The 55,660-nt window shown below is 70.5% G+C and carries 55 protein-coding genes, 2 tRNA genes and 1 pseudogene (2 of these 58 cut by a window edge); 21 read left to right on the top strand and 37 right to left on the bottom strand.

Annotation, left to right across the window (positions count from 1 at the left end; translation table 11 throughout):
* Both BJ991_RS08150 and BJ991_RS08145 read right to left on the bottom strand, forming a co-directional pair.
* Positions 1–835: the start of a DUF2075 domain-containing protein gene (locus tag BJ991_RS08150; RefSeq protein WP_179489060.1), read on the bottom strand. It extends 917 nt beyond the left edge of the window; the window shows 835 of its 1,752 coding nt (coding positions 1–835); the start codon lies at positions 833–835; the stop codon falls past the left edge of the window.
* Positions 822–1,142, bottom strand: a complete 321-nt coding sequence (locus tag BJ991_RS08145) for a MazG-like family protein (protein WP_179489059.1) — start codon at positions 1,140–1,142, stop codon at positions 822–824. Before BJ991_RS08145 ends, BJ991_RS08150 begins: the two co-directional genes overlap by 14 nt.
* Before the next feature lie 133 nt (positions 1,143–1,275).
* Between BJ991_RS08145 and BJ991_RS08140 the strand changes: the two genes are divergently transcribed.
* The 3 genes from BJ991_RS08140 (at position 1,276) to BJ991_RS08130 (ending at position 4,073) form a co-directional block, all read left to right on the top strand.
* Positions 1,276–2,244: an SRA domain-containing endonuclease gene (locus tag BJ991_RS08140; protein WP_179489058.1), complete on the top strand. Its 969-nt coding sequence runs from the start codon at positions 1,276–1,278 to the stop codon at positions 2,242–2,244.
* Positions 2,241–2,663, top strand: coding sequence for a (deoxy)nucleoside triphosphate pyrophosphohydrolase (locus BJ991_RS08135; RefSeq protein WP_179489057.1), 423 nt, complete (start codon positions 2,241–2,243; stop codon positions 2,661–2,663). Before BJ991_RS08140 ends, BJ991_RS08135 begins: the two co-directional genes overlap by 4 nt.
* Before the next feature lie 279 nt (positions 2,664–2,942).
* On the top strand, positions 2,943–4,073 hold the full coding sequence (locus BJ991_RS08130; RefSeq protein ID WP_179489055.1) for a tyrosine-type recombinase/integrase: 1,131 nt from the start codon (positions 2,943–2,945) through the stop codon (positions 4,071–4,073).
* A gap of 209 nt (positions 4,074–4,282) precedes the next feature.
* Here the strand turns inward: BJ991_RS08130 and BJ991_RS08125 are convergent.
* From BJ991_RS08125 to BJ991_RS08085, 9 genes are all read right to left on the bottom strand, one after another.
* A tRNA-Arg gene (locus tag BJ991_RS08125) sits at positions 4,283–4,354 on the bottom strand.
* Positions 4,355–4,460: 106 nt separating this feature from the next.
* A complete protein-coding gene (locus tag BJ991_RS08120; protein WP_179489053.1) occupies positions 4,461–5,006 on the bottom strand; it encodes a GNAT family N-acetyltransferase in 546 nt (181 codons plus the stop codon).
* A 73-nt stretch (positions 5,007–5,079) separates the two neighbouring features.
* Positions 5,080–8,649 (bottom strand): error-prone DNA polymerase, encoded by a 3,570-nt coding sequence (locus tag BJ991_RS08115; RefSeq protein ID WP_179489051.1) that lies wholly within the window; start codon positions 8,647–8,649, stop codon positions 5,080–5,082.
* 36 nt (positions 8,650–8,685) lie between these two features.
* Positions 8,686–10,290 carry a DNA polymerase Y family protein gene (locus BJ991_RS08110; RefSeq protein ID WP_179492614.1) on the bottom strand — a complete coding sequence of 535 codons (1,605 nt, stop codon included), beginning with the start codon at positions 10,288–10,290 and terminating at the stop codon, positions 8,686–8,688.
* A gap of 67 nt (positions 10,291–10,357) precedes the next feature.
* Entirely contained in the window at positions 10,358–11,092 is a 735-nt protein-coding gene (locus BJ991_RS08105) for a hypothetical protein (protein WP_246301054.1), read from the bottom strand.
* Positions 11,093–11,192: 100 nt separating this feature from the next.
* Positions 11,193–11,756, bottom strand: coding sequence for an isochorismatase family protein (locus BJ991_RS08100; protein ID WP_179489049.1), 564 nt, complete (start codon positions 11,754–11,756; stop codon positions 11,193–11,195).
* A 75-nt stretch (positions 11,757–11,831) separates the two neighbouring features.
* Entirely contained in the window at positions 11,832–12,329 is a 498-nt protein-coding gene (locus BJ991_RS08095) for an HNH endonuclease (RefSeq protein WP_179489047.1), read from the bottom strand.
* A 304-nt stretch (positions 12,330–12,633) separates the two neighbouring features.
* Positions 12,634–13,554: a M23 family metallopeptidase gene (locus BJ991_RS08090; RefSeq protein WP_343048686.1), complete on the bottom strand. Its 921-nt coding sequence runs from the start codon at positions 13,552–13,554 to the stop codon at positions 12,634–12,636.
* A 157-nt stretch (positions 13,555–13,711) separates the two neighbouring features.
* On the bottom strand, positions 13,712–14,413 hold the full coding sequence (locus tag BJ991_RS08085) for an iron-dependent transcriptional repressor DtxR (protein WP_179489045.1): 702 nt from the start codon (positions 14,411–14,413) through the stop codon (positions 13,712–13,714).
* 101 nt (positions 14,414–14,514) lie between these two features.
* Here BJ991_RS08085 and serC point away from each other — a divergent pair, with 101 nt between their 5' ends.
* The gene (serC, locus tag BJ991_RS08080) at positions 14,515–15,627 is read left to right on the top strand and encodes a phosphoserine transaminase (RefSeq protein WP_179489043.1); all 1,113 of its coding nucleotides are present in this window, start codon (positions 14,515–14,517) and stop codon (positions 15,625–15,627) included.
* On the opposite strand, the gene BJ991_RS08075 is transcribed toward serC, so the two are convergent.
* Both BJ991_RS08075 and BJ991_RS08070 read right to left on the bottom strand, forming a co-directional pair.
* Positions 15,624–16,175: a DUF3027 domain-containing protein gene (locus BJ991_RS08075; RefSeq protein ID WP_246301053.1), complete on the bottom strand. Its 552-nt coding sequence runs from the start codon at positions 16,173–16,175 to the stop codon at positions 15,624–15,626. The two genes, serC and BJ991_RS08075, sit on opposite strands and share 4 nt — an antisense overlap.
* A 4-nt stretch (positions 16,176–16,179) precedes the next feature.
* Entirely contained in the window at positions 16,180–16,560 is a 381-nt protein-coding gene (locus BJ991_RS08070; RefSeq protein ID WP_179489039.1) for a cold-shock protein, read from the bottom strand.
* A gap of 138 nt (positions 16,561–16,698) precedes the next feature.
* Here BJ991_RS08070 and BJ991_RS08065 point away from each other — a divergent pair, with 138 nt between their 5' ends.
* The 4 genes from BJ991_RS08065 to BJ991_RS18800 all read left to right on the top strand — a co-directional run bounded on the left by BJ991_RS08065 (position 16,699) and on the right by BJ991_RS18800 (position 20,854).
* On the top strand, positions 16,699–16,965 hold the full coding sequence (locus tag BJ991_RS08065) for a multidrug ABC transporter ATPase (protein WP_179489037.1): 267 nt from the start codon (positions 16,699–16,701) through the stop codon (positions 16,963–16,965).
* Positions 16,966–18,672, top strand: a complete 1,707-nt coding sequence (locus BJ991_RS08060; protein WP_179489035.1) for a helicase-associated domain-containing protein — start codon at positions 16,966–16,968, stop codon at positions 18,670–18,672.
* Between the two features lie 57 nt (positions 18,673–18,729).
* The gene (locus BJ991_RS08055; RefSeq protein WP_179489033.1) at positions 18,730–20,388 is read left to right on the top strand and encodes a DNA repair helicase XPB; all 1,659 of its coding nucleotides are present in this window, start codon (positions 18,730–18,732) and stop codon (positions 20,386–20,388) included.
* A gap of 73 nt (positions 20,389–20,461) precedes the next feature.
* Positions 20,462–20,854, top strand: a complete 393-nt coding sequence (locus BJ991_RS18800; RefSeq protein ID WP_343048685.1) for a hypothetical protein — start codon at positions 20,462–20,464, stop codon at positions 20,852–20,854.
* A 37-nt stretch (positions 20,855–20,891) separates the two neighbouring features.
* Here the strand turns inward: BJ991_RS18800 and BJ991_RS08050 are convergent, their stop codons facing one another.
* The 5 genes and pseudogenes from BJ991_RS08050 to folE all read right to left on the bottom strand — a co-directional run bounded on the left by BJ991_RS08050 (position 20,892) and on the right by folE (position 24,334).
* Positions 20,892–21,599: a pyrimidine reductase family protein gene (locus BJ991_RS08050; RefSeq protein ID WP_179489031.1), complete on the bottom strand. Its 708-nt coding sequence runs from the start codon at positions 21,597–21,599 to the stop codon at positions 20,892–20,894.
* Positions 21,596–22,411 (bottom strand): dihydropteroate synthase, encoded by an 816-nt coding sequence (gene folP / locus BJ991_RS08045; protein WP_179492609.1) that lies wholly within the window; start codon positions 22,409–22,411, stop codon positions 21,596–21,598. Before folP ends, BJ991_RS08050 begins: the two co-directional genes overlap by 4 nt.
* Positions 22,412–22,497: 86 nt before the next feature.
* Entirely contained in the window at positions 22,498–22,707 is a 210-nt protein-coding gene (locus BJ991_RS18795; protein ID WP_425487545.1) for an oxidoreductase C-terminal domain-containing protein, read from the bottom strand.
* Between the two features lie 123 nt (positions 22,708–22,830).
* Positions 22,831–23,718 (bottom strand): annotated as a pseudogene (locus BJ991_RS08040) (NAD(P)/FAD-dependent oxidoreductase); the annotation flags it as partial.
* A gap of 22 nt (positions 23,719–23,740) precedes the next feature.
* The gene (folE, locus tag BJ991_RS08035; RefSeq protein WP_179489029.1) at positions 23,741–24,334 is read right to left on the bottom strand and encodes a GTP cyclohydrolase I; all 594 of its coding nucleotides are present in this window, start codon (positions 24,332–24,334) and stop codon (positions 23,741–23,743) included.
* An 85-nt stretch (positions 24,335–24,419) separates the two neighbouring features.
* On the opposite strand from folE, the gene BJ991_RS08030 reads away from it, so the two are divergent.
* The 4 genes from BJ991_RS08030 to BJ991_RS08015 all read left to right on the top strand — a co-directional run bounded on the left by BJ991_RS08030 (position 24,420) and on the right by BJ991_RS08015 (position 27,998).
* The gene (locus BJ991_RS08030) at positions 24,420–25,070 is read left to right on the top strand and encodes a helix-turn-helix transcriptional regulator (RefSeq protein WP_179489027.1); all 651 of its coding nucleotides are present in this window, start codon (positions 24,420–24,422) and stop codon (positions 25,068–25,070) included.
* 54 nt (positions 25,071–25,124) lie between these two features.
* Positions 25,125–25,817 (top strand): response regulator transcription factor, encoded by a 693-nt coding sequence (locus BJ991_RS08025; protein ID WP_179489025.1) that lies wholly within the window; start codon positions 25,125–25,127, stop codon positions 25,815–25,817.
* Positions 25,818–25,883: 66 nt separating this feature from the next.
* A complete protein-coding gene (locus tag BJ991_RS08020; protein ID WP_246301052.1) occupies positions 25,884–27,587 on the top strand; it encodes a sensor histidine kinase in 1,704 nt (567 codons plus the stop codon).
* A gap of 123 nt (positions 27,588–27,710) precedes the next feature.
* Positions 27,711–27,998, top strand: a complete 288-nt coding sequence (locus BJ991_RS08015; protein ID WP_179489023.1) for a WXG100 family type VII secretion target — start codon at positions 27,711–27,713, stop codon at positions 27,996–27,998.
* Between the two features lie 109 nt (positions 27,999–28,107).
* Here the strand turns inward: BJ991_RS08015 and groL are convergent, their stop codons facing one another.
* From groL to BJ991_RS07990, 5 genes are all read right to left on the bottom strand, one after another.
* Positions 28,108–29,727: a chaperonin GroEL gene (groL, locus tag BJ991_RS08010; protein WP_179489021.1), complete on the bottom strand. Its 1,620-nt coding sequence runs from the start codon at positions 29,725–29,727 to the stop codon at positions 28,108–28,110.
* 154 nt (positions 29,728–29,881) lie between these two features.
* Complete coding sequence (locus tag BJ991_RS08005) at positions 29,882–30,088, bottom strand: cold-shock protein (protein ID WP_179489019.1); 207 nt, start codon at positions 30,086–30,088, stop codon at positions 29,882–29,884.
* A gap of 145 nt (positions 30,089–30,233) precedes the next feature.
* The gene (locus tag BJ991_RS08000; protein WP_179489016.1) at positions 30,234–30,827 is read right to left on the bottom strand and encodes a LytR C-terminal domain-containing protein; all 594 of its coding nucleotides are present in this window, start codon (positions 30,825–30,827) and stop codon (positions 30,234–30,236) included.
* 78 nt (positions 30,828–30,905) lie between these two features.
* Positions 30,906–31,178, bottom strand: coding sequence for a DUF3263 domain-containing protein (locus tag BJ991_RS07995; RefSeq protein WP_179489014.1), 273 nt, complete (start codon positions 31,176–31,178; stop codon positions 30,906–30,908).
* Positions 31,179–31,187: 9 nt separating this feature from the next.
* Positions 31,188–32,219 carry a DUF2332 family protein gene (locus BJ991_RS07990; RefSeq protein WP_179489012.1) on the bottom strand — a complete coding sequence of 344 codons (1,032 nt, stop codon included), beginning with the start codon at positions 32,217–32,219 and terminating at the stop codon, positions 31,188–31,190.
* A gap of 84 nt (positions 32,220–32,303) precedes the next feature.
* Here BJ991_RS07990 and msrB point away from each other — a divergent pair, with 84 nt between their 5' ends.
* Positions 32,304–32,705 carry a peptide-methionine (R)-S-oxide reductase MsrB gene (msrB, locus tag BJ991_RS07985; protein WP_179489010.1) on the top strand — a complete coding sequence of 134 codons (402 nt, stop codon included), beginning with the start codon at positions 32,304–32,306 and terminating at the stop codon, positions 32,703–32,705.
* Complete coding sequence (locus tag BJ991_RS07980) at positions 32,702–33,334, top strand: nitroreductase family protein (protein WP_179489008.1); 633 nt, start codon at positions 32,702–32,704, stop codon at positions 33,332–33,334. The genes msrB and BJ991_RS07980 overlap by 4 nt, the downstream gene beginning before the upstream one ends.
* Before the next feature lies 1 nt (position 33,335).
* On the opposite strand, the gene BJ991_RS07975 is transcribed toward BJ991_RS07980, so the two are convergent.
* Positions 33,336–34,283 (bottom strand): DMT family transporter, encoded by a 948-nt coding sequence (locus tag BJ991_RS07975; RefSeq protein WP_179489006.1) that lies wholly within the window; start codon positions 34,281–34,283, stop codon positions 33,336–33,338.
* A 75-nt stretch (positions 34,284–34,358) separates the two neighbouring features.
* Between BJ991_RS07975 and BJ991_RS07970 the strand changes: the two genes are divergently transcribed.
* Together BJ991_RS07970 and BJ991_RS07965 are read left to right on the top strand one after the other, a co-directional pair.
* Positions 34,359–35,018, top strand: a complete 660-nt coding sequence (locus BJ991_RS07970; protein WP_179489004.1) for a hypothetical protein — start codon at positions 34,359–34,361, stop codon at positions 35,016–35,018.
* Between the two features lie 76 nt (positions 35,019–35,094).
* Positions 35,095–35,523 (top strand): hypothetical protein, encoded by a 429-nt coding sequence (locus tag BJ991_RS07965; protein WP_179489002.1) that lies wholly within the window; start codon positions 35,095–35,097, stop codon positions 35,521–35,523.
* On the opposite strand, the gene BJ991_RS07960 is transcribed toward BJ991_RS07965, so the two are convergent.
* Together BJ991_RS07960 and BJ991_RS07955 are read right to left on the bottom strand one after the other, a co-directional pair.
* A tRNA-Thr gene (locus BJ991_RS07960) sits at positions 35,523–35,595 on the bottom strand. The two genes, BJ991_RS07965 and BJ991_RS07960, sit on opposite strands and share 1 nt — an antisense overlap.
* A gap of 56 nt (positions 35,596–35,651) precedes the next feature.
* Positions 35,652–36,605 (bottom strand): DsbA family protein, encoded by a 954-nt coding sequence (locus BJ991_RS07955; RefSeq protein WP_179489000.1) that lies wholly within the window; start codon positions 36,603–36,605, stop codon positions 35,652–35,654.
* A gap of 220 nt (positions 36,606–36,825) precedes the next feature.
* On the opposite strand from BJ991_RS07955, the gene BJ991_RS07950 reads away from it, so the two are divergent.
* A complete protein-coding gene (locus tag BJ991_RS07950; RefSeq protein ID WP_179488998.1) occupies positions 36,826–37,929 on the top strand; it encodes an ABC transporter ATP-binding protein in 1,104 nt (367 codons plus the stop codon).
* 69 nt (positions 37,930–37,998) lie between these two features.
* Positions 37,999–39,339, top strand: a complete 1,341-nt coding sequence (locus BJ991_RS07945) for a DUF4032 domain-containing protein (protein ID WP_179488996.1) — start codon at positions 37,999–38,001, stop codon at positions 39,337–39,339.
* A 2-nt stretch (positions 39,340–39,341) separates the two neighbouring features.
* Here the strand turns inward: BJ991_RS07945 and BJ991_RS07940 are convergent, their stop codons facing one another.
* Positions 39,342–41,099: an amidohydrolase gene (locus tag BJ991_RS07940; protein ID WP_179488994.1), complete on the bottom strand. Its 1,758-nt coding sequence runs from the start codon at positions 41,097–41,099 to the stop codon at positions 39,342–39,344.
* Between the two features lie 293 nt (positions 41,100–41,392).
* On the opposite strand from BJ991_RS07940, the gene BJ991_RS07935 reads away from it, so the two are divergent.
* Entirely contained in the window at positions 41,393–43,279 is a 1,887-nt protein-coding gene (locus BJ991_RS07935; protein ID WP_179488992.1) for an amidohydrolase, read from the top strand.
* A gap of 86 nt (positions 43,280–43,365) precedes the next feature.
* Here the strand turns inward: BJ991_RS07935 and BJ991_RS07930 are convergent, their stop codons facing one another.
* Positions 43,366–44,664, bottom strand: coding sequence for a dihydrolipoamide acetyltransferase family protein (locus BJ991_RS07930; RefSeq protein ID WP_179488990.1), 1,299 nt, complete (start codon positions 44,662–44,664; stop codon positions 43,366–43,368).
* On the bottom strand, positions 44,664–46,853 hold the full coding sequence (locus BJ991_RS07925) for an alpha-ketoacid dehydrogenase subunit alpha/beta (RefSeq protein ID WP_179488988.1): 2,190 nt from the start codon (positions 46,851–46,853) through the stop codon (positions 44,664–44,666). The genes BJ991_RS07930 and BJ991_RS07925 overlap by 1 nt, the downstream gene beginning before the upstream one ends.
* A gap of 154 nt (positions 46,854–47,007) precedes the next feature.
* Between BJ991_RS07925 and BJ991_RS07920 the strand changes: the two genes are divergently transcribed.
* Complete coding sequence (locus tag BJ991_RS07920) at positions 47,008–47,538, top strand: VOC family protein (protein ID WP_179488986.1); 531 nt, start codon at positions 47,008–47,010, stop codon at positions 47,536–47,538.
* Between the two features lie 5 nt (positions 47,539–47,543).
* Positions 47,544–48,212, top strand: coding sequence for a GntR family transcriptional regulator (locus BJ991_RS07915; RefSeq protein WP_179488984.1), 669 nt, complete (start codon positions 47,544–47,546; stop codon positions 48,210–48,212).
* An 11-nt stretch (positions 48,213–48,223) separates the two neighbouring features.
* Here BJ991_RS07915 and BJ991_RS07910 read toward each other — a convergent pair whose 3' ends face one another.
* The 8 genes from BJ991_RS07910 to BJ991_RS07875 form a co-directional block, all read right to left on the bottom strand.
* Positions 48,224–49,555, bottom strand: coding sequence for a M24 family metallopeptidase (locus BJ991_RS07910; protein WP_179488983.1), 1,332 nt, complete (start codon positions 49,553–49,555; stop codon positions 48,224–48,226).
* The gene (locus BJ991_RS07905) at positions 49,552–50,490 is read right to left on the bottom strand and encodes an NAD(P)-dependent oxidoreductase (RefSeq protein WP_179488982.1); all 939 of its coding nucleotides are present in this window, start codon (positions 50,488–50,490) and stop codon (positions 49,552–49,554) included. Before BJ991_RS07905 ends, BJ991_RS07910 begins: the two co-directional genes overlap by 4 nt.
* Before the next feature lie 31 nt (positions 50,491–50,521).
* Positions 50,522–50,986, bottom strand: a complete 465-nt coding sequence (locus tag BJ991_RS07900) for a RidA family protein (protein ID WP_179488981.1) — start codon at positions 50,984–50,986, stop codon at positions 50,522–50,524.
* 117 nt (positions 50,987–51,103) lie between these two features.
* On the bottom strand, positions 51,104–52,135 hold the full coding sequence (locus BJ991_RS07895; protein ID WP_179488980.1) for a LacI family DNA-binding transcriptional regulator: 1,032 nt from the start codon (positions 52,133–52,135) through the stop codon (positions 51,104–51,106).
* 35 nt (positions 52,136–52,170) lie between these two features.
* Positions 52,171–52,803: a helix-turn-helix domain-containing protein gene (locus tag BJ991_RS07890; RefSeq protein WP_179488979.1), complete on the bottom strand. Its 633-nt coding sequence runs from the start codon at positions 52,801–52,803 to the stop codon at positions 52,171–52,173.
* A 20-nt stretch (positions 52,804–52,823) separates the two neighbouring features.
* Positions 52,824–53,486, bottom strand: a complete 663-nt coding sequence (locus BJ991_RS07885) for a cupin domain-containing protein (RefSeq protein WP_179488978.1) — start codon at positions 53,484–53,486, stop codon at positions 52,824–52,826.
* The gene (locus BJ991_RS07880; protein ID WP_179488977.1) at positions 53,483–55,147 is read right to left on the bottom strand and encodes an amidohydrolase; all 1,665 of its coding nucleotides are present in this window, start codon (positions 55,145–55,147) and stop codon (positions 53,483–53,485) included. Before BJ991_RS07880 ends, BJ991_RS07885 begins: the two co-directional genes overlap by 4 nt.
* A 14-nt stretch (positions 55,148–55,161) precedes the next feature.
* Positions 55,162–55,660: the 3' portion of an ATP-binding cassette domain-containing protein gene (locus tag BJ991_RS07875; RefSeq protein WP_179488976.1), read on the bottom strand. Its footprint extends 215 nt past the window's final position; the window shows 499 of its 714 coding nt (coding positions 216–714); the start codon falls outside the window, past its right edge; its stop codon occupies positions 55,162–55,164.

The following is a 55,660-nucleotide window of genomic DNA, read 5'->3' as shown; positions in this document are numbered from 1 at the left end:
CCACGTCGAAGGGCGTCAGGATTTGTGCCTCCGTGAGCTTTGGTGTCTTCTTAAAGACACGCTTGATGGATTCGCGCAAGGACTGCTGAGGTACGACGAAACCGATCCGAAGGCCCGCGAGTAGTTCGCGATTGCCGGGCACGAAGAAGTCGGCGAACATCGAGTCTGGTTCGACTTCGTCTGCATCATCGTGGTCGCGGATGTCTGCGAGGAGCTTCATCAGGAAGATCGCGATGATGGTCTTGCCCGTCCCAGGCTGTCCTTCGATCACACTCGTAGACGACGCTCCGTTGCCGAGGTCGGCAAGGAGTCCCTCCACAATGTCCTCGACCGCGATCGCCTGTTCCGGCGTGAGCACTTTGAACGGCGACAGTTTGAAGAGGTCGCTGTTCTCGATCTCAGGGATGCTGCGCTGGAAGATTCCCTCTGATCGCAACTTGTCGAAGATGTCACGGAAGCTCTCCCGGTAAAGGTCGCGCTCGTAGTACCGGGCGTCGATGATGCCCTCGTTGCCATTCATCACCGTGAACTGTCCGTCGCCGGCGAGCCAGCGGATCAGGTGAGACTCCAGATCGAGGCACGCCGACTTGTTGAAGGTGTCGTCGATGACAACGCGCACGCGCCGGAATGCGTTCTTGGCGGGGTTCGCGAGATGCTGGCGCATGCGCGCAGCGGCGTTGACCGTCTCACCGACGTACACGGCCCCGGCACCAGCCGAGTCGGCACCATCAAGCACGTAGACGACAGGCCAGTTCCTTCGGCGCTCGTCGCCAGCCACCCAGTCCGAAATCGCGCCTGACGTGAAGCTCAGGCGCTCGATCTCAAAGGGCGTCATACTTTGTGCTCCGTCCCCTGGCCCGATCGGCCGGGTACTTCTCTCCAGTCGTGACGAGTTTCTCGAGCACGATCTCATCGAGGTCGACCCCGAGCCGTGCGGCGAGCAGTGTGCAATAGGTCACAACGTCAGCAAGCTCGGCTCGCACCTGCGCCTCGTCTGCATCGTCGCTCCACTGGAAGCACTCCAGTAGCTCGCCCGCCTCAATCGCAATGCTCTTGGCCAGGTTCGCCGGAGTGTGAAACTGGGCCCAGTCACGCTCTCGAACAAAGTCCTCTAGGGCCTTCTGAACACGCTCACTCGTCACGATTGCGACCGTATCAGGACGCGGGCGCGGGCTCCGCAAGGGGAGCAGGCGGGTGGCGTTCGGACTCGTCGTAGTGGCCCCAGCTCGCGGAAGATCCTCGCCGCCAACTCGATCTGATCGATAGGTTGATCACGTGCCATCGCCCGCCTTCCGCCTCCGCGCAGGTGACATCGTCACACGTGCAGACCTCGTGGTGGAGTATGGCGGAAGCGTTCAGTCTGGCGGCATCGTTCCGAGCAACACGTCCAACTCCGTCTTTGTGTTCACGGACCCCGCCGAGGGCAGACAATTTGGCTACGTCTATGACGGTTTCTCCTCGGACGGCACGGTGTTCCACTACACCGGCGCGGGCCGCGTTGGGGACCAGAAGCTCAGTGGCAGCAACTCACCGATCCTGACCCACGCCGCGAAAGGGCGCTCCCTCCACGCGTTCAGCGCAGCGGGCGTCGTGGCGGGGTCGAGTACGAAGCTCCAGCGATACATCGGCGAGTTCATCCTTGACCCCGACGTGCCATTTGAGCGCATGCCAGCGCTCGATCGGAGCGGAGCGCTGCGCACAGTCCTCGTCTTCCGGCTGCTCCCGGTGAGCGTGATCCCGGATGACGTCGTTGAGCTGGTCGGATACTCGGGAGTGACGCGCGAACCGAACGCCATCTCTGTTCCCGTCGAGATCAACTCAACCGAGTTCTTCGAGACGGCGGATCGCGCGGGTGGCCTGGCGGTACGGCGCGAGTCGCAGCTTGTCGACGAGTTCATCGCACATCAAGTCGGGCACACCTTCACTCGGTGGGCGATTAACCTCCCCGCCGAGCGCACCCGGCTCCTCACCGACATCTACGACGAAGTCGATCACACCCTCTATGAAGCGAAGGCGATTGCCGGCCGCTCAGATCTCCGTATGGCGGTCGGTCAGCTCTACGACTACCGCCGACACGTGCGCGTCGACGACTTACGCTGTTCGGTACTTCTTCCCGAACGCCCCACCGCTGACCTCCGGGATCTTCTCCGCGATGCCGGACTTGGGCTGGCCTTCCGCGAGCAGACAACCTTCGTGCTTGTGCCGCCCGACACCTCACATCGGGAAGAACGGCTGCACCAATGACACGGCGATTCAACGTGGTGGGCGCGGTCATCGTGAGCGACGAACGTGTGCTCGCCGCGATGCGAGGGCCGAGCGGAAGTCTGCCCAACATGTGGGAATTCCCCGGTGGAAAGATCGAGGAAGGCGAGTCCCCGCAAGAGGCGCTCGCTCGCGAAATCGGCGAGGAGTTGCTCGTCGACATCAGAGTCGGCGACGAGATCCTCACGACAACTCACAATTACGAGTTCGGGGTCGTGACGCTGACCACCTACTACTGCGAACTCCGTTGCGGAACACCGCAGCCCACAGAGCACGCGGCGCTTCGCTGGCTCACGCCGGACGAGCTCGCTTCCGTGGAGTGGGCGCCGGCCGACGTCCCCGCGGTCGAACGTGTCCGCTCGGATCTTCGAACGAATAGGTCGGGTTTCCTCCGACAGTAAGCCCCTCTAGCGATCGGGCGCGGCGCAGTCCTCGTCGTCGAACGGCTGCTAAGCGACGCGCGCCAGCGCGGAGTCTGCAAGGAGTGAGCGGCGAGAACGGAGCCGCGACCGATCGCTACACTCTCGGCGTCGGAGGGAGGCGCCCCTCCAACCCATCGCCAGTTGAGGACATCCTCCGTCATCTATCCACATCTCTCATCGGCCGCGTTGACGGGGTCCGACCAGTGTCCGACACTGGCCCAATACTGACCGTCGAGCCGGGCACGATCGGAGGTCGAGATGGGCAGCATCACCCCGTACGAATCCGCGAAAGGCCGCCGCTACCGCGTGCGCTATCGCAAGCCGGATCGCACCGAGGCGGAGAAGCGTGGCTTCACGACGATGCGTGAGGCGAAGCTGTACCTCTCGATGGTCACTGTGTCGAAGTCGAAGGGCGAGTACATCGACCCGTCGTCGTCGCGAGTACCGGTCCGGATGTTCGCCGACAGCTGGCTGCGATCGAAGCAGCCACCGATGTCGAAGCCGTCGTACTACATGACGCTCGAGCGGGCGTGGAAGAACCACGTCGCGCCGGTCTGGGCCGACAGAGAGATCTCGTCGATCCGTCGCTCGGAAGTCCAGGATTGGGTGTCCGACCTCGCGACGCAGAAATCGCGCACGGTCGTTCTTCGCGCACTGGGCGTCCTCGCCGGCATCCTGGACGTCGCGATCGACGATCGCCGCCTGGCGAGCAACCCAGCCCGCAACGTACGCAACCTGCCTCGGCACGGACCGGGCAAGCGCCGCGTCTACCTCTCGCACGACCAGGTCGCGACGCTGGCGGCGTGCTCGGCCCACCCGACGCTTGTCCTGACCTTGGCGTACACAGGTCTGCGGTGGGGCGAGGCCACAGGGCTGCGGGTGCGCAGCGTGAACCGGCTGCGCCGGCGCTTCGTCATCGAAGAGAACGCGGTAATGATCGCGTACGAGATCCACGTCGGCACGCCGAAGACGCATGAGAAGCGCTCGGTGCCGTACCCCGAGCGGCTCGCGCCGATGATCGAGCAGGCGTGCACCGGCAAGGGGCCGGAGGGACTTCTGTTCGGCGACGGCGTCAATCACATGCGCAACTCTGGCAATAAGGGATGGTTCGCGAATGCGGTCCGGCGTGCGCAGGCGTTCGATCCGTCGATTCCTCGGCTCACTCCTCACGACCTTCGTCACACCGCCGCATCCCTGGCGATCAGCTCGGGCGCGAACGTCAAGGCGGTCCAGCGCATGCTCGGGCACGCGTCCGCGGCGATGACGCTGGACACGTACGCCGATCTCTTCGACGACGATCTGGATGCCGTCGCGACGCGATTGAACGACCAGATGCCGCTCGTCGCGCTGCCCTCGGGTCCGCAGACCCGCTACGCCCGACCGCAGTGACCCCAGAGAGCAGACTGCTCAGTATTTCGACGACGCAGATTTCGTTCGAAACGCTCGATTTTGGCGCTCTCAGACGTCGCGCGCACGCCGTTGCAGACGGCAATTTTCGGCTCCCCGAATTTTCGGAATGCGGGCAAAATGCGGGCAAAAACGCATTCTGTGTGGTCTGACCTCAGAAGAAACTCCTGGTCAGAGGTAAAAAGACACTGTGCCCCTGGAGGGACTCGAACCCCCAACCGTTTGCTTAGGACGCAACTGCTCTTCCATTGAGCTACAGAGGCTGGCCGATCCAGTCTAGGTGACGGCCGTCACCCCTCTCGCGTGCCGCGAGCGGTCACCGCAAGGCGGTCCTGCCCGGGGATGACCTCCAGCCGAAAGCCCACGGGGTCACGCGGCCGATTCTCCCCCGCGACCGTCGTCGAGCTCGATCCAGTACCTCTCGAGCGTGCCGTGGACGTTCTCCAGCACGCCATCGGCGGCCAGGATGGTTCGCCCCGACGCCGAGTTGCCCGTCTCGCACACGACGAGAACCTTGACGATCCCCCGCCGGCGGGCTTCTTCCAGACACAGCTTCAGCGCCGCGGTCGCGACGCCTCGACCGCGCGCCGACGGCCGCACCGCATATCCGATGTGACCGCCCTCGGCGAGCAGGACCTCGTTGAGTTCATGGCGCAGATGAATCGAACCGAGGACTTCCGTGGGGTTGGAGTCGTCGATGATCCACCACACCGTCGCCGGAACGAACCCGTCTTGGCCTTCCGTCCGCTGCCGGATCTCGCGCTGCAGCCACAGATCGAAGACGTCCGGGTCGCCCAGTTCGTGAACGTCGAATCCGAAAGTGGAGAAGCCGTGCAGGTCCGCAGCGTCGATCTCATCGATCGCAGCGAGCCACGAGTCCCGGCGGGCGTGATCGGGAAGCACGAGCGAGATCATGGAGCGAGCGTAGCGGCGATGCCGTGACGTCGATCGGCTCACGGGCCGAGCCCGCCCCGCGCGCCGCCGCCGGTCACCGGAAGTCGCGCGACTGATGCTGCACGCCCACCCGCAGGTCTTCCACGGCATCCGCGAGCACGTTCGTGACGCCCTCGGGCGAACGCTCGAGGATCCCCCGCACGATGAGCGCGGGCGCATCGCGCACGATGCGGCGATACCTGTTCCACAGGCCGACCGAGCAGATCACGTTGACGACGCCGTGCTCGTCCTCGAGGTTCAAGAACGTGACACCGGATGCCGTCGCCGGCCGCTGCCGGTGCGTGACGAGCCCCGCGACCTCGATGCGCCGACCGGTCTCGTGCGTGCGCAGCTCGGTCGATGTGAGCACCCCGCGGGCGTCGAGTCCCGACCGGTAGTGGGTCATGGGGTGGTCGTCGGTCGAGATGCCCGTCGCCCACAGGTCGGCAGCGAGCCGCTCGTAGCTGGTCTGGTCGGGGAAGAGCGGCGGCTGCACCGCGATGAGCGAGTCGGGCAGGTACTCCGCGCGATCCTGCGCGGCCGACCCCGCGAGCCAGATCGCTTCGCGGCGATTGAACCCCAGTCGCTCGAACGCACCCGCCGTGGCGAGCGACTCGAGCTGCGCCTCGGTGACACCCGTGCGCCGCACGAGATCGCGCAGATCGCGGAATGGCCCCGCCGTCTCGCGCTCCGCGACGATGCGCTCCGCGACCGCCTTGCCGATCCCCCGTATGCCTGCAAGCCCGAGCCGCACCGCGAAGGCGCCGTCGCGACGGTGGGCGGCGGACTCGTCGGGTGCGTCGGGGTCGAAGGGCGTCACCGGCGGCTGGACGCGCTGGGTGCAGGCATCCGTTCCCGTCGGCAGACGCTTCATCTCGGCGATGCCGTCCGGCGCTGCATCCGTGAACTCCACCGACGGCGCGCCCGCACCCGCACCCGCTCCCACACCGACATCAGGAGATCCGGCGAATGCAGGACGTTTCCGCGCGAAATGGTCCTGAACTCGCCAGATGTCCTGATCTGGGAACACCTCACCCGAGCCGGTGCCCTCCACCGGCTCGAGCACCGCCTCGACGCCCGACAGATGCAGATCGGGGCGCCGCACCTCGACGCCGTGCCGACGCGCGTCGGCGACGAGCGTCGCGGGCGAGTAGAACCCCATCGGCTGAGCGCGCAGCAGACCTGCGAGGAACGCCCCCGGGTAATGGAGCTTGAGCCACGACGAGGCGTACACGAGCAGCGCGAACGACAGCGAGTGCGACTCGGCGAACCCGAAGTTCGCGAACGCCTGGATCTTCGTGTAGATCGCGTCCGCGTCCTCCCCCACGAGCCCGTTCTCGGCCATGCCGGCGTACAGCTTCTCGCGCAGCGACTCGATACGCTCGACGCCGCGCTTCGACCCCATCGCGCGCCGCAGCAGATCGGCGTCCTCACCGGTGAGCCCGCCGACCGCCATGCCCATCTGCATGAGCTGCTCCTGGAACACGGGAATGCCGAGTGTGCGCTCGAGCACCGGCATGAGCTTCGGATGCGGGTACGTCACCTCTTCGTAGCCCAGCTTCCGGCGGACGAACGGATGCACCGCCCCACCCTGAATCGGACCCGGACGGATCAGCGCGATCTCGATCACGAGGTCGTAGTACGCGCGGGGCTGCAGTCGCGGGAGCAGCCCCATCTGGGCGCGCGACTCCACCTGGAACACCCCGATCGAGTCGGCGCGGCACAGCATGTCGTACACCGCCGCCTCTTCTTTCGGGATGGTCGCGAGCTCCCACTCCTCACCCGTCGTCGCGCGGATGAGGTCGAACGTGTACTGCAGGGCGGCGAGCATGCCGAGGCCGAGCAGGTCGAACTTGACCAGGCCCATCCAGGCCGCGTCGTCTTTGTCCCACTGGATGACGGTGCGGTTCTCCATGCGCGCGTGCTCGATCGGCACGACCTCGCCGACGGGCCGCTCGGTGAGCACCATGCCGCCGGAGTGGATGCCCAGGTGCCGCGGCGCCTTCAGCAGCTCGGTCGCGTACTCGATCACCCGGTCGGGGATGTCGTGGTCGACGCCGGTCTCGAGCATCGCGCCCCAGCGCTCGACCTGCTTCGACCACGCGTCCTGCTGGCCGGGCGAGTGCCCGAGCGCCTTCGCCATGTCGCGCACCGCGTTCTTCGGCCGATACTGGATGACGTTCGCCACCTGAGCGGCGCGCTCACGCCCGTACCGCTCGTACACCCACTGGATGATCTCTTCACGCCGGTCGGAGTCGAAGTCCACGTCGATGTCGGGCTCCTCGTCGCGCAGGCTCGACAAGAAGCGCTCGAACGGCAGGTTGAACGCGATCGCGTCGACCGCCGTGATCCCGAGCAGGTAGCACACCGCGCTGTTCGCGGCGGAGCCGCGGCCCTGACAGAGGATGCCGCGCCGCCTGGCCTCGGCCACGATGTCGTGCACGATGAGGAAGTACCCCGGGAAGTCCTTCGACTCGATGACCGCGAGCTCGTTCTCGATGCGCACGCGCTGCTCAGGCGTCAGGTCGGGGTACTTGCCGGGGACCGCGTTCCACACGAGCTCGCGCAGGTACGACATCGGCGTATGCCCCGCGGGCACCTCCTGCTTCGGCAGCGCCGGCCGTGCACGGCGCAACGGGAAGGCGAGCTCGTCGGCGAGCTCGACCGTGCGCTCGACAGCACCCGGATAGCGGGCGAAGCGCGCGGCCATCTCGGCTCCGGACCGCAGGTGCGCACCCGCGTGCGCTGGCAGCCACCCGTCGAGCTCGTCGAGCCCCCGGTTCGCGCGCACCGCCGCGATCGCCGCCGCGAGGTTCACCCTTTGCGGCGAGGCGTAGTGCACGTTGTTGCTCGCGACCACGGGAAGACCCCGCTCGGCTGCAAGCGCCGCCAGCACGTCGTTCGTGCGCGAGTCGAGGGGCTCGCCGTGGTCGATGAGCTCGACGTTGACGGCATCCGGCCCGAACAGCTCCACGAGCCGATCGAGCTCGCGCGCCGCACTCTCCGGACCCTCGTCGGCGAGCGCGCTGCGCACGGCGCCCTTGCGGCACCCGGTGAGGATCGCCCAATGCCCGTCGGCCTGCGCCGCGAGCTCGTCGAGGTCGTACGTGGGACGGCCCTTCTCGGCGCCGCGCAGCTGGGCGTGCGTGATGGCCGACGCGAGCCGGTGGTAGCCCTCTTCGCCGCGCGCGAGCACGAGCAGATGCCCGCCGACCGGGTCGGGTTCGCCGTTCTGCGGTTCGGGCAGCCCGAGCGACAGCTCGGCGCCGAACACGGTCTTCAGCTCGAGGTTCTCGGCGGCTTCGGCGAACCGCACGATTCCGTAGAACCCGTCGTGGTCGGTGACCGCGAGCGCGGAAAGGCCGAGTCGCTCCGCCTCTTCGGCGAGCTCTTCGGGTGAGGACGCCCCGTCGAGGAACGAGAACGACGTGTGCGCGTGCAGCTCGGTGTACGGCACCGCGTCGGGCGGGCGCTGGATCGGCGGCGCCACGTAGGGCGCGCGCTTGTGCGACCAGGCGGGGCTGTCTCCGCCGTCGGCCCCGGACGGCACCTGCCGCGGCCGACGCCGATCGCTGAGCAGCCGCTCCATCTCGGACCACGGGATGGGCGGGTTGTCGAAGCCCATCAGCCACCCCTCCCCCGTGGTGCGCTCCCCCGCTGCCTAGTCATACTTCGCCTCGACCGCCCACTCGTCGTGCTCGTTCACGACCAGCCACGCGTCACCGTCGGCGTCGACGAGCTGGAACCGATGCGCGCGCCGCGCGCGAGAGGTGTCCCACCCCCGCTCCACGACCGGCCACGGACCCGCCCACGCCACGACCTCGCGTCGCTGCCCGCTCTCGACAAGCACCGTCGGCGGGGTGGTGAGCGCACCGCGGTCGTCGACGGCCACCGTCGCGCCGCCCTCGCCGGTCACGCGCGCCGGGCGCGGTTCGGGGAACACCGTGGCCGGCAGCGGCGCGGGAAGGCTCCCCGGCCACGGGCGCGACCGCTCCTTGTCGAGCACGACCCGGTCGCCCCACGGCACGAGCACCTGGCGTTCGGCGAGCCATCTGCCGCCGCCGACCGCCGGTGTGAGCACACCACGATGCCCGAGCATCGCCTGCACACGGGACAGGGCGTGGTGCACGCGCTCGTCGGGACCGGACCCGAAGAGCGCGACCCGGTGGTGCGACGCCGCGTCGACGGCCTCGGGAGAGATCCGCACGAGGCCGACCCCGCTGCGCAGCGCTCCGTCGGCGGGCGCGACCTCGTCGTCGCCGGGCGGGGGCAGCGCATCCTCGGCGAGCTGCCAGCGCACGCGGTCGACGACGGCCGACGCGTCGAACGAGCCCGGATGCAGCCACACCCGCTCACTGCGCTCACCCCGGTCGCCGATGAGCTCGACTCGGAGTTCGGTGCACACGAGGTCGACCGCCCCGAGGCCAGCGATGAACTCCTCGGCGGGCATACGCATCGCGAACGCGACCTGCTCGGCGATCTCGAGCGGCGGCTCGAAGACGACCTCGCGCTCGAGCTCGGGCGGCGGGATGCGCGGCTCGACGGGACTCGAGTCGACGCCCCCCGCGAGGGCGTGCAGCCGCACACCGCGCTCGCCGAACCGTTCGCGCACGCGGTCGACCTCGAGCGCGGCGAAGTCGCCGAGCGTGTGGACTCCCAGTCGTGCCAGCAGGCTCGCGAGCTCGCCGCCGGTGGCCCCTACCGCGAGTCCGCCCGACGCGTCGTCGAGCGTCGCGACCGAGAGCGGCGCGAGGAAGGCCGCCGCCTCTCCGGAAGGCACCACCCGCACACCCTCGTTCCGCGCCGTGCGCGCCGCCTGCTGCGCGGTGAACGGACCGTCGGCGACACCCGCCGTCACCTCGTGGATCCCCATCTCGGCGAGGGCGCCGAGCAGCACGCGGGCGGCCGCCTCTTCTCCGCCGTAGTATCGCGCCGGCCCTCGCGCGCGCAACGCGCACAGCCCCGGCCGGACGAGCTGGACCCCGGGCGCATGCTCTTCGACGCGCGACACGATCGGGGCGAACACCCGGTGGTCGCGAACCGGGTCGGCGGCGATCACCGCGAGGGACGGGCAGCGCGCCTGCGCGTCGCGGCGGCGCTGCCCCCGGCGCACGCCGGCGTCGCGCGCGGCTCGCGAGCACGCGACGACTTCGTTGCCCTGCAGCACGGCGATGGGGGCGGATGCCGCGAACGGCACGCCCGCGTCATCGCGAACCCCTTCGCGCAGGAGCGCGGTCACCGGCCAGTCCGGGAACCACAGCACCATGCTGCGCACGGGTGACCTCGACGCACCGCTTTCCGCGACGCCCGACCCGGCGAACCGCGCCGCCACGTCAGCTCACCGCCCTCGCCGGAATGTCGGCGAAATCGGGGGCGAGCTCGACGGGAACCGGCGCACGCTCGACCCGCTCGTGCTCGACGGGCGTGAGCCGCCCGCCGACATCGGGCAGCTGCAGGCGCGCACGGCGAGGCACGGGCGAGCGCCTGCTGTGCACGGTGACGGTGAGCGTGCGACCGGCGAGGTAGCCATGGCCGTCGCCCACGCCCGTCCACTCCGCGTCGCTCACGCTCAGCGCCGCTTCGGCCTGCGGCCAGACGCCCTGAACGAGCAGCACCGATCCGCGATCGCGCAGCCTGGCGGCCAGTCGCGAGAGCTCGCCGTCGGCGATGCGGCCGGCGGGACGCACCGCGACCACGGGCAGCACCTCGGCGATCGTGGCGGTGACCGCGACCCATCGCGGCCCTGGATCGGGCACGAGCACGATCCGCGAGAGATCGACCCCCAGCCGCTCGGCGGCCTCGGCGCCGAGCTCGGGCATGCCCACGACCCCGCACCACGAGCCCTCTTGCGTGGGGCGTGCGAGCAGCGCGAGCAGCAGCGACGTCGACGGGGCGAGCGAGTACATCGACCCCGCCCGCAATCCCCCGCCCGGAAGCAGCTCGGCGAGAGCCGGATGCGTCGGCAGCACCGGCGCTTCCATGCGCCGCCCCTGCACCCGCTCGAGCCGCGCGCGCAGCTCGTGCACGTCTGCCGACGGCATCGCCTGGTGTCGCACGATCGCCCTCATCCCCCGATGATAGAACAGATGTTCTATATTCTCTATCGTGGGATCGAATATAACTCCTACCTACGACATCGGCAGACCCGACCCGAGACAGCGAGAAGTCTCACACCTCCGTGAGTTCCGCCGTCGTGGCGATCCGCGCGAACCCGCCTGCCTGCAGATCGAGCGCCGTCGTGGCCATGAGCTCGTCCGCGGTCCGGGTCACGGTTCCGAGGCCCGAAACCTCGGTCGACAGGTCGAACGTGCGCGTCGCGTCGAGCACGACCGTCACGTCGTAGCCGAGGTTCCCTCCCATGCGCGCCGTCGTCTCGACGCACATGTTCGTCTGGATCCCGCACACCACGAGCTCCTCGATCCCCCGCTCCCGCAGCCACGCGTGCAGATCGGGATCCCCGTAGAACGCCGAGTTGACGTGCTTGGTCACGAGCACCGCGGCCGGCGCATCCGCGACAGCCTCGACCAGGGCATTGCCGGGATTCGACGGATGCAGCGGCGACCCCTCCGACCGCGAATCGTGACGCACCACGACGATCGGCTCGTCCGCCGCCTGCCACGCGGCAATGAGCGAGGCGACATTCGCCTCGCAGTCGGGGTTGGTCGTCGGCCCCCAGAAGTCCAGGTCGTCGAAGCCGCGTTGCATGTCGATCACGATGAGAGCTCGGGTCACGTCTCCATCCCATCACGCGCCGACGACCCTCGGCGCTTCGGGCCGCCCGCCCGGAAGCGCCTCAGTGAGCGCGGCTCACGCCGCGAGCGCGAGATAGGGCTCCCACCGCGGATCGGTGCGATCCGTACCGCGCACGGTCCACTGCGTGCCGCGCGGGGGGCGCGGTGTCATCCGCAGCTCCCACCCGATCTCGCCGGGCGTGCGATCGCCCTTGAGGTTGTTGCACCGCAGGCAGCACGCGACGAGGTTCTCCCACGAGTCCTCGCCCCCGCGCGAGCGCGGCACGATGTGGTCGATCGTCGACGCCGCCTTCTCGCAGTACCCGCAGCGGTGCGCGTCGCGCCGCAGCACCCCCCGGCGCGTCACCGGGACGCGCCGGGCGCTGGGAACGCGCACGTATCGGGTCAGGAGGATGACGGCGGGACGTTCATACATTCCGCTCGCACTCCAGACGGGTTCGTCATCGATGTGTTCGACGACGATCGCCTTCTCGTTCATGACGAGCACGAGGGCTCGCTTGAACGACACGACGGCCAGGGGCTCGTAGCCCGCGTTCAGCACCAGAGTGCGCATCATCATCCTCTCGAATGGCCGGGACGGCTTCTCGGTATTCGAACTGCGACGATTCGAGGTGCGCAGGGGCACGAAAAAAGCGCTGTCGGGCAGACAGCGCTATGGCGCCACGGTGCGGCCGTGGCATCCGCTCGTGCAATGCCGGAGGACGAGGCGTCCGAGCGCATCCGTGGTTCGGATGCGTGGTGTGCTGCCCATCGGCTCCCTCCGCTTCTCTCAGCGTCGGGTTTCAGGGTAATGCACGTCGACCCACCCGAGGGCGAGTCGACGCGAACGCGTTATGGCGTGTCGGTGAACCGAGACCTCAGCCGGCGTTCGCCTGCAGCCACGCCCACGGGTCCACGAGCGCGTCGTTGATGCGCACCTCGAAGTGCAGGTGACACGCGGTCGAGCTGCCGGTGCTTCCGACGAGTCCGATCAGCTGCCCCGCCTCGACCGCCTGCCCGGCGGCGACCTGACGGCTGCCGTACGTCATGTGGCCGTAGAGCGTCGAGGCCTTCTGCCCGTTGATGACGTGGTCGATCGTGATCGCGACGCCGTAGCCGCCGAAGCTCTCCTGCGACACACGCACCACGCCGGCCGCGGCCGCGTAGATCGGCGTGCCGCACGAGGTCAGCAGATCGACGCCCTGGTGGTAGCCGGAGTCGCCGAGCCCGCGGCCCTTGGTGAAGTTGAGCAGCGGCCACCGCACGGCACCGCTGCCGGGCGAGACCATGCTGATGTTGATGGGAACAGATGCCACACTGCTCTGGATCGCGCGCGCGCGGGCGGCAGCGGCCTCCTGCGCCTTCTTCTTGGCGATCTCGTCCTCGGTCGTCGCGGCGTAGCCGCCGCGGGCGAGCTCGACGCCGGTCGCGTTCGACGCGACGACGAGGGACTGCGCGTCATCGGCGGCGACCTGCTGGATGGTGACGGCGTCCTCGGCGGGACGCCACGCGCCGTACGCGGGGAGCGCGACGGTCGCGATGAGGCCGCCGACGACGGCAAGGGTCGCGAGGCTGCGGAGAGGCTTGACGGCGCTGCGCGACGCCTTCGCGGCCGAGGGACGGGCCGTGGCGCGCGTGGGCGTGCGGGGGGCGACGGGTCGTCTGTTGCGGTTGCGACGGCTCAAGTCCGTCGACTGGGTCAAGGTCTCGTCGGGTGGCGAGATGGTCTCTTCAGCCAAACTGTCCTCCGGCGCCTCCGCGCCGGAGCGCTGGCTCGTCGGCACTGTGTGTCGGGGCACGAGGTGCAGGCTTCACCACGTGGACGACGAGCCGATGAGGCAATCCACGTGGGGTCCGAGGCGGGCTTCTCGCCGATTGGACTGTTCGAGGCTACCTGAAGGTAACGAATCTGTCACGCCGACGCGCTGGCAGATTGCTGAGCGTGTCGAAGGCCCGTCAATTGCGGTCATCGACGAGGAAGATGTGCGAAGCGACCTCGACCGGAAGCTCGAGGCCCTCGTCGGACCCGTCCATCTCGACGAGGACGTACCCCTCGCTGAACCGGTACGCGCCCGTCGCACCCGGTACGACGCCGGCCGCCTTCAGCTGCTGCAGCAGTTCGGGATCGACCTGGGCGGGCTCGGCGAGCCGTCGCACCGTGCCCCGCACGGGACCGCCGACCTCGTTCAGCAGCCGGACGAGCCCGACGACCCCCTGCTCGAACTGCTTCGCCGGGATGTCGCCCAGCTGGTCGAGGCCCGGGATCGGGTTGCCGTACGGCGACTCGGTCGGGTGACCGAGGAGCTCGACGAGACGACGCTCGACCTGCTCGCTCATGACGTGCTCCCAGCGGCACGCCTCTTCGTGGACGAACGCCCAGTCGAGGCCGATGACGTCGGAGAGCAGCCGCTCGGCGAGCCGGTGCTTGCGCATGACGTCGACCGCCTTCTGGCGGCCCTCGTCGGTGAGCTCGAGGGTGCGGTCGCCCGACACGACGACGAGGCCGTCGCGCTCCATGCGGCCGACGGTCTGCGACACGGTCGGCCCCGAGTGACCGAGGCGCTCCGAGATGCGCGCGCGCAGCGGCACGATGTTCTCCTCCTCGAGCTCGAGGATCGTGCGCAGGTACATCTCGGTGGTGTCGATCAGGTCGGTCATCGCGGTGTCCTCACCGTGTGGAAGGGGCGATCCCAGCCTATCCAACCGCCACGACACCCGGCCGTGCGGGGCGCATCCGGCGGCGCTCCTAGAATCGACCCATGCCCCACATCGAGCTCCCTCGCGAACTGCTGCCCGCCGACGGCCGATTCGGCTGCGGACCCTCCAAGGTCCGCGGCGCACAGCTCGAGGCGTTCGTGACGCTCGGAGCGACCCTCATGGGCACGTCGCACCGCCAGTCCGGCGTGAAGGATCTCGTGGGGCGCGTGCGCGCCGGGCTGAGCGACCTGCTCCGGGCTCCGGCGGGCTACGAGGTCATCCTCGGCAACGGCGGCTCGACCGCGTTCTGGGACGCGGCGGCCTTCGGCCTCATCGAGCGCCGCAGCCAGAATCTCGTGTTCGGCGAGTTCGGCGGTAAGTTCGCGGCGGCCGCGAAGGCGCCGTGGCTCGAGGAGCCCGACGTGCGCAAGGCGGAGCCGGGCACGCGCGCGGTTCCCGAGCCGGTCGAGGGCGTGGACGTGTACGCGTGGCCGCACAACGAGACGTCGACCGGCGTCTCGGCTCCCGTCGAGCGCGTGAGCGGCGACGACGGCGCGCTCACGGTCATCGACGCGACGAGCGCGGCCGGCGGCATCGACTTCCTCGCCTCGGACGCGGACGTCTACTACTTCGCCCCGCAGAAGAACCTCGGCTCGGACGGCGGCCTGTGGCTCGCCCTGGTATCGCCGGCGGCAATCGAGCGGATCGAGCGCATCGCGGCATCCGGCCGGTACATCCCCGATTTCCTGAGCCTGAAGAACTCGCTCGACAACTCGCGCCTCAACCAGACGCTCAACACGCCCGCTGTGGCGACGCTGTTCCTCCTCGAGCAGCAGGTGACCTGGATCAACGAGCACGGCGGGCTGCAATGGGCGGATGCCCGCACCCGCGAGTCCTCGAACGCGCTGTACGAGTGGGCCGAGGCATCCGCCGTCGCCACCCCGTTCGTGGCCGACCCCGCCGACCGGTCCCCGGTCGTCGTGACGATCGACTTCGACGAGTCGGTCGACGCCGCGGCGGTCGCCAAGAGCCTGCGCGCGAACGGCATCGTCGACACGGAGCCGTACCGAAAGCTCGGACGCAACCAGCTGCGCGTCGCGACGTTCGTGTCGATCGAGCCCGACGACGTGCGTCAGCTCATCCGCTGCATCGACTACACGCTCGAGCGGCTCTAGACGTCGGCGTCGGCGTCCTCTTCGGAGTCGTCGGCATCGTCCGCGTCATCGACATCGTCCGCGTCATCGACGTCGTCCTCGTCGTCCGGCCCCTCGACGAGCTCGTCGATGTCGACGCCGTCGACGTCGCCCGCGTGCAGGATGGGCGATCCGTCAGTGTCGAAGTCCTCGGCGTCGAGGTCCTCGACGTCGACGAGGACCTCCTCGAGCTCGGCATCCGCTTCATCGTCGCCGGATGCCTCGGCCTGCGCCGCCTGCGCCGCCTGGTACTCGGCGAGGCGCACGGCCCACGGCACCCACTCGGGTGCCAGCAGAGCGTCGCCGCCGGGGAGCAGCTCGACCTCGAGCACGGTCGGCGGGGCGTCGTCGACCTGGGCGAGGCTCACCGTCCAGTACCAGCCCGGGTAGCCCGCGAGGCGATTCTCGAAGCGCAGCGACACCACGCCGTCCTCCGACACGTCGGATCCGGCGGGCTCGCCGATCGTCGAGTCGGGCGTGACCTCGCGCAGCGCGGCGAGCGCGAGCTCGCGGGCGATGGATTCGTCCATGGGCTCAGGCGTCGAGCTCATCCGCGACCTTGCGCAGGACGGCCGCGACCTTGCGCGAGTGCGAGCCGCTCGGGTAGCGGCCGCGCCGCAGGTCGGCGCCGATGCCGTCGAGCAGCTTCACGAGGTCCTCGACGATGATCGCCATGTCGTCGGCGGGCTTGCGCGAGCGCTTCGTGAGGCTCACGGGCGCCTCGAGGAGCCGCACGGAGAGGGCCTGCGGGCCGCGCTTGCCCTCGGCGACGCCGAACTCGACGCGCTGGCCGGCCTTGGGCGAGGCGCCGGCGGGAAGGGCAGTCGCGTGCAGGAAGACGTCCTGGCCATCGTCGCTCGCGATGAAGCCGAACCCCTTCTCGTCGTCGTAGAACCTGACCTTGCCGGTGGGCATGGGAAACCTCGCTTGGGGGGACCGCGCACTGCGCGGGCATGACGGAGTCGGGACCTTCCGATCCCGCCCTCCAGCCTAGATCCTTTCGGCGTCGCCCGCGCGCGTGAGATGATCCGGCACCGCGATAGTCTTATTCGGATGAGCACACCCTCCCCCCGCGAGGACGTTCCGATCCGTCGCATCGACCGCATCCTCTCCTTCATCTCGCTCGGCCTGCTGGTGCTGTCGATCGTGTGCTTCTTCGCGATCATGCTCGGGTCGGCGGCACGCGTCGACTTCTCCACCGGCGTCTGGCCCATGATCGGCATCATCGTCTACATCGCCCCGATCCTCGCGTTCCTCCTTCTTCTGACCGTGCTCATCATGAGCTTCGTGCGGAGGGCGCGCGCCAACAGAGGAGGCTGAGTGCTCTCCGACGAGCGCGCGCTCGCGACCCGGCTGGCGTCCCTCGACGACGCCGGGCTCGCCGCCACGCTCGCGGCCCGCGGCGTCTCGCCGTCGGCACCTTGGCAGGGGTTCTTCGACGCGGCGGCGGCGCTGCTGGATCCGGCAACCGTAGACCGTGCCCTCCTGCGGCTCCCCCGCGCGACGCTGCGCGAGCTTCGCGACGGACGCACGACCGGCGACGACGCCCACCGCCTCGCGCTCGTCGACGAGACGGGTGCGCCGTTCGTCCCGGTCCGCGAGCGGCTCGACGCGGCCGCAGTCGAGAACGCGGCGGCCTTCGACGCCGAAGAGGCTCACGAGGCATCACCGGCGAGCGAATCGGATGCCGCGGCCGCCGCCGAGCGCGCGTTCACCAACCTCGGGGCTCTCGCCGACGTGCTGCTGGCGGGCTCCGCGATCGCGCTGAGCCGCACCGGCAGCGGAAGCGTGAGCGCGGTGGACCGTCGCCGGCTCGTCGAGGCGGGAGCGGTGCTCGACGCCGACGAGCTCGACGATCTCGTGACGGCCGCCGCGGCGGCGGGACTCCTGCGCGCCGACGGACGCGACTGGGTCGTGGGCGACGCGGGCGAGAGCTGGCTCGAGGCGAGCACTCCCGAGCGGTGGGCGACGCTCGTGCGGGGCATCCGCGATTCCCTTCCTCCCGCGCTTCGCACGGCGGGCGGCGGCGTGTCGCCGGTGTCATCGTGGCAGGACGCCTTCCCCCTCGACCCCGCGTGGCCGAACCGCGCCGCGAGCCTGCGACGCGTGATGGTGCGATTCGGGCTGCTGACCCCCACGGGTGCGGAGCCCGCGTGGACCCGCGCGCTGTGCGAGGACGGCACCGTCGACGCATCCGGTCTCGAGGCCCTGCTCCCGGCCGAGATCGACCGCATCTACCTGCAGGCAGACCTCACGGCGATCGCGCCCGGACCCCTCGCGCCCCGGCTCGACCTGCGCCTGCGACGCATGGCCCGGCGCGAGTCGCGCGCGCAGGCCTCGAGCTACCGCTTCAGCGCCGACTCGATCGGCGCCGGCATGACCGAGGGCGAGTCGGCGGACTCGATCCGCGAGTTCCTCGCCGGCATCTCGCTCACGGGCATCCCCCAGCCGCTCGAGTACCTCATCGAGAGCACGGCCGCGCGGCACGGCCTCGTCCGCGTGGCGGAGGACGCGGCATCCGGCGGAACGCGCGTGACCTCGACGGATGCCTCGATCCTCGACGCGATCGAGATCGACCAGGCCCTGCGGCCCCTCGGTCTCGTCGCCGACCGCGGCGACCTCGTCTCGCGCGTGTCGCGCGACGCCGTGTACTGGGCGCTCGCGGACGCGCGCTATCCCGTCGTCGCGATCGACGACGACGGCGAGCCGGAGTCCATGCACCGCCACGCCGCGGGGCCGCGCCCGGTCGAGACGCCACCCGCGACCGTCTACGCGGGACTCATCGCGACGCTGCGCGCGGGAAGCTCCACCGACTCCGAGTCGGCGTGGCTCGCGCGCGAGCTCGAGCTCGCGGTGCGGGCGCGGGCGACGGTGGTCGTCGTGGTGCGCATGCCCGACGACAGCGAGCGCACGTTCACCCTCGAGGCATCCGGACTCGGCGGCGGGCGCCTGCGCGGGCGCGACCGCGGCGCCGACATCGAGCGCACCCTTCCGGTGTCGAGCATCGTGAGCGTCAGCCGGGGCTGAGCACGAAACCCTGCCCCCCGACGCCGCGCGTCGGCCACGCGGGTAGAATGGTCCGTTATGGCTGACGGCCCCCTCATCGTGCAAAGCGACCGGACCGTGCTGCTCGAGGTCGCCCACCCCGATGCCGAGAGCGCGCGTCACGAACTCGCGATCTTCGCAGAGCTGGAGCGCGCGCCCGAGCACATCCACACCTACCGCATCACGCGGCTGGGGCTGTGGAACGCGCGTGCGGCCGGCCACGACGCCGACGACATGCTCGCGACGCTCGACCGGTGGACGCGGTTCCCGGTGCCTCCGTCGGTCGCGATCGACATCCGCGAGACCGTCGGGCGGTACGGCCGCCTCGTGATCGAGCGCGCGGCCGTCGATGGCCACGGCGACGACGCGCTGATCCTGCGGTCGACGGATGCCCCGGTCCTCGCCGAGGTCGCCAAGAACAAGCGCATCCAGCCGCTGCTCATCGCGCACCCCTCCCCCGACTTCTACGTCGTCGACGCGTGGGCGCGCGGGCACATCAAGCAGGAGCTGCTGAAGATCGGCTGGCCGGCGGAGGACCTCGCGGGCTACACGCCGGGCACGCCGCATCCGATCGACCTCGCCCAGAACGGCTGGCACCTGCGCCCCTATCAGCGCCAGGCGGTCGAGACGTTCACGCAGGGCGGTTCGGGCGTCGTCGTCCTCCCGTGCGGGGCAGGCAAGACGCTCGTCGGCGCGGGCGCGATGGCGGAGACGAAGACGACGACGCTCATCCTCGTCACCAACACCGTGAGCGCGCGGCAGTGGCGCGACGAGCTGCTCCGGCGCACGAGCCTCACGCCCGAGGAGATCGGCGAGTACTCCGGCCAGGCGAAGGAGATCCGCCCGGTCACGATCGCGACGTACCAGATCCTCACGGCGAAGCGGAAGGGCGAGTACGCGCACCTCGCGCTGCTCGACGCGCTCGACTGGGGCCTCGTCGTGTACGACGAGGTCCACCTGCTGCCGGCGCCCGTGTTCAAGCTCACCGCAGACCTGCAGGCGCGCCGCCGCCTGGGCCTCACCGCCACGCTCGTGCGCGAGGACGGCCGCGAGGGCGACGTGTTCAGCCTCATCGGCCCGAAGCGCTTCGACGCGCCGTGGAAGGAGATCGAGGCGCAGGGCTTCATCTCTCCCGCGGTCTGCTACGAGGTGCGCGTCGACCTTCCCGCGGGCGATCGCCTCGAGTACGCCGCGGCCGCCGACGACGAGCGGTACCGGCTCGCGGCGACCGCCGAGGCGAAGATCGGGGTCGTACGCCGGCTCGTCGAGCGGCACGAGGGCGAGCGCATCCTCGTCATCGGGCAGTACCTCGACCAGATCGACATCCTCGCCGAGGCGCTCGACGCCCCGAAGATCACCGGGGCGACGCCCGTCGACGAGCGCGAGCAGCTCTACCAGGCGTTCCGCGAGGGCGAGATCACGCTGCTCATCGTGTCGAAGGTCGCCAACTTCTCGATCGACCTGCCCGAGGCATCCGTCGCGATCCAGGTGTCGGGCTCGTTCGGCTCTCGCCAAGAGGAGGCACAGCGGCTCGGGCGCCTGCTGCGTCCGAAGGAGTCGGGCCACACCGCGAGCTTCTACACGCTCATCGCGCGCGACACGGTCGACCAGGACTTCGCGCAGAACCGGCAGCGGTTCCTCGCCGAGCAGGGCTACAGCTACACGATCCTCGACGCCGACGCGCTCGCGGCCGCCTGACGACCACCGGTCAGTCCAGCACGAAGCTCGCCACGCGCCGAGTCACCTCGTCGGGGTTGTCGTCGACGAGGAAGTGCGCACCGCCCGGCACGAACTCGACCGTCGTGTGAGGTGCGTCCTCGCGCGTCACCGTGAGCGTCTCCCGCGGGAGGAGCGCGTCGTCGGCGCCGAACAGGACGAGCGTCGGGGTGCCCAGGACGCGCCCTCGGTACCCGCCCCTGATGATCTTCGTGAACGCGGGCAGGATGAGACCGCGGTAAAGCTTCGACGCCGCGCGGGCCCGCGCCGGATCCCGGAGCGCCTCGACGTAGGCCTCGTCGCACGCGTCGGTGCCCGGTCACCCGAGGAGGCGGCGCGCGCGCTCATGGCCGCCGGCGAGGGGATCGTCCTGCACCGCGTTACCGTCGACCCCGAAGCCGAGATCCGGCCGGTGATCGACCGCGCGGTGCGCGCGTCCCTCGACTGACCGCCGCCTTCGACCGATGTCCGCGGGGCGCAGAGCCTCAGACCGCGTAGCGCAGGAGGACGTACCCCTCCTCGTCGACGAACGACGACGCGAGCCGGAGTCTGCGGTCGGCCTCGGCCGCGCCGCGATCGATGCGCCCGGCGTCGCCGCCGACGATGCGCGGCGCGATCGTGACGCACAACTCGTCCACGAGCCCCGCCTCGAGAAGCGACCCGAACAGGCGAGGCCCACCCTCGCACAGCACCTGCGTCATGCCTCGCTCCGCGAGCGCGTCGAGGGCGAGCGCGAGGTCGACGCCGTCTGCGCCGCACACGAGCACCTCCGCGACGTCCTCGAGCGCGCCGCGGCGCCCCGCGGGTGCGGCGTCGTGCGTGATGACGAACGGCCGGACGACGGCTTCGGCGAAGAACGGATGCTCCGGCTCGATGTCGAGCCGGTGGCTGACGATGGCCGGCGGCGGGTGCTCGCTCAGTCCGCGCTCCCGGCGCCACGCGGCATCCGTCTCGTCCAGTCGCACGCCGCCGTAGCCCTCGGCACGCACCGTGCCTGCGCCGATCATGAGGACGTCGGCCATCGTGCGCAGCACCTGCATCACCGCGCGGTCCGTCTCGCCGCCGAGGGCGCCGCTTCGTCCGCCGAGCGTCACCGAGCCGTCCGCGCTCTCGATGAAGTTCATCCGTACGCGGCGCGTGTCGCGGTCGGGCAGCGCATACGCGTCGAACAGCTCCTGGCGTGTCGGCGTCATGCGACCGCCTCTGCGGGCATGTTGTGGCGTAGGAACGCGGGCTCGCGCCATCCGGCGATCGCCTCGACCATGCGGACCGCGTCGATCGTCTCGCGCACGTTGTGCGTCCGCACGACGCGGGCGCCGTGCAGCACACAGCACACAGCGGCCGCGAGCGACCCGGCGACCCGGTCGTGGCGGTCTCGGCCGAGCGTCTCGCCCACGAAGTCCTTGTTCGACAGGGCGACGAGCAACGGCGACCCGAGTTCCGCGAGCTCGCCGAGACGCCGCGTGAGTTCGAGCGAGTGGAGCGTGTTCTTGTTGAGGTCGTGGCCGGGGTCGAGGATGATCCGCTCGGGCCGGATGCCGCGGCTGAGGGCGAGATCGCGTCGCTGCGCGAGGAATGCGGCGACATCTGCGACGACATCGTCGTAGTGGGGGTTCGGATGCGGCATCCGCGGTGCCGCCAGGCTGTGGGCGATCACGACGCCCGCTCCGCCCTCGGAGACGACGGCGGCCATGGCCGGGTCACGCAGGCCGGTCGTGTCGTTGATGATGCTCGCGCCGGCGTCGATCGCCGCGCGCGCGACCTCGGGGTGGAACGTGTCGACACTGACCGCGACGACCGGCGCGAGCGCCCGCACCACCGGCAGGATCCGGTCCTTCTCGACCTCGACGGGCAGAGGCGGCCCCGGCGCGAACTTCACGCCGCCGACGTCGACGAGCTCGGCGCCCTCCTCCGCCGCGGCGAGCCCGGCGGCGATCGCGGCGTCGAGCGCGAACGTCGCCCCGCGGTCGTAGAACGAGTCGGGCGTGCGGTTGACGATCGCCATCACGGCGACGTGCCGAGTGAGGTCGAGCGCCGCGCCCCGCACGTCGAGCACGCACGACGCCTCGGTCGTCGTGGAGGGCCCTGGGGTCACGGGATGAGGCCCTCGAGTGGCGTGTCGGGGTCGGCGAGCGCGCGCAGGTCGACCCGCTCGCCCGACCGGATGAGCTTCTGCACAGCCTTGTTCACGTCCCACACGTTGACGTTCATGCCCCCGACGACGCGGCCGTGGTCGACCCAGAACGCGATGAACTCGCGCTTGTCGAGGTCGCCGCGGATGACGAGATCGGCGTCCGACATGAGCGGCGGGTAGCCCGACAGCTCCATTCCGAGGTCGAACTGGTCGGTGTAGAAGTACGGGATCGAGTCGTGCGCGGCGTCCTTGCCGAGCATGCTCTTCGCGGCGACGGGGCCCGCCTTGCGTGCGTTCTCCCAGTGCTCGCTGCGCAGGTGCCGCTGGATGACGGGGTGGTACGCGTTCGCGACATCGCCCGCGGCGTACACGTCCGGAGCGCTCGTGCGCAGCGCGGCATCCGTGAGGATCCCGTTGTTCACCTCGAGGCCCGCGGACTCCGCGAGCTGCGTGTTGGGCACGGCTCCGACGCCGATGAGCACGAGGTCGGCGGGCACGGTCTCGCCGCCGACGACGACGCCCTCCGCGCGATCCGATCCCACGATGCGCTCGACGTTCACCGACGTGCGCAGGTCGACACCGTGGTCCTCGTGCAGTCGGCGGAAGACGCCGCCCATCTGCTCGCCCACGGCGAGCGCGAGCGGCACGGCGTCGCGCTCGAGCACCGTCACCTCGTTGCCGAGCGTGCGCGCGGACGCCGCGACCTCCATGCCGATCCAGCCCGAGCCGATGAGCACGAGCCGGTGTCCGCCGTCCTTGAGCTCGGCGCGCAGCGCGTCGGAGTCGTCGAGCCGGCGCAGCATGCGCACGCCGGGCAGGTCGGCGCCCTCAATGGGCAGACGCCTCGGCGACGCGCCGGTCGCCAGCAGCACCGAGTCGTACGCGAGCGACGTCTCGTCCGCAAGCCCCACGCGGTGGTCGGCAGGGTCGAGGGACGTGACGGAGGTCGACGTGCGCACGTCGATGCGCTGCTCGTCTTACCACTCCGGCGGGTGCAGGATCACGGCATCCGTGCCTTCCTCCCCCTGCAGATAGCCCTTCGACAGCGGCGGTCGCTGATAGGGCGTGTGGGGCTCGTCGGCGATGACGGTCACGTCGCCGTCGAACCCCTCCTTGCGCAGGGTGGCCGCAGCGGTTCCCGCCGCGAGGCCCCCTCCGACGATGACGATGTGGGTCATGGCGTTGCCTCCCGCGACTCGATCATGGACCGGATGCCTCGAACCGCCGCCGCAGTCGGTCGTCGGCCGCCACGGCGCCGCGGAACACGTGCGTCTCTGTCGTGGAGCCTACGGCTTGGACGCCGCGCACCGACATGCACAGGTGCTCCGCGCGCAGCACGACGCCGACGCCCGCCGGCTCGAGGTGACGCTCCAGGTGATCGGCGATCTGCACCGTCAGGCGCTCCTGCACCTGGAGGTCGTGCGCGTACCACTCCACGATGCGGGCGAGCTTCGACAGCCCGACCAGCCGCGGCCCGGGGATGTATCCGACGTGGGCCACTCCCCGAAAGGGAAGGAGATGGTGCTCGCAGAGGGATGTGAAGGGGATGTCGCGCACGAGCACGAGCTCGTCGTACGCGTCGTCGTTCGGGAACGTCGTGGCCGTGAACTCACGCGGAGTGATCAGCTCGAGCAGTCCGTCGACGACACGGCGCGGCGTGTCCGCGAGGTGCTCGCCGCCCACGTCGCGACCGAATGCCTCGAGCAGTTCCGCGACAGCGGCCTCGGCCCGATCCCGATCGACCGCGATCGCGGCGTCGACCGGGTGGAGCCGCAACGCGCCTGACGATGACATCTCGACCTCCTCGCCCCTCGAGGCCGACAGTAGGACTTCAAAATTGTTTTGTCAAGATTTGCTTTTTTAGAGTTACACTCGACACATGGAACCGCTCGCGCCCAACCGCGTGACCGCGATCGCCGCGCTCGGCGACCCGTTGCGCCGCGACCTCTACCGCGCTGTCGCCGCGGCAGGAGGACCGGTCAGCCGCGACGAGGCCGCGGCCGCCGTCGGCATCCCCCGCTCGACGGCCGCGTTCCACCTCGACCGGCTCGCCGAGGCCGGGCTCCTGCGCGTGCAGTACCGGCGCCTGTCCGGAAAGTCCGGCCCCGGCGCGGGGCGCCCCGCGAAGCTGTACGCCGCGGCATCCGCCGATGTCATCGGCAGCGTCCCGGAGCGCCACTACGAGCTGGCCGGCGAGCTCTTCGCGTCGGCGATCGAGAGAGCCGAAGACGAGCGGATGCCGGTGCGCGACGCCCTCGTCCGCGAGGCACGCGAGACCGGCGCCGCGATCGGCGCGGCCGCCGGGCACCTCGACGAGGCGCTCGCCGCGTGCGGGTACTCCCCCGCGGAGGACGCGGACGGGGAGGTGCTGCTGGAGAACTGCCCGTTCCACGCGCTCGCGGGGCGCCACACCGACCTCGTGTGCACGGCGAACCTCGCCCTCCTCGAGGGTGTCGTGGAGGCGACTGAGGCGACGCGCACGCCGGTGCTCGCGCCCAGCGCCGGGCGGTGCTGCGTCGTGCTGCGCTGACGGCCCGCGCCCGATTTCCAGACAGGGGCAGGTATCCGTGGCAATAATGGGCCTATGAGCGCACCTCGCATCCTCGTCGTGGACGATGAGCCCAACATTCGCGATCTCCTCATCACGAGCCTGCGGTTCGCGGGCTACCAGGTGCGGGCGGTGTCCAACGGCGCGCAGACGATCTCGGCCGTCCTCGAGGAGGAGCCGGACCTGATCATCCTCGACGTCATGCTCCCCGACATGAACGGGTTCAGCGTGACCAAGCGCCTGCGCGGGGCCGGCTACACCGCCCCGATCCTCTTCCTCACCGCCAAGGACGAGACCGAGGACAAGATCACCGGCCTCAACGCGGGCGGCGACGACTACGTCACGAAGCCCTTCAGCCTCGACGAGATCGTCGCGCGCATCCAGGCCATCCTGCGTCGCACGATGCAGGCCGACGAGGACTCCATGATCCGCGCGGGCGAGCTCACGATGGACCAGGACACGCACGACGTCAAGGTCGGCGACGTCTCCATCGACCTGAGCCCCACCGAGTTCAAGCTGCTGCGGTACCTCATGCTCAACCCGAACCGCGTGCTGTCGAAAGCGCAGATCCTCGACCACGTGTGGGAGTACGACTTCAACGGCGACGCGGGGATCGTCGAGAGCTACATCTCCTACCTGCGTCGCAAGATCGACCCGCACTCGAGCGAGCCCCTCATCCAGACCAAGCGCGGGTTCGGCTACATGCTCAAGGCGGGCAAATCCGCGTGACCGACGAAAGGGACTGACCTGGCGGGCAAGACCGACGCGATCACTCGGGGCTGGCGCGGCACCAGCTTGCGCGCGAAGGTCACCGGGGTCACCGTCGCGCTCCTGGCGATCGGCCTGTTCGCAGCCGGGGTCGGCACGCAGGGGTTCCTGCGCGAAGCGCTGCTGGCGAGCCTCGACCAGCAGCTCGAGTCGCTCGCCCCGACCGACGTCGCGAGCGGCCTGATCGACATCGAGGTCGACGGCGGCGAGGTGCGATTCAGGGCGAAGTCGGATGCCCCGGCCACGCAGTACGTCGTCGCGATCTACGACAGCGACGGAACGCTGCGCGCCGACGCCGGCGGCGACGGCCGGCAGACCCCGGTGCTTCCCGAGCCGGTCACCCTGGAGTGGGCGGCGAAGCAGGGGCTCGCCCCGTTCACCATGCCTGCCGAGGAGGGCGGTGCGCCCTTCCGTGCGAGCGTCGACACGTATCCGATCGAGGGGGTCGGCAGCCTCTTCACGCAGCTGGTCGCACTGCCCACGGCGCCCATCAACAGCACGGTCGCCGCGTTCACGGGCATCTACAGCATCCTCGCGGTCATCATCCTCGTCGCGAGCGCGTTCCTCACGCGCTGGCTCGTGACGCTCACGTTCCGAAGTCTCGGCGGGGTCGAGACGACGGCGATGTCGATCGCCCACGGCGACTTCAGCCAGCGCATGACCGACATCGAGCCGACGACGACCGAGGTCGGGCGGCTGAAGACGGCCATCAACGCGATGCTCGACAAGGTCGACGCCGCGATCGAGCACCGCGATGCGACGGTCGAGCAGATGCGGCGGTTCATCGGCGACGCGAGCCACGAGCTGCGCACTCCTCTCGTGACGGTGCGCGGCTACGCCGAGCTCTACCGCATGGGAGCCATCGCGGGCGATGAGGACACCGCCCAGGCGATGGACCGCATCGAGAAGGAGGCCATCCGCATGGGCCTCCTCGTCGAGGACCTCCTCGCACTCGCGCGCCTCGACGAGCGTCGGGACGTCGTGATCGGTCCCGTGGACCTCCGCGCGGTCGCGCGCGACGCTGCCCTCGATGTGCGGGCGGCCTCCCCGCTGCGCGTCGTCACGGTGCTCGACGGCGCGACGCCGGGCGCGCCGGCCACGTCCGCACCCGTGCAGAATCAGCCCGATGAGCAGGCCGCACGGCGCGGTCCGACCACCTCGGCCATCGCACGTGCGGGCGCGACGCTGTCCCTACTGCGGCGCAAGCCGCGCCCGGTCCCCGCGCCGGGTGCGGGCGGAGGCGTTCCCCCCGTCCCCCAGCTCGACTTCGCGCACGCCCCGGCGCACAGCGGAGGCATCGCGCCGGTCGTGCTCGGCGACGAGAACCGCATCCGCCAGGTCGTCGCGAACCTGCTCGGCAACGCGCGCCGGTTCACGGCCGAGGACTCCCCCATCGAACTGCGGGTCGGCGTCGACCCCGAGAGCGCCGAGGGCTGGATCGAGGTCATCGACCACGGCGAGGGCATCCCCGACCAGATCAAGGCGAAGATCTTCCAGCGGTTCTGGCGGGCCGACACGTCACGCACACGCGAGACGGGCGGAAGCGGTCTGGGCCTGTCGATCGTCGCGTCGATCGTCGAGGCGCTGCACGGATCCGTCCGCGTGCTCGACACCCCGGGTGGCGGGGCGACGTTCCGCGTCGGCATCCCGCTTGCCCCTGAGCGCGAGGCGGCCGAGCACCTGCACATCCAGACACAGCCGCTCGAGCGCTTCCCCGAAGACGAGATCTGACCTCTCCTCCCCAGCCCGCGGTGGCATGGCCGCCCTCCACCGCGGTCCAGGGCGACCGACGGATGCCCCATCCCCGCTCATACGGTGGCTGTCGACCTTCCCCAACGAGCGAGGAGCCCCCCGATGGCCGTGTTCTCCGTCGACAGCGACGCCGTCCTCTCCGCCACCGCCGCGGTGCGCGGAACGATCGACCGCCTCCAGGGCGAGACCCAGGCGATGATGTCGCAGCTCACGCAGTTGCAGTCCACCTGGACGGGCGGCGCGGCCGCCGCGTTCCAGACCGTCATCGACGAATGGCGCGCGACGCAGCGCCAGGTCGAAGAGAGCCTCTCGGGCATCAACGCAGCCCTCGGGGTCGCCGCGCAGCAGTACGCCGACGCCGAGCAGGCGACCGTCAACCTGTTCCGCTGACGCGCGAGCCAGAGCCCAGCCGAGGCGCCGAGGCGCCCAGAGACGGCGGATGCCCCGGCCTGATGGCCGGGGCATCCGCCTTGTCGTTCTTCGACTCAGCGAGGCTGGATCAGAAGTCCATGCCACCCGTCGGGTCGCCGGCGGGGGCAGCGGCCTTCTCGGGCTTGTCGGCGACGACGGCCTCGGTCGTGAGGAAGAGGCCGGCGATCGACGCGGCGTTCTGCAGCGCCGAGCGGGTCACCTTGGCGGGGTCGATGATGCCCTGCGCGAAGAGGTCGCCGTATTCGCCGGTCGCGGCGTTGAGGCCGTGACCCGCAGGCAGCTCCGAGACCTTGTTCGCGACGACGCCCGGCTCGAGACCGGCGTTCAGCGCGATCTGCTTGAGCGGAGCCTCGATGGCCACCTTGACGATGTTCGCGCCGGTCGCCTCGTCGCCCTCGAGCTCGAGGGTCGCGAATGCGGCCTTGCCCGCCTGGATGAGCGCGACGCCACCACCGGGGACGATGCCCTCCTCGACGGCCGCCTTCGCGTTGCGGACGGCGTCCTCGATGCGGTGCTTGCGCTCCTTGAGCTCGACCTCGGTCGCCGCACCCGCCTTGATGACGGCCACGCCGCCGGCGAGCTTGGCGAGGCGCTCCTGGAGCTTCTCGCGGTCGTAGTCGCTGTCGGTGTTGTCGATCTCGCGGCGGATCTGGGTCACGCGGCCCTCGATCTGGGCGGGCTCACCGGCACCCTCGACGATGGTCGTCTCGTCCTTGGTGATGATGACCTTGCGCGCACGGCCGAGCAGGTCGAGGGTGGCGTTCTCGAGCTTGAGACCGACCTCCTCGGTGATGACCTGGCCGCCCGTGAGGATCGCGATGTCCTGCAGCTGGGCCTTGCGGCGGTCGCCGAAGCCGGGCGCCTTGACGGCGGCCGACTTGAAGATGCCGCGGATCTTGTTGAGCACGAGCGTCGCGAGAGCCTCGCCCTCGACGTCCTCGGCGATGATGACGAGCTCCTTGCCGTCCTGGATCACCTTGTCGACGATCGGCAGAAGATCCTTGATGTTCGAGATCTTCTGGTTCGCGATCAGGATGTAGGGGTCCTCGAAGACCGCCTCCTGGCGCTCGGGGTCGGTGACGAAGTAGGGGTTGATGAAGCCCTTGTCGAAGCGCATGCCCTCGGTGAGCTCGAGCTCGGTGCCGAACGTCTGCGACTCCTCGACGGTGACGACGCCCTCCTTGCCGACCTTGTCGATCGCCTCGGCGATGAGCTCGCCGATGGTGGTGTCAGCGGCCGAGATCGACGCGGTGGCGGCGATCTCCTCCTTGGTCTCGACCTCCTTGGCCGACGCGAGCAGCTCGTCGGAGAGAGCCTTGACGGCCTTCTCGATGCCGCGCTTGAGGCCGATCGGGTCGGCGCCCGCGGCCACGTTGCGCAGGCCTTCCTTCACGAGTGCCTGGGCGAGGACGGTGGCCGTCGTCGTGCCGTCACCGGCGACGTCGTCGGTCTTCTTCGCGACCTCCTTGACCAGCTCGGCGCCGATCTTCTCGTACGGGTCGTCGAGCTCGATCTCCTTCGCGATCGAAACGCCGTCGTTCGTGATCGTGGGGGCGCCCCACTTCTTCTCGAGCACGACGTTGCGACCACGGGGGCCCAGGGTCACCTTGACGGCGTCGGCCAGCGTGTTCAGGCCTCGCTCGAGGCCGCGACGTGCCTCTTCGTCGAAAGCGATGATCTTTGCCATGTCTGTGTCGTCCCTCCCGGACGTTGGCTTACGGTCTTAGCACTCGACAAACGCGAGTGCTAACCCATTCTGGCACTCGCCCATGGGGAGTGCAAGCCGCGCTCAAGCGCCCCGGCATGCGACGACGCGGGGCGAGGGGGACGAGCGGATGCCGCTACCCGGTGACCACGCGGACCGACTCGGCCTGAGGGCCCTTCTGGCCCGAGCCGAGGGTGAACTCGACCGTCTGCCCTTCCTCGAGGACGCGGTACCCCGCCATGTCGATGCTCGAGTAGTGGACGAAGACGTCCTGGCCGTCGGCGACCGTGATGAAGCCGTATCCCTTCTCAGCGTTGAACCATTTGACGGTGCCCTGGGCCATGCGAATCTCCTGTGGTGCGGGTGGAACGTGGGGCCCATCGTAGGTTCGGAGGTCGCCTGCGCACCGGCCCGAGGGCAGGAGTTGACACGGATGCCCCCAACTCTTCACACGCCGGTAACACAGAGCCCCGGTGACGGGCTCGCGGTCAGGACGCGGGTGTCTCGGGCGGTGCGACGCGATCGAGCCCGAGCACCACGACGAGCTGCTTGGTCTGGCTCTCGTCGTCGGGGGTGTTGGGGTCGTCCGGCGGCTGATAGGTCGCGTCCATCGCGACGCGCGCGCCGCCGATGACGTCGGCGAGGCCGGCCGCGGCGGCCTCATCGGCCGGGAAGGCGTAGTAGACGGTCGTCTCGGGGAAGTCGTCCGCCCCGGCCTCGCCCGCGGTGACGGCGTCGGCTGCCCAGCCGGCAGCGACGATCTCGTCCTTGGTGCGCGTCGCCAGCCCGGACTCGGGCGTCGCGTTGAGCACGAGCACCGAGAACGACGTGTCGACGACGGGCGTCACGACAGGGGTCGGCTCGACGGTCGGCTCGGGCTCGGGCGCGAGCACGATGCGCCCCTGCGCGACGAGGGTGCCGAAGATGCCGACGGTCATCAGCACCGCCGTGGCCAGCAGCGCCCACAGCAGCACGACCCAGCCCCGCATGCGCGGGTTCTCGGCGCGGTGAGCGCCGACGCGGCCGGTCGACTCCTCGGGAAGGTCGTCGAAGCGATCCCGGGGATAGGTCGTTTTCGGCACCCCACGATGGTACCCGGCGTCGCCTGGGGCATCCGTCTCAACGCGGCCGAACGACACCCGGCCGCGCGCGCGTGCTTCCTACTTTGATCCCGGGGTGGTCCCCGCGATCACTCGCTTGCGCTCGTCGGCGGCTTCGCCGCGCCCCCGATCACGCATGCGGCGAAGGCGCTTCACGAGCATCGGGTCGTACGCCTGCGCTTCGGCCGTGTCGATCAGGCGCCCCAGCAGCTGGTAGTAGCGCGCCGGCGAGATGCCGAGGTCTTCGCGGATCGCCTCCTCCTTCGCGCCGACGTGCCGGCGCCACTCGCCCTCGAAGTCGAGGATGGCGCGTTCGCGGTCGGTGAGGGGCACATGCCCACGCTAAGTCGACGACCGCCCCGCGACGGGGCGCCACGCCACGGATGCCCCGAGCGGATCGACCGACGCGAGCGGAACGCCGTCCAGCGCGAGCACGAACGCGTCCCACACCCCCGGATCGATGGGAGATCCGCCGGGTCGCACGATCGCGGCGAGGTCGGCGTGGAGCGCGGGAGGGTCGATCGTGATCCACCGCGCGCCGAGGGCATCGATCGCCCGCGCGAGGCGCACGCGCCCCGCCCGCGGGATGTGCGGGAGGACTCCGGGCGTGGTCACGACGAGGGTGGCATCGCGCGGAGCGGGTGCCGCCAGCGAGGCGATCACCCCCTCGGCGGTCGCGTCCGCGCGCACGAGGAGCGGCGGGTCGGCCGCGACGATGTCGAGCGCGGCCTCGATGCGCTCGATGCGCCCTTCCTCGCCGGGCCAGACGAGCGTCGTGAGGAACCGCCTGTCGTCGGGGTCGCCCGCACCGAGCGGGTCGAGGTCGACGCCCGCGCGCCACACGATCTCGGGGAGCCGCAGGGGCGGCATCCGGTCGTCGTCCGCCGTCAGGTCGCTCGACAGCACGACCGTCGACGGCCCGTCCGCGGGGTCGAGCGCCGTCACACCGCCGGGGCCGCGATAGCGATACGAGTAGTGGTCGGGGTACAGGCACAGGCCCGCGCTCGCACCGACCTCGATCAGCGCGATCGGCCCGTCGACGAGGCTCAGCGCGGGAAGCAGCGCCGCGCACCGCAGCGGCTCGTTCGTCTGGAGGCTGCGCCGAGTGCACTCGGCCACGACCGCATCGGCATGCGCGACGAGCCACTCCGCCCATGCGGCGAAGTCGGCTTCGGGCGCACCGAGAAGGCGCGTGACGGCGAACACGAGCGGGGCTTGCCTGCGATCGGCCGGGATGCGGGCGATGATCGCGCGCACGGCGTCGTGACGCACCACCCCGCGAGCCCACTCCTCGTACAGGGCCGAACGGCCGCGGGCGTCGTCGGCGAAGCGCGCGTAGCGATCGGCCACGTCGGCCGCTGCATCCGCTGTCACTCCCCCATTCTGGGCGAGAACGCAGGTGCACCCGGGTCCCGGCGGCCGTGCGTCGGGTTGAATGGAGGAGATCGAGGAGGAGTCATGGGTTACGCGGTGGAGAAGTCCGACGAGCGGTGGCGCGAGGAGTTGACGCCCGAGCAGTTCGCGGTGCTGCGGGAGGCGGCGACCGAGCGCCCGTGGACGGGCGAGCTGCTGGACGAGAGCCGGGCCGGCCTCTACACGTGCGCCGCGTGCGGCGCCGAGCTCTTCAAGAGCGGGACGAAGTTCGACTCGCACTGCGGGTGGCCGAGCTTCTACGAATCGGTGCGCCCCGAGGCGGTCGAGCTCATCGAGGACCGCAGCCACGGCATGGTCCGCACCGAGGTCCGCTGCGCGAGCTGCGGGTCGCACCTGGGGCACGTGTTCCCGGACGGCTTCGGCACCCCCACGGGCGACCGGTACTGCATGAACTCGATCGCGCTCGACTTCGTCCCCGAGACATGACCGGATCCGGATCCGCGCTCGAGGCGGTGCGCTCGCGCCGGTCCTGGTCGAAGGTGACGGATGCCGCGCCCACCCGCGCCGAGCTGCTGACGCTCGTCTCGGCGGCGGGTCGCGTCGCCGACCACTCGTCGCTGCGCCCGTGGCGGCTCATCGAGCTGCGGGGCGCCGACCGCGAGCGCCTTGGTCGCGCGATCAACAAGGCGACCGGCGACAAGGGCTCGTCGTCGAAGCCCCTGCGCGCACCGCTGCTCATCGCCGTCGTCGCGAGCTACAGGAAGAGCGACAAGGTTCCGCGGTGGGAGCAGGAGGCGGTCGCCTCGGGCGTCGCGCACATGCTGAGCCTGCTGCTGGACGAGGCCGGCTACGGCGTCATCTGGCGCACCGGCCACTACACGCGCTCGAAGGCCGTCGCCAAGGCACACGGCCTGAAGAAGAACGAGGAGCTGCTGGGCTGGCTCTACGTCGGCGGGAAGCTCCCGCGCGCCCGGCTCGGACGGCGCAAGGCCGTCGACGCCCGCAAGCACCTCTCGCGCATGCCCGCCGGCAAGAAGGCGAAGAAGGGCGAGAATCGCGACGCGAGCGAAGCGGATGCCGCGGCATCCGACACCTCGACGCAGGCGCCGCTCTGACTCACACTCTCCGGCGCCGCCGCCACGGCGCCGCCGCGACGACCACCGACAGCAGCGCGACCGCGACCATCGCGACCTCTTGCAGGAGGCCGGGGCTGCCGAGCGCCGGCCATACGGCGTCGAGCGCGACCGACGTCACGAGCTGCCCGGCGACGACCGCGAGGCCGAACAGCAACACGCCCGTGTGAGGCACGAGCGCCGCCGACAGGAAGATGTAGAGCACGCCGATCGGACCGCCCGTGTACACCCACACGTCGGTCGGCGCGGTCGTCGGCCAGCCGACGACCGAGACGCTCACGAGGGCGGCCACAGCGAGGATCGCCGTCCCGCCGATGAAGTTGACGAGGGTGGCCGTGAGGGGCGTGCCGACGCGCTGGCGCAGGCGCCCGTTGGTGGCCTGCTGCCACGCGATGCCGACGCCCGCGGCGAACGGCAGCACCGCCATCCACAGCGGCACCCCGCCGATGCCGTCGCCGACCAGCGACAGGCCGACCGCGAGGAGGGCGAGCGCCCCGCCGACCAGGCGCGGCACGGTGACTGCGACGACGCCCGCCGGGCCGTAGCCTGTGCGGTCGAGCACGAGCCCGCACACCGTCTGGCCCGCGACGACGCCGACCGTGAACAGCGAGACGCCGATGATGCCGACCGCGAGGCCCTGCGTCGCGACGGTGAGCGCGCCGGCGGCGCCGCCCGCCAGCATCCACCACGGGATCGCACTCTCACGCACCCCGGACACGAGCCTCGCGGCGCCGCGTCGACCCGACGGCAGCGCGGCCGACAGCACGATGAGCAGGACGAGCCCCGAGCCGAACGAGATCACCGCCGCGACGAGCCCGTTGTCGAGACGCGTGCCGAGCTGCCCGTTGATGCGGGCCTGGACCGCGGTGAGGACGCCCACGAAGACCGCGCCGCCGAGCGCGACCCAGGCGGGAAGGCGCGGCGGGGTCATCGCTCCATCTTGCCGGTCGACGGGGCATGCTCCGGACCGCGCAGGACTGTCGGAGGCCGAGGCTACCCTTGACGGGTGGTCCCCATTTCACGCAAGCAGTCGCTCCTCACGTGGCTTCCGGCGACGATCCTGCTCCTCGTGATCGCCGGCGTCGTGTTCGGCACGGTCGCGGTGCAGAACTCGTGGTGGGCGGAGGACGCACCGGAGGCATCCGCCGACCAGAAGGCGTCCGACGGCTCGACGATGCTCACCGACGCCGGGTTCGACTATGCGAACGTCGAGGGCATCGTGCGCGTGCGCATCGGCGACAGCGGCCTCTCGGCGCGCGAGCTCGGGCTGCCCGAGGACGGCGAGAAGACGGCGGAGTTCCGCCGTCCCGTCCGGGCGGTGATCGCGGGGCGCGACGACGTCTACGTCGTCGACGACATCGCGACGCTCACCGCGCGCTCCGAGGACGACCGGCTCGCCTCGGTGACGCTGCGGTTCGACGTCGTGTCGACGTGGTCCGACGGTGTCGACCTGCTGCGCCGGCACGCGGAGAAGCTCGGATGGGACCCGGCGCAGCTCGACGGACTCGACGAGCAGCTCGCCGAGTTCAACCGCGACGGCGAGGGCGATTCGTTCACCGCGACCATCACATCCGACGACGGAGGGGCAACCGTGACGGGCGTGCTCGTCTTCGACCGCGCGAGCGGCATCACACCCGTGTTCGTGGAGTTCACGCCGGCGCCCTGACCCCGGGCGATCCCCCGGAGCATTCGGGGGCCACCCCCTTGGACGCGGACGGGTCGCTCGCGCGAGCGTGGTCGTCATGACTACGACCACGATGACGACAACCCGTTCGCGCACTCCGGTCCTCGGCGCCTTCCTCGCGGTGCTCGCTGCCGGCGTGCTCACCCAGGCCGCGCTCGCGGGGCTGTTCCTCTCGGTCAGCCCCAGCGTCCAGTTCGTGCACATGCTCGTGGGCTCGGCGCTCCCGTGGATCGCGATCGCCCCCACCGTCATCGCGTGGGTCCGCGTCGGGCAGCGCGCGATCCCCGCGTCGTTCGCGGTGCTCGTCACCCTGCTCACCATCGGGTTCTGGGTGCAGGACGCCCTCGGGCACATGGGGTTCCCGGTGACGGTCGCCGTACACGTGCCCCTCGGAGTCGTGCTGTTCGGCGCGTCCACGGCGCTCGCGATCGCGGCGTTCCGCGGCGTCGGGCGACGCCCGGTCGAGCGGGACGCGGAAGTGCGTTGAGCCGACTACGGGACTCGAACCCGTAACCGCCCGATTACAAGTCGGGTGCGCTACCAATTGCGCCAAGTCGGCAGATGCCCCAGTCTATCCGGGGCATCCGTCGCCCACCCGCCGGGCCGGCGCTCGCGTCACTGCGTGGGCGTCGGCGTCGGCGTGGGGGTCGACTTGTAGTACATGTCGCTCGAGATCGTCAGCACGAACTGGGCGAACTCCTTCGGGTCGTCGAGCGCGCCGACATAGGGCGTCCCGTTGACGAGCACCATCGGAGCCGCCGTCAGGGCGACGCCCTTGGTGTCGGGCAGGCCCTTCAGCGCCCGCTCGGTCGCGGACTTGACCCACGTCGCGTACTTCTGGCTCTCGATGCACCCGCGCACGGCCTTGGGCGAGGTCGCACCCGAGCCGAGGGCGAGGTCGGCGAGCTCGGTGTCGGTGTAGCCGTCGGAGTCGACGTCGGGCTGCTTCTTGAGGAGCTCGTTGTTGAACGCGAAGAACGTGCCGGGCGAGTACGTCGCGACGCACGCGGCGGCGCTCGCCGCGCGCAGCGAGTACTTCGTGCCGTTGGACTTGGCCGTCAGCATCGCGACCGGGTAGTACGACAGGGTCGCGGCGTCCTGGCTGACCCACTTGGAGAGCTGCTCGACGTTCGCGATCTGGAAGTCCTTCGCGCCGGCCGAGAGGTAGTCGACGTACACGCGGATGTCGACGCTGGGGCGCGTGGTCTCGTCGGGGCTCGGCGTCGGGGTCGGGGTCGGCACGGGGGTCGCCGTCTCGAGGGTGGCGGCGCCGTCCTCGAGCGTCTCGGGAGCCTGCTCGGCGCCGAAGGCGCCGGTGACGCTGGACACGATGAAGCCGTCGTCCTTGACGTTGGCGGGGCGCGAGAGGGGCTGGGCGGCCGACGACGTGACGACCCACGTCACGAGCACGGCGGCCGCGGCGACGACCGCGACGAGGAGCGTCACCAGGGAGACGCGACGGACGGCACGCGCGCGCAGCTGCTGCGCCTGCACCTGCTGCGCCTTCTCGCGGACCGCGTGCCGGCGGTCGCGCTGGGCGGGCACATTGGGTGATTCGTCGCTCGACATGGAACCTCTTGGACGGCTTGGAGCCTGGAACAGGCGAGGCCGCACGGGTGACGCGGCCGAGAAAGATGCTAGCCAGGGAGCCTGGGAAATGCCCAGAGACTGTCTCGACGCGAGCCGTGCCATACTGATGGGGCGTCCGACGGAGGGCGCGCGGGAGCCCCCGCAATTCCATTCACTACGGATCGTCCGGCACGTACCTGCCGGTGAAGGAGAAGAGAACATGGCATCCGTCACGTTCGAGAACGCAACCCGCCTGTATCCCGGGGGCACGCGCCCCGCAGTGGACAAGCTCAACCTCGAGGTCGGCGACGGCGAGTTCCTCGTACTCGTCGGCCCCTCCGGCTGCGGCAAGTCCACGTCGCTGCGCATGCTGGCCGGCCTCGAAGAGGTCAACTCCGGCCGCATCCTCATCGGCGACCGCGACGTCACCGACGTCCCGCCGAAGGACCGCGACATCGCGATGGTGTTCCAGAACTACGCGCTCTACCCGCACATGACCGTCGCCGAGAACATGGGCTTCGCCCTCAAGATCGCGGGCGTCGGCAAGGAGGAGCGCGCGGCGCGCGTGCTCGAGGCCGCGAAGCTGCTCGACCTCGAGGACTACCTCACGCGCAAGCCGAAGGCCCTCTCCGGCGGCCAGCGCCAGCGCGTCGCGATGGGCCGCGCGATCGTCCGCCAGCCGCAGGTCTTCCTCATGGACGAGCCGCTGTCGAACCTCGACGCCAAGCTCCGCGTCCAGACCCGCACGCAGATCGCGTCGCTGCAGCGCCGCCTCGGCGTCACGACCGTCTACGTCACGCACGACCAGACCGAGGCCCTCACGATGGGCGACCGCATCGCGGTGCTCAAGGACGGCATCCTCCAGCAGGTCGGTACCCCGCGCGATCTGTACGAGAAGCCGAACAACGTGTTCGTCGCCGGCTTCATCGGCTCGCCCGCGATGAACCTGTTCCCCGCCGACCTCGCCGAGGGCGGCGTCCGCTTCGGCAACGCCGTCGTCGGCGTCGAGGCCGACACGATCGGCAAGGCCCACGGCTCCGAGGTCACGATCGGCGTCCGCCCCGAAGACATCGTGGTGAACCCGTCCGACGGCCAGGGCCTCTCGGTCGACGTCGACCTCGTCGAGGAGCTCGGCGCTGACGGCTACCTCTACGGCCACACCGAGATCAGCGGCAAGCGCACCGACCTCGTCGCACGCGTCGACGGCCGCCGCCACCCCAACGCGGGTGACCAGGTCGTCCTGGCGCCGATCCCGGGCCACGTGCACGTGTTCGACGCCGAGAGCGGCGAGCGCCTCACCGACAAGGCGATCGCCTCGGCGTAACCATCGAAGCGGCGACGGCGCGGGCGGATCACTCCCCCGCGCCGTCGTGTTTCCACCGGGGGTGCATGAATGGCTGATGCGCTCAGCATCACGGCGAGCAGCGTCGACCCGGGTCTGCTGACCCTGCCGTGGTCGACGCCGCTCGGCGAGTGGCCGTCGAACGCCATCGTCTTCCTGCCGAAGGGCATCTCGCGGCACCTCGTGCGGTTCTCGAGCCTCTCGGGCCGCGTCGTCGCGGTCAAGGAGACGACCGAGGAGATGGCGCGGCGCGAGTACGACATGCTCGGCAACCTCGCGCGGCTGGACGCGCCGTGCGTCGAGCGCGTCGCGGTGATCGCGGGGCGGACGGATGCCTCGGGCCGCCCCCTCCCCGCAGCGCTCGTCACCGCCCACCTGAGATTCTCCCTCCCCTACCGCGCGCTGTTCACGCAGATACTGCGTCCGCACACCGCCACGCGCCTCGTCGACGCGCTCGCGGTGCTCCTCGTGCGCCTCCATAACGTCGGCTTCTTCTGGGGCGACGTGTCGCTGTCGAACACGCTCTTCCGCCGCGATGCGGGCGCGTTCGCCGCGTATCTCGTCGACGCCGAGACCGGCGAGCTGCACGAGACAGGCCTCACGCGGGGGCAGCGCGAGCACGACCTCGACGTCGCCCGCACCAACATCGCGGGCGAGATCATGGATCTCGAAGCCGGCGGCCGACTCGAAGGCGGTGTCGACGCGCTCGCGATCGCCGACGGCATCGTGTCGTCGTACCGTTCGCTGTGGGGCGCGCTCACCGACAAGGAGACGTTCGCGACGAGCGAGTCGTGGCGCATCACCGAGCGCGTGCAACGGCTCAACGACCTCGGGTTCGACATCGGCGAGATGTCGATCGAGGCTGCGGCCGACGGGACGCGCGTCTCGATCCAGCCCAAGGTGGTGGACGCCGGGCACCACCAGCGCCGGCTTCTGCGCCTGACCGGACTCGACGTCGAGGAGAACCAGGCGCGCCGGCTCCTCAACGACCTCGACGAGTACCGCGCCCGGCGCAAGGGCGCCGACGACGAGGAGATGGTCGCGCACGAGTGGCTCACGCGCGTGTTCGAGCCCGTCGTGCGCGCGATCCCGTGGGACCTGCGGTCGAAGCTCGAGCCCGCCGAGGTCTTCCACCAGGTGCTCGAGCACCGCTGGTACATGTCGCAGGCGCAGGCGCGATCTGTTCCGCTCGCCGAGGTCCTCACGAGCTACATCGACGACGTGCTGCGCCACCGCCGCGACGAGGCGATGCTCATGGGACCCCTCACCGGCACCATGACGCTGCCCATCCCGACCGCGAGCGGCTCGATCCGCACGCTCGGCTCGCCGGACGCCGACGAGGGCGAAGACGAGGACGACGACGCGACAGTCGACTGGCGCGACCTCGTGTGAGGCTAAGTGAGCTGGTTGTACCGGTGGTTCGTGCCGTGCGCCCAGCGGCGGTCGCCCGGCAGCTTTCCGCTGTCGTAGACGATGTCTCCGCCGACCACGGTGAGGTCGGAGCGCACGCGCGGGATCTCCTCATCGGGGATCGCGTAGAAGTCCCGGTCGAGCACGAGCAGGTCGCCGTGGCTGCCGACCTTGATGCCGCCCAGATCGTCCTCGCGGATGAACCAGGTGTTGTCCTTCGTCGCGAGCCGGATCATCTCGTCGCGCGTGACCTGCTCCCCGGGGGCCCACGTGAAGGTGCCCGCGAGGTTGCGGCCCGTGATCATGGTGTAGAAGTTGAGCCACGGGTTGATCGCGGTGATGTCGCCGCCGTCGCTGTGGTAGCCGACGGGGATGCCGCTGTCGAGGAGCATCCGGTGCCGCGGGCCGAGGTTCGACCCGTTGCGCGTGGGACCCCACCCGACCTTGACGCCGACGCCCATCGCCTTGAGGCGGTTGACGTGGTCGGGCGTGATGTTCGGCACGTGCGAGACGACCCATCGCAGTCCGTCGATGGGCACCTCGGCGTGGACCGCCTCCCAGCCGGCGACGATCTGGTTGATGTCGGTCGCCGACAGCGAGTGGTTCTCGTTGCGCCAGCCCGCCTGCGCGACGGCCTTGGCGCCCGCGAGCCACACGGGACCGCCGATCGGCGCCGAGCCGCCCCCGAAGCCGCGCACGGTGAACTCGCCGATGCCGCCCGAGCGGAGCATGTCGTTGCCGAAGAACGGGAAGGCGTTCTTGAGGCGCTCGGTCAGTCGCGGCAGGTCGAGCGTCGAGTCCTCCTCGAGATAGTCGAACCGCACGCGGACCGGCAGCGCCTTCTTCGCGTCGAGGGCGAGGAACCCTCGGTGGAGGGTGTAGGCGTTCTCGTTCCAGATCGCGGTGCCGGGTGTGTCGACGTGGAACGCCCCTTCGTCGAGGTGCGTCGTGATACCGAGGGTCGCGTAGTAGTCGAGCGTCGCCTTCGCATTGCGCTCGCGCTCGGCATCCGTCATCTCCTGGCGCAGCCGCTGCAGCGCGAGACCGATGCCGCTGCCGGTCGGGTACCCCGCGGCGTTGATCGTGATCGTGATGCCCTTCGCGGCGAAGTAGTCGACCGCGGCCTGGTTCACGGCGTTCCCGCCCTGCTCGGCCATGATCATGACCGGGCGCGGCACCTGGCCCAGCGTCGTGAGGTTCGGGAGCGTGTTGCTCGGGAACTGCATCGCGACGATCGGGCCGAGCGATGTGACGAGCTCGCCCTCGGGCACGGTCTCGGCCTTCGCGACGAGGCGCGCGACCGCGTCCTCGTGCGTGAAGACGTCCTCGAGCCCGACCCAGTGCCCCGGTCGGTTGCTCACGAGCGCGATGTGGTTGTGCGAGTCGATGATGCCCGGGATCACCGTGCGCCCGCGCAGGTCGATCTTGTTCTTCGCGTTGCCGACGCGGATGGCGTCCTTCCCGACCGCGATGAAGCGACCGTCGCGGATGCGCACGGCGTCGACGACCGAGTTCGCGTCGTCGTAGGTGTGGATCCTGCCGTTGACGAACAGCAGATCGCCGTCGCCGCCGTGGGCGGCGCTCGTGTAGGCGGGCGACGATGCGGCAGAGGCGGATGACGCGGCGGCTGTGCCGCTGACGACGGCGGCCGCGGCGGCGGCGCTCCCTCCGATGAAGAGACCGCGGCGGGAGATCCCCTCCGCGGGCTCCTGGGCGTCCTGCGAGTGCGACTTCTTACCCATGGGTGCTCCTTGGTCGGACGGCGGTGTCCGTGGGGTGTTTCTGCGCTGTCCAGTGCGGCTGGACAGCGGCTCCTAAGCCCGGACACTAGCAGTTTGCACACGCGGCGACAATGACAAGCGCCGTACGCGCGAGAACCGCGTCTTTCTGCTCCTACGGCGGCGAACCCTTCGAGGTCGCGAAACTTTTCGTGTGCACCCGACGATTTGCTGATATGGTGCGTGCCTGAACAGCCGTCCAGTTCCACTGGACGATGCTCACGCAGTGTCAGTGTCGACAGTCAGTGGGAGCGGTCATGGTCAAGAAGAAGTCAGAGCCGGTCGCGAACGACCCCGAACAGCCGCCCGAGGGCATCTCGCGTCGCGGGCTCTTCATCGGAGGAACCGCGGCCGCGGCAGCCGCCGTGCTGAGCGGGAGCTCCGTCGCATCCGCCGCGGCCGCGCCGCTCGCGTCCACCGCCCCGCGTGCGTGGCACGACGACGGCGCCGGCGAGCTGCTGTTCGTCAACGGCAAGATCCACACGATGGACGACCGCAACTCGGTCGTGAACGCGGTGCGCGTCGCGAACGGCCGGATCACCGCGGTCGGACAGGACGCGATCCGACAGGGCAACTCGAAGAACAGGATCGACCTGCGCGGGCGGACCGTCGTGCCCGGTCTCATCGAGAGCCACTCGCACTTCATCAGCCTCGCGAACCGCCCGGGCTACCACGTGGCCGAGTGGGAACTCGCGAGCAGCATCGACGAGCTGCTCGCCATCCTCGCCGCGCGGCGTCGCGACGTACCGGAGGGCGAGTTCATCACCGCGATGGGCTCCGGAACGCCGCGCATGTTCGCCGAGCTGCGCCTCCCCACGCTCCAGGAGCTCGACTCCGCGATCTCCGACCGCCCGGTCTTCCTGTACCAGGGCGGGCTCGGTCCCGCGCGAGTGAACACGCTCGGCAAGCAGTTCTTCGAGTCGATCACAGAGCTCCCCGTGACCGTCGGAGACGACGGATCCATCGCGGGCGGCAACCCGAGCATGGCCAACCGCGCCCTGTACCATCTGCGCCTCCGTCAGACGTTCGCCGACAAGCGGCGCAGCGCGCTCGACTCGATGGCCTTCACCGCCAAGGTCGGCGTCACGGCGATCCTCGACCAGGTGCTGCCGGCGACCGCGAACGCGACGCTCGATCCGTCGGTGCTGCCCCCGCAGCCGACCGACGCGCTCTTCCGGCTCGACCACTTCCGCATGTACGACGCGTGGCTCTCGCTGCATCGCCAGGGGCGCGCGTTCGTGCGCCTGCAGATGAACTTCCTCCACAACCAGGGGTTCATCGCCGCGCTGGGCGGGCTCGAGCAGCAGCTCCCCGAGCTGCGCGAGCGCCTCAAGAACCAGTTCCCGTTCTTCGGCGACGACATGCTGCGCACGGGCGGCATCGGCGAGTGGGCGGCTCCGTTCGCGGCGCCGACGAACGCGAACGGCTACGCCGTGTGGCTCGAGTCGCAGCGGCTGGTCGCGCAGGCGCGATGGCGCAATGAGAACGCGCAGGGCGGCAGCCCGACGAGCACCGCGAACATCGAGCAGGTCGTGGCGACGTACGAGCAGATGGATCAGGAGTTCGGCATCAAGGACCTGCGCTGGGGCCTCCAGCACGCCGACTTCGCGACGCCCGACCAGCTCGCGCGACTCAAGGCGCTCAACGTGGGCGTCTCGACGTCGGGCTTCCGGTGGCTGGGCGGCACGCCGCGCGCGGACGGCCTGCCCGTCGGACCGCTGTTCCGGCAGATCCACGACAGCGGCATCAGCATGGGCCTCCACGAGGACGGCGTGCACATCGCCCCGCACAACCCGTGGTTCGCGCTCCACTACGCGACGACGGGCCTCAACGTCCTGGGCCAGCAGATCAACCCCGGTCAGCAGCTCACCCGGCACGAGGCGCTCTACGCGTACACGCGCGGCAACGCGTGGTACCTCAACCGCGAGGACGACCTCGGCTCGATCGAGGCGGGCAAGCGCGCCGACCTGCTCGTGCTCGACAAGGACTACTTCACCGTCTCCGACGCCGAGATGCGCCGCATCCTGCCCGTCATGACCGTGGTCGACGGCGCGATCGTCCACGACACCGGTGCGGTGCGCGGACGCCGCGACTGGTCGCACGATCGCGACCACGTGTTCGACGAGAGCTGGTGGCAGCAGTAGCGCCGCCGGCATAGACCGCCGAGAGGCCGGGTGAGACGAAGCGGGTCCCCCGGCCTTTCGTGCGCCCGCCGACGTCCGCGGCGGCGTCAGAGCAGGATCGACAGCGGGCTCTCGATGCGCCGGACGAACGCCGCGAGCCACTTCGCGGCGAGCGCGCCGTCGAGCACGCGGTGGTCGGCCGACAGCGTCACGGTCATGACGGATGCCGCGCCCAGCGTGCCGTCGGCGACGACCGGCCGCCGCTGCGCGGCACCGACCGCGAGGATGCCCGAGTGCGGCGGGTTGATGATCGCGGTGAACTCGCGCGTGCCGTACATGCCGAGGTTCGACACCGCGAACGAGCCGCCCTCGAGCTCGTGCTGCTTGAGGCGTCCTTCGCGCGCGCGTTCGGCGAGGTCCCGTGTCGCGAGCGCGACCTGGCCGAGCGACAGCCGCTCGACTCCGCGCACGACCGGCGTGAGCAGGCCGCCGGGGACGGCCACCGCGATGCCGATGTCGACGCCCGAGAACCGACGGGTCGCAGCATCCGTCCAGATCGCGTTCGCGTCGGGCACGTCCTGCATCGCGCCCGCCACAGCCTTCACGATGAGGTCGTTGACGGACACGCTCGCGTCGGCCTGTTCGTTGATGCGCTTGCGGAGGTCGAGCAGCTCGTCGACGCGGCAGTCCGCGACGACCTGGAACTGCGGGATCGTCGTGACGCTCTCGGTGAGCCGCCGCGCGATCGCGCGGCGCATGCCCGTGTGCGGAAGGTCGGTGTACTCGGCCGTCTCGACGGGGGCGGATGCCGCGGCCGCAGGCCCGGCGGCGGGCGCCGCCTGCGCGGGCTGAGTCTCGGCGGTCGCGAGATGCGCCTCCAGGTCGCGGCGCACAATTCGCCCGTTCGGCCCGGTGCCCTTCAGCGCGGCGAGGTCCACCCCGTGCTCCTTTGCGAGGCGGCGGACGAGCGGGCTCGCGAAGAGGCGCTTCGACTCGCCGGAACCCGTCATCGACGGCTCGGGCTGGGCGCGCGCGGTGGGCATCGGCTCGGCCTTGGCGGGGGCGTCGTCGGCGGGCTCGGGCCCGGCCTCCTCGGGCTCCGCGAGCACGGCATCGCCGCCCGCGGGCGCGATGCCCGCCTGAGCGAGCGCCGCGTCGAGCTCCTCGCCCGGCGCCGCGACGACGGCGATGGGCGCCCCGACGGCGGCGGCCGCCCCTGCCTCGACGACGGCGCCCGCGAAGACGCCCTCGACTTCGGACTCGTACCCGACGACGGCCTTCTCGGTCTCGATCTCGGCGAGGGGCTGCCCGACCGAGACGGTGTCGCCGGTGGAGACGAGCCAGGTCTGGATCGCGGCCTCCGCTCCGCCGGCGGCGAGCTGCGGCATCCGGATCACGGTGGCCATCACTGGCCTCCCCACGCCGCGCGCATGCGTTCGAGCCCCGCGACGACCTCTTCGGTCTTCGCGATCGCGGCGCGCTCGAGCACCTTCGAGATGCTGGGACTCGCCTCGCCGCCCGTCACGCGCTCGATCGGCTGGTCGAGCCAGTCGAAGTACCGGCGCTGCAGCTCGTCGGCGAGCCAGCCGCCGTACCCGGTCCCTCGCGCGCCTTGCTCGACGATGAGCACGTTGTTCGTCTTCTTGACGCTCTCGCCGATCGTGTCCCAGTCGAGCGAGGCCCGGTCGAGCCAGCGGAGGTCGATGAGCTCCGCGTCGATGCCGGTCTGCTCGATCGCGTCGGCGGCGTTGTGGACCATCGAGAGGTACGTGAGGACGGTCACCTCGGAGCCCTCGCGCCGCACGGCGGCTGTGCCGGGCGGGATGATGTAGTCGAGGTCGCCGTCGGGCACGCGGTCGGCGCGACCGTACAGGTCGACGTGCTCGATCACGAGCACCGGGTCCTCGAGCGCGAGTGCGGCGTTCATGAGTCCCACGTAGTCGGCCGCGGTCGAGGCCGCCACGATGCGCCAGCCGGCCGAGGTCGCGAAGATGCCTGCGGGGTCCATGAGGTGCTGCGAGCCGTAGCCCGAGCCCATCGCGACCTTCGTGCGGAGCACGAGCGGCATGGAATGGTTGTTCCCGAACATGTGACGGGCCTTGGCGACCTGGTTGAACACCTGGTCGGCGGCGACCCACATGAAGTCCGGGTACATGAACTCGACGACCGGGCGGAACCGGCCGTCCGCCGCGAGTCCGCCCGCGAGCCCGAAGAAGCCGTTCTCGCTGATGGGCGTGCCGATGATGCGGTCGGGTCCGTACTTCTTGGCCAGACCCTTCGTGGCGCCGTTCGTGCCTCCGTTGAGACGATGGACGTCCTCGCCGAGGACGACGATGCGCTCGTCGGCCGCCATGCGGCGGTCCATGACCTCGGCGACGGCGTCGACGAACTTCGCGTCGCGCCATCCGCCGTCGTAAGTGAGGGGCTCGCCCACGGTGAGCGACTCCAGCTCCGACGCGTCACCGCGGATGCCGACGTCGACGAACCCCGGATCGGGCCACAGCTCCGGCTTGATGCGCCGCTTGCCCTCGGCGTCCGGGTCGTCCTCGATGAGCTCGGCCACCGCGGCAGTCATCGCCGCCTGCGCCTGCGCGCGCACGGACTCGACGCCGGCCTCGTCGATCAGCCCGAGCGCGATCATCTCACGCGCGACGCGGTCGAGCGGGTCGCGGGCGCGCCACTGGCCCTCTTCGTCCTTCGTGCGGTATCCGAAGGCGCTGCCGGGGAACGGCCCGTTCTGGTGGAAGAACCGGTACACCTCGGCCTCGATGATCGCGGGACCCTCGCCCGCCCGCATCCGCGCCTCGGCCTCCTGCATCGCGAGGTGGACGGCGAGGGGGTCCATGCCGTCGACGCGCCACGACGGGATGCCGAAGCCCTGCCCGCGCACCGAGAAGCGCGAGTCGGCCGTGACCTCGTCGGCGTGCGTCGAGACGGCGTAGAGGTTGTTCTCGATGAAGTACAGCACCGGCAGCTTCCACGCCGCGGCGAGGTTGAACGACTCGAGCACCGACCCGATCTGGCTCGAGCCGTCGCCGAAGCAGTTGATGCTGATGTCGGTCGTGCCGGAGTGCTTCTGCGCCCACGCATGACCCGTCGCGGCGGGCGCACCGCCGCCGACGATCGCGTTCGTGCCGAGCGCGCCGGCCTCGAGCCATTGCAGATGCATCGAGCCGCCGCGCCCGCCCGAGAAGCCCTGCGCGAGGCCGAGGATCTCGGCGAGCGTGCGCTGCAGGACGGCCTGCACGTCCGGCGTGACGAGCGTCGCGGGGTCGAGCGATCCGCCCGAGACGTGGGTGAGGACCTTCGCGAGGAACTGGTGGTGTCCGCGGTGCGAGCCGTTGACGGCATCCGTCGATCTCAGACCCACGATCGACCCGACCGCCCCGCCCTCCTGCCCGATGCTCGAGTGCGCGGGTCCGTGCATGAGGCCCTCGGCGGCGAGCTCGAGCACCGTCTCCTCGAAGGCGCGGATGAGGTGCAGCTCGCCGAGCATTGTCGCCAGCAGGGCCGGGTCGGCCGCCTTCCAGTCCTCCGGCGTGGTCTCGAGCTGGATCCAATCGACCCCGGTCTGCAAGCGCCGTCGCTCCGCCATGTCAGCCCACTTCCCTGTGTCGAGGCACGCTGTCCGCGTGTACACCACTGTAAGACGGGGTTGGATCCAATACAAGGGTCTTCGCGCGGCAACGGTGGCGCAAGGCGGACACGTGCGGCAAGATAGGATCCAATCGGACGAGGAGGTCGCGAAGATGCCAGGGATCCCGGGGCTGCGCGGAACAGATCACATCGGGTTCACGGTGCCCGATCTCGACGAGGCGGAGCGCTTCCTCGTCGATGTGCTGGGAGCCGTCCACGTCTACACGCTCGGCGCGAAGCGGTCCGACGACGATGACTGGATGAGCGTGCAGCTCGGAGTGCATCCGCGCACCGTCATCCGCGAGATCCGCGTCTACCGGCTGGGCAACGGGTCCAACCTCGAGGTCTTCCAGTACGACGCGGCCGACGGGCAGGCGCCGCAGCCGCGCAACAGCGACATCGGCGGCCACCACCTCGCGCTCTACGTCGACGACATGGACGCCGCGATCGAGCACCTGCGCGCGCACGACGTCGAGATCATGGGCGAGCCCGTCGCCAGCGCCGGAGCGTCGGCCGGCCAGCGGTGGCTGTACTTCCGGTCGCCGTGGGGCATGCAGTTCGAGCTCGTGAGCTTCCCCGAGGGCAAGGCGTACGAGAAGGACGCGGACGTGCTGCTGTGGCATCCGGCCCACCCCGAGAAATGAGCGCGATGGACGCGGACACGAACGGCCACGGACGCGCCGGCGCCCGCATCGCCGGACTCGTGCGCGACGCGATCCTCGACGGCGCCTACGCGCCAGGCGCGCGCATCCGCCAGGAGGACCTCGCCGACCGCTACAAGGCGAGTCGCGTGCCCGTCCGAGAGGCGCTGCGCATCCTCGAGTCCGAGGGCCTCATCACCCGCGTCGCGAACGCCGGCGCGTGGGTGTCGCAGCTCAACCTCGCCGAGTGCGAGGAGCTGTACCAGGTGCGCGAGCGCATCGAGCCGCTCCTCCTGCGGCTCAACGTGCCGCTGCTCGCGCCGGGCGAGATCGACGCTCTCGACGAGCTCGCCGGTCGCATGGAGGCCGCCACAGGCGCCGAGGAGTTCCTCGCGCTCGACCGCCGCTTCCACCTCGCGACGTACGCGGCGGCGCCGACGATCATGCTCCACGAGACGGTCGTGCGCCTGTGGAACCGCACGCACCACTATCGGCGCGCCTTCGTGCGCGTCGCGCGGTCGACGGGCGACGCGTCCGCGAACCACGACCACCGGCTGCTCGTCGCCGCCCTGCGCCGGCGCGACGGCGACGAGGCGGAGAGCATCATCGCCCACCACATCCGACGCACCCGGCTCGAACTGGCGCGGCATCCGGAGATCTTCGCGAACCCCTCCTGAACCAGACCCGATCAGTACGGGTTCGCGACGAACAGATCCTGAGCGGGGAACCGCGTCAACACCTCGATGCCGTAGTCGGTGACGACGACCTCCTCCTCGATGCGGGCCGCGGAGAAGCCGTCGGATGCCGGGCAGTACGTCTCCATCGCGAACACCATGCCCGCCCGGAGCTCCACGGGGTCCTTCATCGAGTTGAGCCGCGAGATGATCGGCCGCTCGTGCAGGCCGAGGCCGAGGCCGTGGGCGAACTGCAGCCCGAACGCCGCGAGCTCGTTCTCGAAGCCGAAGTCGGTGGCCTTGGGAAGCACCGCCGCGACCTCGTCGGTGCCGACGCCCGGCCGGATCGCGTCGAGCGCCGCGTCCATCCACTCGCGCGCCCGCTTGTACGCGTCCTCCTGGCTGGGCGTCGCCCACCCGACGCCGAACGTGCGGTAGTAGCACGTGCGATAGCCGTTGAACGAGTGGATGATGTCGAAGAACGCCTGGTCGCCGGGGCGGATGATGCGGTCGGTGAAGTTGTGCGGATGCGGGTTGCACCGCTCCCCCGAGATCGCGTTGATCGCCTCGACCTGGTCGGATCCGTACTCGTACAGGCGGTGGTTCGCGAGCGCGACGATCTCGTTCTCGCGCACGCCCGGCTTGAGGGCCTCGGCGATCTCCTGGTACACGCCGTCGACCATCGCGGCCGCCTGGTTGAGCAGCAGGATCTCGTCCTGGCTCTTGATCACGCGGGCATCGAGCATCGCCTGCTGCGCGTCGACGATGCGAAGGCCCTGCCGCTGAGCCTCGAAGAGGAACGGCGGCTCGACGATGTCGACGCCGAGCGGCGCATCCGCGAGTCCTTCCGTGCGCAGAAGCGACACGATCTCCTCGATCGCCTCGCGCATGAGGCCCGCCGGCTCGGGGGCCACGGCGCCGCGGAAGCCGAGGAAGCCGGCGCGGTAGTTCTCGTCGGGCACCCAGTCCGAGTAGAGCTTGTGGTGGCGCACGGCCGACCCGAAGTCCCACAGGATCGGATCGCGGCCGCGCATGAGCAGCGCGTAGCGGATCATCTTGTCGCCGAGCGCCCCGCCGATCCACGTCTGGGTCGCGTAGCGGATGTTGTAGAAGTCGAACAGCAGGAACGCGCCGCACTCGCTCGCCTCGAGCGCGGCCTTCGCCCGCCCGAGCCGGTACCGGCGCAGCCGCTCGAAGTCGACGCGGTGCTCGTAGTCGACGCTGTTCTGGCCCGGGGCGCCGAGCGGCCGGACGCCCGGCGGCCGCGTGCTGGGGCGCTCGAACCGCCGCGCGCCGCCGCCCGTGCCGTGCGTGTGGCCGCGCGTGCGGCCGGGTTCGTTGCTCATGACTCGGGTGCCAGTCCGTCGTCGACCTCCACGCCCTCGGGCTGCAGGTCGATGCCCGAGTGGAGCGCCGCGCGCACGATCATCGACGCGAAGTCCTGCTCGGTGTTGCCCGCGTTGACCTCGGTCGCCACGACCTCTCGCGTTGTGGCGGTGACGGGCATGACGACGCCGAGCTCGCGCGCGGCGGCGAGCCCGAGATCGAGGTCCTTCAGGAGCAGGACGGGCGTGAACGTCGGGGTGAAGTCCAGGTTCACCAGCGCGGGCGACTTGTAGCGGCTGTAGGGCGAGCCCATGACGGAGTCATTGAGGAACGCGAGGAAGTCCGAGCGCCTCACCCCGGCCTTCTCGGCGAGCAGCGTGATCTCGATGAGGTTCTGGATCACGACGCCGAGGAACACGTTGTGCGCGATCTTGACGATGCGCGCGGCCTCACCCTCGCCGACGTACGTGACGCCGCGCCCCCACGTCTGGAGGAGAGGGCGGATCAGCTCGAAGGCGTCGCGAGGGCCGGATGCCGCGACCGTGAGCTTGCCCGCCGCGATGACCTTCGGGTTGCCCGACACGGGCGTGGCGACGAACCCGACGCCGCGTCCCTCGGCCGCCGCGCGGATCTTCGCGCTCGCCTCCATCGACACGGTCGACGCGTCGCCGATGGCCTTCGGCGCTCGCTCGGGGTCGGTGAGCAGGCCGCCGTCGCCGAGCATGACGTCCTCGAGGTCCTTCGACGCGGACACCATCACGAAGACGACGTCGCGTCCCGCCAGGTCGACGGGTCGGTCGACGAGGCTCGCGCCCGCCTCGGCGAGCGGCTCGGCCTTCGCCCGCGTGCGGTTGTAGACCGCGACATCGTGGCCGGCCGCGAGCAGCCGTTGCACGAGCTGCGCGCCCATGCGGCCCGCCCCGATCCAGCCGATGGTCGGCGATGCATCCGTCATTCGTCTTCCTCCTTCTGCGCGGCGGGTCGGGTCACTCGCCCGCGACCGCGGCGATCGCCTGGATCTCGAGCCGCAGCCGCGGATCGGTCGCGAGGCGCACGACCTGCACGGAGCTGCTCGTCGGGATGTGGCCGCCGAACCACTCGGCCTGGTGCCGATTGACGGTGTCCTGGTCGGCGTCGACGTCGGTGAAGAACCGGATGAGGTTCACGACGTCGGAGCGCTCGGCGCCGGCCGCTCGCAGCGCGAGATCGAGGTGGTCGAACGCGTTGGCGACCTGGCCCGCGATGTCGAGCGGCATCGAGTCGAAGACCTCGGGCCGGTGCGGGTGGTCGTGGTACACCGGCGCACCCGTGACGCCGCTGACGAACACGAGCCGTGCTCCGGAGACGGCGCGGATCGCCGGTACGAACGGGCTCACGATCGTCTCGTCGTACCCCTCGTGGTGGATGATCTCGGCGCTGCCGACGCGCCGCGGTCCTGGAATCGAGCTCATGGGAGGCCCCCTCTTCGTCGAACGAGTCCCTGCGTCGATCGCGGCGCGACCGTTCGCGCGCAATCGATTGCACTCAATCAACCGGATACGGCTCGCGATGTCAACAGCGGCTCTCGATCAGCGGGGCGCGGGGCCCGTCGATCCCCGCACGACGAGCGAGACCGGAAGCACCACTCGCGCGTGATCCTGCCGCTCGCCATCGATCTGGCGCAGGAGCATCCGTGCCGCCTCGGCACCCATCTCGGTCGTCGGCACGTGCACGGTGGTGAGCGGTGGCTGCACATCCTCGGCGAAGGGCATGTCGTTGAAGCCGACGACCGACACGTCACCGGGGCACGTGAGGCCGTGCGCACGGAGCGCGCGCAGCACACCGAGAGCGATGAGGTCGTTGCTCGCGACGACGGCCGTCGGCGATCCGTCGGCGAGCACGGCCTCCATCGACTCGCGGCCGGCTGAGACGGTGAGAGCGGATGCCTCGACCACGCTTCCCCGCATCCCCTCGTGCGCGGCGATGGCGATCCGGAAGGCATCGGCGCGCACGATGCTCGTCGACAGGTCGAGCGGCCCCGCGATGTGCACGACATCGCGGTGCCCGAGCCCGTGGAGGTGCTCGACGGCCGCCGTGATCCCCGTCGCGTCGTCGCCGGTCACGAGCGGGTACGGCAGCGACCCCGCGTCGCGGTTGAGCATGACCGCCCGCACGCCGGCCTCATGCGCGCGCTCGAGCACGGGCTGGTCGCCGTGCCGGCCGGTCGCGACGATGAGCCCGTCGACGCGACGCCCGAGGAGCGTCGTGAACTGCGCCTCCTCCACCGCGTCGTCGCCGTCGGTGTTGGCGATGAGCGCGGTGTAGCCGCGGGGCTGGAGGTGGTCCTCGATCCCGCGCACGATGGGCGGGAAGAACGGGTTCGTGAGGTCGGGGATGACCACGCCGACGGTCATCGAGGCCTTCTTGCGCAGGCCGCGCGCGACGATGTTCGGCACGTAGCCGAGCTCGCTGGCGGCCTCCCGCACACGGCGGACGGTCTCGTCGCTGATGAGGCCCGCGGTGGCCGGGTCGAGCGCGCGCGACACGGTCGCCTTGTGGACGCCCGCGCGCTGGGCGACGTCGTCGAGCGTCACGCGCCTCGTGCTGTCGCGCTCGGGCATCCCCACCTCCGGCGCCACAGTATCGCGCGGCGGACTCACGCGTGCGGCACGGAGCCTCCGGTGATGCGGTCGCGCACGAACCAGATCGCGCGCACGTCCTCGTCGGACTCGTTCCAGAACCGATGCGGCAGGTGCGAGTCGAACACGATCGAGTCCCCCGGCTCGAGGATCGTCTCGGCGCCGTCCACGAGCACGTTCAGGCGCCCCGAGATGACGACGCCGTACTCGCGGCCCTGATGCCGGATGTCGTCGGCGGGCGCGGGGGTGCCCGCCGCGTACACGACCTCGAGGAACTCGGCGTCGGGCTCGCCGACGACCGTCAGCCGGCTCCACCTCGGGCCCGAGCTCAGCTTGATCACGGGGTGGTCCGCGGCCCGCTGCACGATGCCCGACACGGCGAGGTCGCGGCCCGTCGACCGGCGCGCGGCGCGCGAGCCCGAAGGAGCGGCGGGCGGGTCGAGCAGCTCGTTCATCGACACGCCCAGCTCGCGCGCGACCGAGTACAGCGCCGGCACGCTGAATGCGCCGATCCCGCGCTCGACCTGCGACACGTGACTGGCCGAGACGCCGATCCGCCGCGCGAGCTCGCGCACCGACATCCCGGCGGTCGTCCGCGCCGAGCGCAGGCGCTCTCCGACGGTGTTCCACGGCGTGTCCAGGTCGGGCATCGGTCTCCTGTGTCGTCGGGTCACCCACCCACGCGGCGGGGCAGGCGGCTCATGGCGTCGAGCGCGTCGACGGCGTCGCGCACGGGGCCCGGTGCGGAACGGGCGGATGCCGCGCCCGCGCGGCCCGCGACGAACCACACGCCTTCGGCCACGGCATCCGTGTCGTTCCGGAACAGATGCGGGCGCGACGAGCTGAAGCAGAACGAATCGCCCGCGCGGATGAGGTAGGTCTCGAAGTCGATCTTGAGCGTGAGCTCACCGCGGATGAGATAGCCGTACTCCGTGCCCGGGTGGCGCATGTGGGTGTCGTCGGGAGAGCTCGCCGCGCCCGGCGCGTAGGTCACGAGGACGGCATCGACGTTCGGATCCATCACCGCGAGGCCCCGCCAGGTGACCCCGTTCTCGACGACGATCTCGGGGGCGTCGCGGGCCCGCTGGATCGGGTTCGGATGCTCGACGCGCAACGGCTCGCGGGACGCCGGCGAGTGGCCGAGCACTTCGTCGATCGACAGCCCCAGGCACGTCACGATGGCCCACAGCGTGCTCACCGAGGGCTGCACCTTGCCCGTCTCGACCTGCGAGAGCAGGCTCGGCGAGATGTCGGCCTCGGCCGCCATCGCGCGCAGGCTCAGTCCCCGTGCGATGCGGGCCTCGCGGATGCGCCCGCCGAGCTCCGCCGTCATGACACCCCTCCCCGCGTCCACGCGAGCACGCCCGAGTCGTGCGTCACCCGGCCGCCCATGATCGTGAGGTCGCTCATGATGTCGCGCAGCTCGTCCTCTGGGCACGCGAGCGGATCGACCGTGGGGACGCACACGTCGGCGTCGTATCCCGGGAGCAGCCGCCCGCGGCGACCCTGCTCGCCTGTGAACCAGGCGGCGTCGCGCGTGTACGTCGCGAGCGCGTCGAACGGCGTGAGGCGGTGTCGCGGATGCCGCACCCCGCGTCCGTCGAGTGTGGCGCCCGTCACGAGCCACCAGATCGAGGCCCACGGCGAGAACCAGTTCGCACGCGTCGCGTCGGTGCCGCCGCCGATGACGATCCCGAGATCGCGCATGGTGCCGATCGGCGGCGCGTTCTCGGTCGCATCGGCGCCCCACGCGACGACGTAGTCGCCGCCCTTGAGCACCATGCGGTTCTGCACGAGCACTCCCGCGCCCAGCCGCGCGATGCGCTCGAGGTTCGCCACGGACGCCTCGTCGGCGTGGACGATCGCGAACCCGGCCCCGGTGATCCCGCCCGTCTCGCGATCGACCTCTTCCCACGCGTCGAGGACGCGCGTGAGCGAGTGGTCGAGCACGGCGTGCACGATCATGCGCCAGCCGCGCTCGACGCACACGCGCACGATCTCGACGAGCTCGCGGTACGCGTCGTCGCGCAGCTCGAACGGGTCGAGACCCTCGAGGTCGTGGCATCCGAGATGCGGGATCTCGCCCGCTCCCGCGATGCGCAGCATCTCGTCGCCGGACCCGGGCTGGACGAGGTCGGTGAGCGAACGGAAGTCGTCGATCTCTCCCCCGCGCGTCCACGCCGACAGGAAGAGCCGCGTGCGCACGTCGAGGCCGCCTTCGCGCCACACCGTGTAGAGCGCGTCGTAGTCGCGCGGAGTCACCATGAGCCCTCCGCCGTCGACGACGCCCGTGAGCCCGTGCCGCGCGAACTCCGCGTTCATCGCGCGCACGCCCGCCTCGGCCTCCTCCCGGGCGACACGCAGCGCGAGCGCGGTCGGAACCGCGAACGCGCCCACGCCCCGCACTTCGCCGGTGAGGCGCCCGCGCTCATCGCGCACGAGGGTGCCGCGCGGCGGGTCGTCGGACTCGTCGGTGAACCCGCACGCACGCAGGCCCGCCGAGTTGAGCGTCCCGAGGTCGTACAGCTCCTGCACGTAGACGGGGTTGTCGGGGGCGACGGCGTCGAGCTCCTCGCGCGTCGGGCCGCGCCGCTGGGCGAACTGGGTCGAATGCCAGCCGCCGATGACGCTGACCCATTCGCCGGGACCGCGGGACGCGGCATCCGCCTTCGTCCGCTCCAGCGCCTCGTCGAGCGACCGCACGTCCTCCCAGTGCATCGTGCGCGTCCACGACACGCCCGCGCGGACGGCGTGGATGTGCGCGTCGTTGAGCCCGGGGATCGCGCGACGGCCGTCCAGGTCGACGACTCGCGCGGCGAGCCTTCGATACGGTTCGAGGTCGGAGTCGCTCCCGATCGCGACGACTCGGCCGCCGGCGAGCGCGATCGCCTCGACCTCTCCCGGGCCTTGGGAGGGATCCGCGAAGGTCGAGATGCGTCCGCCACGGAGCACGACGTCGACGACGGGGAGAGCGGCGGGAGCGCTGGGCGTCATGGGTGCGACCTCGCCTAGATGCTCAGGTGGCGCTCGAGGAGTCCGGCGTCGGCGCGCAGCTCGGCAGGCGCACCCGTCCAGGCGACCGTGCCCGTGTCGTCGATGACGATCACGCGCTCGGCGATCTCGAGGGCGAGGTCGACGTTCTGCTCCGCGATGAGGATCGACAGGCCGGACGAGCGCAGCCCCTCGAGCCGGTCCTGGATGACGTCCAGCACGTTCGGCGCGAGGCCCTCGCTCGGCTCGTCCATGATGAGCAGCGTCGGGTCCGACATGAGCGCCCGCCCGATCGCGAGCATCTGCTGCTCGCCGCCCGAGAGCGACCGCGCCATCGACTTCGACCGCTCGGCGAGGCGCGGGAAGAACTCGAAAACGCGCTCGACCGTCCACGCCTCGCCAGCCGCGCGGCGTCGCCGCGGGACGACCGTGAGGTTCTCGGTCACGGTGAGCGAGCCGAACACGCGGCGGCCCTGCGGGACGATCGCGATGCCGGCGCGCGAGATCTGGTAGCTC

It is taken from the genome of Microbacterium immunditiarum (genome assembly GCF_013409785.1).
Lineage (GTDB): Bacteria > Actinomycetota > Actinomycetes > Actinomycetales > Microbacteriaceae > Microbacterium > Microbacterium immunditiarum.
The sequence above is the reverse complement of the archived record's forward strand: the minus strand, read 5'-3'. Positions and strand labels throughout refer to the sequence as shown.

Bases quoted from the DNA above. Each gene is read 5' to 3' on its own strand.
- BJ991_RS08115 (WP_179489051.1), bottom strand. From the start codon at position 8,649: ATGGGCTTCGACAACCCGCCCATCCCGTGGTCCGAGATGGAGCGGCTG.
- folE (WP_179489029.1), bottom strand. From the start codon at position 24,334: ATGTCATCGTCAGGCGCGTTGCGGCTCCACCCGGTCGACGCCGCGATC.
- BJ991_RS07925 (WP_179488988.1), bottom strand. From the start codon at position 46,853: ATGGCGGAGCGACGGCGCTTGCAGACCGGGGTCGATTGGATCCAGCTC.
- BJ991_RS08030 (WP_179489027.1), top strand. From the start codon at position 24,420: ATGGAACCGCTCGCGCCCAACCGCGTGACCGCGATCGCCGCGCTCGGC.
- groL (WP_179489021.1), bottom strand. From the start codon at position 29,727: ATGGCAAAGATCATCGCTTTCGACGAAGAGGCACGTCGCGGCCTCGAG.
- BJ991_RS08050 (WP_179489031.1), bottom strand. From the start codon at position 21,599: ATGACGCCGACACGCCAGGAGCTGTTCGACGCGTATGCGCTGCCCGAC.
- BJ991_RS08075 (WP_246301053.1), bottom strand. From the start codon at position 16,175: ATGGACGAATCCATCGCCCGCGAGCTCGCGCTCGCCGCGCTGCGCGAG.
- BJ991_RS07940 (WP_179488994.1), bottom strand. From the start codon at position 41,099: ATGGGTAAGAAGTCGCACTCGCAGGACGCCCAGGAGCCCGCGGAGGGG.
- BJ991_RS07910 (WP_179488983.1), bottom strand. From the start codon at position 49,555: ATGAGCAACGAACCCGGCCGCACGCGCGGCCACACGCACGGCACGGGC.
- BJ991_RS08005 (WP_179489019.1), bottom strand. From the start codon at position 30,088: ATGGCCCAGGGCACCGTCAAATGGTTCAACGCTGAGAAGGGATACGGC.
- BJ991_RS08085 (WP_179489045.1), bottom strand. From the start codon at position 14,413: ATGACCGACCTGATCGACACCACCGAGATGTACCTGCGCACGATCCTC.
- BJ991_RS08025 (WP_179489025.1), top strand. From the start codon at position 25,125: ATGAGCGCACCTCGCATCCTCGTCGTGGACGATGAGCCCAACATTCGC.
- BJ991_RS07965 (WP_179489002.1), top strand. From the start codon at position 35,095: ATGACTACGACCACGATGACGACAACCCGTTCGCGCACTCCGGTCCTC.
- BJ991_RS08130 (WP_179489055.1), top strand. From the start codon at position 2,943: ATGGGCAGCATCACCCCGTACGAATCCGCGAAAGGCCGCCGCTACCGC.
- BJ991_RS08095 (WP_179489047.1), bottom strand. From the start codon at position 12,329: ATGCGCACTCTGGTGCTGAACGCGGGCTACGAGCCCCTGGCCGTCGTG.
- BJ991_RS07915 (WP_179488984.1), top strand. From the start codon at position 47,544: ATGGACGCGGACACGAACGGCCACGGACGCGCCGGCGCCCGCATCGCC.
- BJ991_RS08135 (WP_179489057.1), top strand. From the start codon at position 2,241: ATGACACGGCGATTCAACGTGGTGGGCGCGGTCATCGTGAGCGACGAA.
- msrB (WP_179489010.1), top strand. From the start codon at position 32,304: ATGGGTTACGCGGTGGAGAAGTCCGACGAGCGGTGGCGCGAGGAGTTG.
- BJ991_RS07930 (WP_179488990.1), bottom strand. From the start codon at position 44,664: ATGGCCACCGTGATCCGGATGCCGCAGCTCGCCGCCGGCGGAGCGGAG.
- BJ991_RS07885 (WP_179488978.1), bottom strand. From the start codon at position 53,486: ATGACGGCGGAGCTCGGCGGGCGCATCCGCGAGGCCCGCATCGCACGG.
- BJ991_RS07920 (WP_179488986.1), top strand. From the start codon at position 47,008: ATGCCAGGGATCCCGGGGCTGCGCGGAACAGATCACATCGGGTTCACG.
- BJ991_RS08070 (WP_179489039.1), bottom strand. From the start codon at position 16,560: ATGCCCACCGGCAAGGTCAGGTTCTACGACGACGAGAAGGGGTTCGGC.
- BJ991_RS07955 (WP_179489000.1), bottom strand. From the start codon at position 36,605: ATGTCGAGCGACGAATCACCCAATGTGCCCGCCCAGCGCGACCGCCGG.
- serC (WP_179489043.1), top strand. From the start codon at position 14,515: ATGCCCCACATCGAGCTCCCTCGCGAACTGCTGCCCGCCGACGGCCGA.
- BJ991_RS07880 (WP_179488977.1), bottom strand. From the start codon at position 55,147: ATGACGCCCAGCGCTCCCGCCGCTCTCCCCGTCGTCGACGTCGTGCTC.
- folP (WP_179492609.1), bottom strand. From the start codon at position 22,411: ATGGCGATCGTCAACCGCACGCCCGACTCGTTCTACGACCGCGGGGCG.
- BJ991_RS07935 (WP_179488992.1), top strand. From the start codon at position 41,393: ATGGTCAAGAAGAAGTCAGAGCCGGTCGCGAACGACCCCGAACAGCCG.
- BJ991_RS07945 (WP_179488996.1), top strand. From the start codon at position 37,999: ATGGCTGATGCGCTCAGCATCACGGCGAGCAGCGTCGACCCGGGTCTG.
- BJ991_RS08015 (WP_179489023.1), top strand. From the start codon at position 27,711: ATGGCCGTGTTCTCCGTCGACAGCGACGCCGTCCTCTCCGCCACCGCC.
- BJ991_RS08065 (WP_179489037.1), top strand. From the start codon at position 16,699: ATGAGCACACCCTCCCCCCGCGAGGACGTTCCGATCCGTCGCATCGAC.
- BJ991_RS07975 (WP_179489006.1), bottom strand. From the start codon at position 34,283: ATGACCCCGCCGCGCCTTCCCGCCTGGGTCGCGCTCGGCGGCGCGGTC.
- BJ991_RS07980 (WP_179489008.1), top strand. From the start codon at position 32,702: ATGACCGGATCCGGATCCGCGCTCGAGGCGGTGCGCTCGCGCCGGTCC.
- BJ991_RS07890 (WP_179488979.1), bottom strand. From the start codon at position 52,803: ATGCCCGACCTGGACACGCCGTGGAACACCGTCGGAGAGCGCCTGCGC.
- BJ991_RS08055 (WP_179489033.1), top strand. From the start codon at position 18,730: ATGGCTGACGGCCCCCTCATCGTGCAAAGCGACCGGACCGTGCTGCTC.
- BJ991_RS08105 (WP_246301054.1), bottom strand. From the start codon at position 11,092: ATGAGGGCGATCGTGCGACACCAGGCGATGCCGTCGGCAGACGTGCAC.
- BJ991_RS07950 (WP_179488998.1), top strand. From the start codon at position 36,826: ATGGCATCCGTCACGTTCGAGAACGCAACCCGCCTGTATCCCGGGGGC.
- BJ991_RS07900 (WP_179488981.1), bottom strand. From the start codon at position 50,986: ATGAGCTCGATTCCAGGACCGCGGCGCGTCGGCAGCGCCGAGATCATC.
- BJ991_RS18795 (WP_425487545.1), bottom strand. From the start codon at position 22,707: ATGTCGGACGCCGATCTCGTCATCCGCGGCGACCTCGACAAGCGCGAG.
- BJ991_RS08110 (WP_179492614.1), bottom strand. From the start codon at position 10,290: ATGGTGCTGTGGTTCCCGGACTGGCCGGTGACCGCGCTCCTGCGCGAA.
- BJ991_RS07905 (WP_179488982.1), bottom strand. From the start codon at position 50,490: ATGACGGATGCATCGCCGACCATCGGCTGGATCGGGGCGGGCCGCATG.
- BJ991_RS07895 (WP_179488980.1), bottom strand. From the start codon at position 52,135: ATGCCCGAGCGCGACAGCACGAGGCGCGTGACGCTCGACGACGTCGCC.
- BJ991_RS08120 (WP_179489053.1), bottom strand. From the start codon at position 5,006: ATGATCTCGCTCGTGCTTCCCGATCACGCCCGCCGGGACTCGTGGCTC.